This is a genomic window from Nonomuraea sp. NPDC048881 (assembly GCF_040649795.1).
In the GTDB taxonomy this organism is placed as follows: Bacteria; Actinomycetota; Actinomycetes; order Streptosporangiales; family Streptosporangiaceae; genus Nonomuraea.
In genome coordinates this window covers 57,672-113,753 of the sequence record NZ_JBEZGC010000017.1, presented here as the reverse complement: position 1 = coordinate 113,753, position 56,082 = coordinate 57,672, and the positions used below count along the sequence as shown (strand labels likewise).

At 72.6% G+C, this 56,082-nt stretch carries 49 protein-coding genes and 1 pseudogene (1 of these 50 cut by a window edge); 27 read left to right on the top strand and 23 right to left on the bottom strand.

Annotated features, from left to right (window positions below):
* The first annotated feature begins 131 nt into the window (after positions 1-131).
* The gene (locus AB0C33_RS40330; protein WP_358297989.1) at positions 132-2,183 is read left to right on the top strand and encodes a serine/threonine-protein kinase; all 2,052 of its coding nucleotides are present in this window, start codon (positions 132-134) and stop codon (positions 2,181-2,183) included.
* A gap of 45 nt (positions 2,184-2,228) precedes the next feature.
* On the opposite strand, the gene AB0C33_RS40325 is transcribed toward AB0C33_RS40330, so the two are convergent.
* Positions 2,229-3,134, bottom strand: a complete 906-nt coding sequence (locus AB0C33_RS40325) for a S41 family peptidase (RefSeq protein WP_358297987.1) — start codon at positions 3,132-3,134, stop codon at positions 2,229-2,231.
* A gap of 311 nt (positions 3,135-3,445) precedes the next feature.
* Between AB0C33_RS40325 and AB0C33_RS40320 the strand changes: the two genes are divergently transcribed.
* On the top strand, positions 3,446-3,793 hold the full coding sequence (locus AB0C33_RS40320) for a hypothetical protein (RefSeq protein WP_358297985.1): 348 nt from the start codon (positions 3,446-3,448) through the stop codon (positions 3,791-3,793).
* Between the two features lie 63 nt (positions 3,794-3,856).
* On the opposite strand, the gene AB0C33_RS40315 is transcribed toward AB0C33_RS40320, so the two are convergent.
* A complete protein-coding gene (locus AB0C33_RS40315) occupies positions 3,857-4,297 on the bottom strand; it encodes a DoxX family membrane protein (protein WP_358297983.1) in 441 nt (146 codons plus the stop codon).
* 102 nt (positions 4,298-4,399) lie between these two features.
* Here AB0C33_RS40315 and AB0C33_RS40310 point away from each other — a divergent pair, with 102 nt between their 5' ends.
* The gene (locus AB0C33_RS40310) at positions 4,400-4,987 is read left to right on the top strand and encodes a TetR/AcrR family transcriptional regulator (protein WP_358297981.1); all 588 of its coding nucleotides are present in this window, start codon (positions 4,400-4,402) and stop codon (positions 4,985-4,987) included.
* A gap of 96 nt (positions 4,988-5,083) precedes the next feature.
* On the opposite strand, the gene AB0C33_RS40305 is transcribed toward AB0C33_RS40310, so the two are convergent.
* Positions 5,084-6,058, bottom strand: a complete 975-nt coding sequence (locus AB0C33_RS40305) for a DUF5937 family protein (RefSeq protein ID WP_358297979.1) — start codon at positions 6,056-6,058, stop codon at positions 5,084-5,086.
* 69 nt (positions 6,059-6,127) lie between these two features.
* Here AB0C33_RS40305 and AB0C33_RS40300 point away from each other — a divergent pair, with 69 nt between their 5' ends.
* A complete protein-coding gene (locus AB0C33_RS40300) occupies positions 6,128-6,979 on the top strand; it encodes an alpha/beta hydrolase (RefSeq protein ID WP_358297977.1) in 852 nt (283 codons plus the stop codon).
* Between the two features lie 25 nt (positions 6,980-7,004).
* Here the strand turns inward: AB0C33_RS40300 and AB0C33_RS40295 are convergent, their stop codons facing one another.
* Positions 7,005-8,525, bottom strand: coding sequence for a carboxylesterase family protein (locus AB0C33_RS40295; RefSeq protein ID WP_358297975.1), 1,521 nt, complete (start codon positions 8,523-8,525; stop codon positions 7,005-7,007).
* 96 nt (positions 8,526-8,621) lie between these two features.
* Between AB0C33_RS40295 and AB0C33_RS40290 the strand changes: the two genes are divergently transcribed.
* Positions 8,622-9,233: a TetR family transcriptional regulator C-terminal domain-containing protein gene (locus AB0C33_RS40290; protein WP_358297973.1), complete on the top strand. Its 612-nt coding sequence runs from the start codon at positions 8,622-8,624 to the stop codon at positions 9,231-9,233.
* 69 nt (positions 9,234-9,302) lie between these two features.
* Here the strand turns inward: AB0C33_RS40290 and AB0C33_RS40285 are convergent, their stop codons facing one another.
* Both AB0C33_RS40285 and AB0C33_RS40280 read right to left on the bottom strand, forming a co-directional pair.
* The gene (locus AB0C33_RS40285) at positions 9,303-10,145 is read right to left on the bottom strand and encodes a universal stress protein (protein ID WP_358297971.1); all 843 of its coding nucleotides are present in this window, start codon (positions 10,143-10,145) and stop codon (positions 9,303-9,305) included.
* Between the two features lie 660 nt (positions 10,146-10,805).
* Positions 10,806-12,626, bottom strand: coding sequence for a M4 family metallopeptidase (locus AB0C33_RS40280; RefSeq protein WP_358297969.1), 1,821 nt, complete (start codon positions 12,624-12,626; stop codon positions 10,806-10,808).
* A gap of 223 nt (positions 12,627-12,849) precedes the next feature.
* Between AB0C33_RS40280 and AB0C33_RS40275 the strand changes: the two genes are divergently transcribed.
* Both AB0C33_RS40275 and AB0C33_RS40270 read left to right on the top strand, forming a co-directional pair.
* The gene (locus AB0C33_RS40275; protein WP_358297967.1) at positions 12,850-13,680 is read left to right on the top strand and encodes a hypothetical protein; all 831 of its coding nucleotides are present in this window, start codon (positions 12,850-12,852) and stop codon (positions 13,678-13,680) included.
* Positions 13,681-13,686: 6 nt separating this feature from the next.
* Positions 13,687-14,163, top strand: a complete 477-nt coding sequence (locus AB0C33_RS40270; protein ID WP_358297965.1) for a hypothetical protein — start codon at positions 13,687-13,689, stop codon at positions 14,161-14,163.
* A 30-nt stretch (positions 14,164-14,193) separates the two neighbouring features.
* Here AB0C33_RS40270 and AB0C33_RS40265 read toward each other — a convergent pair whose 3' ends face one another.
* The 3 genes and pseudogenes from AB0C33_RS40265 to AB0C33_RS40255 form a co-directional block, all read right to left on the bottom strand.
* Positions 14,194-15,252 carry a polyprenyl synthetase family protein gene (locus AB0C33_RS40265; RefSeq protein WP_358297963.1) on the bottom strand — a complete coding sequence of 353 codons (1,059 nt, stop codon included), beginning with the start codon at positions 15,250-15,252 and terminating at the stop codon, positions 14,194-14,196.
* A gap of 251 nt (positions 15,253-15,503) precedes the next feature.
* Positions 15,504-15,779 (bottom strand): annotated as a pseudogene (locus tag AB0C33_RS40260) (NUDIX domain-containing protein); the annotation flags it as partial.
* A 121-nt stretch (positions 15,780-15,900) separates the two neighbouring features.
* Positions 15,901-17,358 carry an MFS transporter gene (locus tag AB0C33_RS40255; RefSeq protein ID WP_358297961.1) on the bottom strand — a complete coding sequence of 486 codons (1,458 nt, stop codon included), beginning with the start codon at positions 17,356-17,358 and terminating at the stop codon, positions 15,901-15,903.
* 105 nt (positions 17,359-17,463) lie between these two features.
* Here AB0C33_RS40255 and AB0C33_RS40250 point away from each other — a divergent pair, with 105 nt between their 5' ends.
* The gene (locus tag AB0C33_RS40250; protein WP_358297959.1) at positions 17,464-18,051 is read left to right on the top strand and encodes a helix-turn-helix domain-containing protein; all 588 of its coding nucleotides are present in this window, start codon (positions 17,464-17,466) and stop codon (positions 18,049-18,051) included.
* Between the two features lie 19 nt (positions 18,052-18,070).
* Here AB0C33_RS40250 and AB0C33_RS40245 read toward each other — a convergent pair whose 3' ends face one another.
* Positions 18,071-18,712: a TetR family transcriptional regulator gene (locus tag AB0C33_RS40245; RefSeq protein ID WP_358297957.1), complete on the bottom strand. Its 642-nt coding sequence runs from the start codon at positions 18,710-18,712 to the stop codon at positions 18,071-18,073.
* A gap of 75 nt (positions 18,713-18,787) precedes the next feature.
* On the opposite strand from AB0C33_RS40245, the gene AB0C33_RS40240 reads away from it, so the two are divergent.
* Complete coding sequence (locus AB0C33_RS40240) at positions 18,788-19,717, top strand: zinc-binding dehydrogenase (RefSeq protein ID WP_358297955.1); 930 nt, start codon at positions 18,788-18,790, stop codon at positions 19,715-19,717.
* A 378-nt stretch (positions 19,718-20,095) separates the two neighbouring features.
* Complete coding sequence (locus AB0C33_RS40235) at positions 20,096-20,308, top strand: hypothetical protein (protein ID WP_358297953.1); 213 nt, start codon at positions 20,096-20,098, stop codon at positions 20,306-20,308.
* Between the two features lie 56 nt (positions 20,309-20,364).
* On the opposite strand, the gene AB0C33_RS40230 is transcribed toward AB0C33_RS40235, so the two are convergent.
* Positions 20,365-21,186, bottom strand: coding sequence for an MBL fold metallo-hydrolase (locus AB0C33_RS40230; protein WP_358297951.1), 822 nt, complete (start codon positions 21,184-21,186; stop codon positions 20,365-20,367).
* A 113-nt stretch (positions 21,187-21,299) separates the two neighbouring features.
* Here AB0C33_RS40230 and AB0C33_RS40225 point away from each other — a divergent pair, with 113 nt between their 5' ends.
* From AB0C33_RS40225 to AB0C33_RS40215, 3 genes are all read left to right on the top strand, one after another.
* Entirely contained in the window at positions 21,300-21,908 is a 609-nt protein-coding gene (locus AB0C33_RS40225; protein ID WP_358297949.1) for an XRE family transcriptional regulator, read from the top strand.
* Between the two features lie 608 nt (positions 21,909-22,516).
* The gene (locus AB0C33_RS40220; RefSeq protein WP_358297947.1) at positions 22,517-23,590 is read left to right on the top strand and encodes a cytochrome P450; all 1,074 of its coding nucleotides are present in this window, start codon (positions 22,517-22,519) and stop codon (positions 23,588-23,590) included.
* Positions 23,578-24,513: a LuxR C-terminal-related transcriptional regulator gene (locus AB0C33_RS40215; protein WP_358297945.1), complete on the top strand. Its 936-nt coding sequence runs from the start codon at positions 23,578-23,580 to the stop codon at positions 24,511-24,513. Before AB0C33_RS40220 ends, AB0C33_RS40215 begins: the two co-directional genes overlap by 13 nt.
* On the opposite strand, the gene AB0C33_RS40210 is transcribed toward AB0C33_RS40215, so the two are convergent.
* From AB0C33_RS40210 to AB0C33_RS40195, 4 genes are read right to left on the bottom strand one after another with little or no spacing between them, the layout of a single operon-like run.
* A complete protein-coding gene (locus AB0C33_RS40210) occupies positions 24,499-25,251 on the bottom strand; it encodes a thiopeptide-type bacteriocin biosynthesis protein (protein ID WP_358297943.1) in 753 nt (250 codons plus the stop codon). The two genes, AB0C33_RS40215 and AB0C33_RS40210, sit on opposite strands and share 15 nt — an antisense overlap.
* Positions 25,248-27,584 carry a lantibiotic dehydratase gene (locus tag AB0C33_RS40205; protein ID WP_358297941.1) on the bottom strand — a complete coding sequence of 779 codons (2,337 nt, stop codon included), beginning with the start codon at positions 27,582-27,584 and terminating at the stop codon, positions 25,248-25,250. Before AB0C33_RS40205 ends, AB0C33_RS40210 begins: the two co-directional genes overlap by 4 nt.
* Entirely contained in the window at positions 27,581-28,903 is a 1,323-nt protein-coding gene (locus tag AB0C33_RS40200) for a SagB family peptide dehydrogenase (RefSeq protein WP_358297939.1), read from the bottom strand. The genes AB0C33_RS40205 and AB0C33_RS40200 overlap by 4 nt, the downstream gene beginning before the upstream one ends.
* Positions 28,904-28,914: 11 nt before the next feature.
* Positions 28,915-31,080 carry a TOMM precursor leader peptide-binding protein gene (locus AB0C33_RS40195; protein ID WP_358297937.1) on the bottom strand — a complete coding sequence of 722 codons (2,166 nt, stop codon included), beginning with the start codon at positions 31,078-31,080 and terminating at the stop codon, positions 28,915-28,917.
* Between the two features lie 605 nt (positions 31,081-31,685).
* Between AB0C33_RS40195 and AB0C33_RS40190 the strand changes: the two genes are divergently transcribed.
* Entirely contained in the window at positions 31,686-33,506 is a 1,821-nt protein-coding gene (locus AB0C33_RS40190; RefSeq protein ID WP_358297935.1) for a BTAD domain-containing putative transcriptional regulator, read from the top strand.
* Here AB0C33_RS40190 and AB0C33_RS40185 read toward each other — a convergent pair.
* On the bottom strand, positions 33,496-34,314 hold the full coding sequence (locus AB0C33_RS40185) for a DUF4344 domain-containing metallopeptidase (RefSeq protein WP_358297933.1): 819 nt from the start codon (positions 34,312-34,314) through the stop codon (positions 33,496-33,498). The genes AB0C33_RS40190 and AB0C33_RS40185 overlap by 11 nt on opposite strands.
* Before the next feature lie 142 nt (positions 34,315-34,456).
* Positions 34,457-36,268 carry a BTAD domain-containing putative transcriptional regulator gene (locus AB0C33_RS40180; RefSeq protein ID WP_358297931.1) on the bottom strand — a complete coding sequence of 604 codons (1,812 nt, stop codon included), beginning with the start codon at positions 36,266-36,268 and terminating at the stop codon, positions 34,457-34,459.
* A 117-nt stretch (positions 36,269-36,385) separates the two neighbouring features.
* Between AB0C33_RS40180 and AB0C33_RS40175 the strand changes: the two genes are divergently transcribed.
* From AB0C33_RS40175 to AB0C33_RS40150, 6 genes are all read left to right on the top strand, one after another.
* Complete coding sequence (locus tag AB0C33_RS40175) at positions 36,386-38,311, top strand: NB-ARC domain-containing protein (protein ID WP_358297929.1); 1,926 nt, start codon at positions 36,386-36,388, stop codon at positions 38,309-38,311.
* A gap of 85 nt (positions 38,312-38,396) precedes the next feature.
* Entirely contained in the window at positions 38,397-38,774 is a 378-nt protein-coding gene (locus AB0C33_RS40170; protein WP_358297927.1) for a hypothetical protein, read from the top strand.
* A gap of 100 nt (positions 38,775-38,874) precedes the next feature.
* Positions 38,875-39,234, top strand: a complete 360-nt coding sequence (locus AB0C33_RS40165; protein ID WP_358297925.1) for a hypothetical protein — start codon at positions 38,875-38,877, stop codon at positions 39,232-39,234.
* A gap of 260 nt (positions 39,235-39,494) precedes the next feature.
* Positions 39,495-40,352, top strand: coding sequence for a hypothetical protein (locus AB0C33_RS40160; protein WP_358297924.1), 858 nt, complete (start codon positions 39,495-39,497; stop codon positions 40,350-40,352).
* Between the two features lie 2 nt (positions 40,353-40,354).
* Positions 40,355-42,172, top strand: coding sequence for a potassium transporter TrkA (locus AB0C33_RS40155; protein WP_358297922.1), 1,818 nt, complete (start codon positions 40,355-40,357; stop codon positions 42,170-42,172).
* A 37-nt stretch (positions 42,173-42,209) separates the two neighbouring features.
* On the top strand, positions 42,210-45,035 hold the full coding sequence (locus tag AB0C33_RS40150; RefSeq protein WP_358297920.1) for a BTAD domain-containing putative transcriptional regulator: 2,826 nt from the start codon (positions 42,210-42,212) through the stop codon (positions 45,033-45,035).
* 64 nt (positions 45,036-45,099) lie between these two features.
* Here AB0C33_RS40150 and AB0C33_RS40145 read toward each other — a convergent pair whose 3' ends face one another.
* The gene (locus AB0C33_RS40145) at positions 45,100-45,339 is read right to left on the bottom strand and encodes a helix-turn-helix transcriptional regulator (protein WP_358297919.1); all 240 of its coding nucleotides are present in this window, start codon (positions 45,337-45,339) and stop codon (positions 45,100-45,102) included.
* A 98-nt stretch (positions 45,340-45,437) separates the two neighbouring features.
* Between AB0C33_RS40145 and AB0C33_RS40140 the strand changes: the two genes are divergently transcribed.
* The 3 genes from AB0C33_RS40140 to AB0C33_RS40130 are packed head-to-tail and all read left to right on the top strand — an operon-like array spanning position 45,438 to position 46,410.
* Positions 45,438-45,839, top strand: coding sequence for a rhodanese-like domain-containing protein (locus AB0C33_RS40140; RefSeq protein WP_358297917.1), 402 nt, complete (start codon positions 45,438-45,440; stop codon positions 45,837-45,839).
* Positions 45,836-46,144: a hypothetical protein gene (locus AB0C33_RS40135; protein WP_358297915.1), complete on the top strand. Its 309-nt coding sequence runs from the start codon at positions 45,836-45,838 to the stop codon at positions 46,142-46,144. The genes AB0C33_RS40140 and AB0C33_RS40135 overlap by 4 nt, the downstream gene beginning before the upstream one ends.
* Complete coding sequence (locus AB0C33_RS40130) at positions 46,144-46,410, top strand: DUF3303 family protein (protein ID WP_358297913.1); 267 nt, start codon at positions 46,144-46,146, stop codon at positions 46,408-46,410. Before AB0C33_RS40135 ends, AB0C33_RS40130 begins: the two co-directional genes overlap by 1 nt.
* 15 nt (positions 46,411-46,425) lie before the next feature.
* Here AB0C33_RS40130 and AB0C33_RS40125 read toward each other — a convergent pair whose 3' ends face one another.
* Complete coding sequence (locus AB0C33_RS40125) at positions 46,426-47,676, bottom strand: deoxyribodipyrimidine photo-lyase (RefSeq protein ID WP_358297911.1); 1,251 nt, start codon at positions 47,674-47,676, stop codon at positions 46,426-46,428.
* A gap of 170 nt (positions 47,677-47,846) precedes the next feature.
* On the opposite strand from AB0C33_RS40125, the gene AB0C33_RS40120 reads away from it, so the two are divergent.
* Positions 47,847-49,322, top strand: coding sequence for an SDR family oxidoreductase (locus AB0C33_RS40120; RefSeq protein WP_358297909.1), 1,476 nt, complete (start codon positions 47,847-47,849; stop codon positions 49,320-49,322).
* Here AB0C33_RS40120 and AB0C33_RS40115 read toward each other — a convergent pair.
* The 4 genes from AB0C33_RS40115 to AB0C33_RS40100 all read right to left on the bottom strand — a co-directional run bounded on the left by AB0C33_RS40115 (position 49,312) and on the right by AB0C33_RS40100 (position 53,142).
* Positions 49,312-50,481: a cytochrome P450 gene (locus tag AB0C33_RS40115; RefSeq protein WP_358297907.1), complete on the bottom strand. Its 1,170-nt coding sequence runs from the start codon at positions 50,479-50,481 to the stop codon at positions 49,312-49,314. The genes AB0C33_RS40120 and AB0C33_RS40115 overlap by 11 nt on opposite strands.
* Entirely contained in the window at positions 50,471-51,211 is a 741-nt protein-coding gene (locus tag AB0C33_RS40110; RefSeq protein WP_358297905.1) for a helix-turn-helix domain-containing protein, read from the bottom strand. Before AB0C33_RS40110 ends, AB0C33_RS40115 begins: the two co-directional genes overlap by 11 nt.
* Positions 51,212-51,323: 112 nt before the next feature.
* Positions 51,324-51,845 carry a carbonic anhydrase gene (locus tag AB0C33_RS40105; protein ID WP_358297904.1) on the bottom strand — a complete coding sequence of 174 codons (522 nt, stop codon included), beginning with the start codon at positions 51,843-51,845 and terminating at the stop codon, positions 51,324-51,326.
* 52 nt (positions 51,846-51,897) lie between these two features.
* Positions 51,898-53,142, bottom strand: coding sequence for an MFS transporter (locus tag AB0C33_RS40100; RefSeq protein ID WP_358297902.1), 1,245 nt, complete (start codon positions 53,140-53,142; stop codon positions 51,898-51,900).
* Between the two features lie 100 nt (positions 53,143-53,242).
* On the opposite strand from AB0C33_RS40100, the gene AB0C33_RS40095 reads away from it, so the two are divergent.
* The 3 genes from AB0C33_RS40095 to AB0C33_RS40085 form a co-directional block, all read left to right on the top strand.
* Complete coding sequence (locus tag AB0C33_RS40095) at positions 53,243-54,328, top strand: helix-turn-helix domain-containing protein (protein WP_358297900.1); 1,086 nt, start codon at positions 53,243-53,245, stop codon at positions 54,326-54,328.
* Between the two features lie 70 nt (positions 54,329-54,398).
* A complete protein-coding gene (locus tag AB0C33_RS40090; protein WP_358297898.1) occupies positions 54,399-55,454 on the top strand; it encodes an LLM class flavin-dependent oxidoreductase in 1,056 nt (351 codons plus the stop codon).
* Between the two features lie 137 nt (positions 55,455-55,591).
* On the top strand, positions 55,592-56,082 hold the 5' end (the start) of the coding sequence (locus AB0C33_RS40085; protein WP_358297896.1) for a valine--pyruvate transaminase. Its footprint extends 775 nt past the window's final position; 491 of the gene's 1,266 nt are visible here — the first part of the coding sequence; it begins with the start codon at positions 55,592-55,594; its stop codon lies off the right edge, out of view.

The window sequence follows — 56,082 nt, the reverse complement described above, 5'->3', positions numbered from 1 at the left end:
CACCTGTGTTCTTCTCGATGGGTGTGCGCCGATGGATCGCAAGCGGGCGAAGCTGACAAACGCTTCTCCGTTCACCGGGCGACGGCGTACCGCTTGCTGGAACGCTTCCAGGACCTGCACACGGAGGTGCGATGAACTTCCCGCTCTGGCCGGAGCCCTTGCGGCCGGGTGATCCGCGCCAGGCGGGGGCCTATCGGCTGGAGGGGCGGCTGGGGGGCGGCGGGATGGGACAGGTGTTCCTGGGGCGCTCTCCCGGCGGCCGCCCGGTCGCGGTGAAGCTGGTGCGGCCCGACCTGGCCGACGATCCCCGGTTCCGGCGCCGGTTCGCCCTGGAGGCCGAGGCCGCCCGCCGGGTCGGCGGGTTCTACACCGCCCAACTCGTCGACGCCGCCCCGGAGGCCGACCCGCCTTGGCTGGTCACCGCCTACATTCCCGGCCCGTCCCTGCATCAGGCCGTCGAAGCGCACGGCCCGATGCCCACGGAGGCGATCACCGTGTTGGGCGCGGGACTGGCCGAGGGGCTCGGCGCGATCCACGCCTGCGGCCTGGTGCACCGCGACCTCAAGCCGTCCAACGTCATCCTTGCCGCCGACGGCCCCCGCGTCATCGACTTCGGCATCGCCCGTGCACTGGACGCCACCTCCCACACCCTCTCCCGCGCGGTGGTCGGCACGCCGTCGTTCATGTCCCCGGAACAGGCACGAGGCCGGGAGATCGGCCCGTCCAGCGATGTGTTCTCCCTCGGGCTCGTCCTGGTGTTCGCCGCCACCGGTCGCAGCCCGTTCGGCGCGGGACGGGCCGAGGCGGTCGTCTACCGCATAGCCCACGACGAGCCCGACCTGACCGGCCTGCCCGCCCCCCTGACGGATCTGGTGAAGCGCTGCCTGGCCAAGGATCCCGGTGACCGTCCCGGCGTGGCCGGGATTCTCAAGGAGCTCACCGACCCCACCCGGACGACCACCCGATGGCTTCCGCCGCCGTTCGCGACGATGATCGCCGAACGTCAGCTGCGGACCCCGCCGGACCTGGCGCCTCTCCCGCCTTCCGATCCCGGCGCACACCAGGGCAGCACCCGACACGATCCCGACCACGGTCGAGCCCTGGACGCTCCCGGTGACACGGAGCGGCACCCGCACCAGCCGGAGCACCAGGCACCCAAGGGCCCCGACATGCCCGCCGGCAGGCGCCGCCCGACCCGGCGCCGGTTCCTGCTCGGCGGTCTGGCCGCGCTGGGCGCCGCGGCGGTCCCGATCGGCTGGAACCTCTGGTCCCGCCGCAACCGGCTGACCGACGAGGATCTGTACGCGGTGGCGTTCAGCCCGGACGGGCGCACCATCGCGGGAGGCAACATCTCCGGCGGCGGCTGGCTGTGGGCCGCAGACTCGCACGAGATGATCGCCGACTTCTCCGCCGAGAATTCCGTCAACGGCGCCATGGCCTTCACCCCCGACGGCTCCGCACTGGTGACAGCCGGGATGAAGGTGCCGTTGAGCTTCCGCGGCCCCTCCACCGGGAAGGTGACGCACTCGCTTCCCTCGCCGGTCGGGGGCGCTCGCACGATGGCGTTCAGCGCGGACGGCGCCCAACTCGTCGTGGCGGGCAACATCCCGGTCGGCAACCTCGAAGCCGCCGAGATCTGTGTCGTCTGGGACGTCGCAGCCAAGGAGCCGAAGCGCAAGCTGCCGTTCGCCACGAAGGCCAGTTCCGCGGTGAACTCGGCGGCCTTCATCGACGACGGCCACTCGATCCTGCTGGCAGGGGAGGACCTCACCGCAGCCGACGGGACGGACGGCTTCTGGCGCTGGAACCTCGACAGCGGCGACCTGGAGGCGATCGGCCCCGACGGAGACGGCTCGGCGGTCGCCGTGAGCCCCGACGGGAAGCAGTACGCGCTGGGCGGCGCACACGGCTGCTCCCTGACATCCGGTGACGGAACCCGGCTGCGCACCATCAGCAACGCGGACGTCGATGCCCTCGCCTTCAGCCCGGACGGCGCCACCCTGGCAGTGGCCGACAAGGAAGGCATCCGGTTGTGGGACCCGGCGACCGGCCGGGCGAAGGCGACCGTGACCGACCGCAGGGCTGCTGCGCTGGCCTTCCATCCCGATGGAACCTTCCTGGTCTCAGGAGGTTGGTTCGTGGATGCCGAGGGCTGCCGGCTGTGGCCGGTCGAAGACCCGTGACCCGGTTACGCGTCCGGTGCCGCACCGACGATGAGCTCGGTTGCGTCAGCCTGCCAGCCGGGCGAGGGCCAGGGCGTGCGCCCGGTCGAGGGAGTCCGCGGCGGCGCAAGGGATGTCCGGCTGCACGCCGGTGCCCTCCCAGTTCGCCCCCGAGACGGGGTTGACGGCGCGGCCGGTGGGGACGGTGGCCTCCAGGTGGGGATGCACGGTCCAGCCCTTGCACGGGTGCGCGCCGCCGCGGGTGGGCTCGCCGACGACAACGGCGCGGCCGAGCTGCTGCAGGTCGTAGGCCAGCTCCTCGGCGGCGGAGAAGGTGCTGCCACTGGACAACACGTACAAAGGCTTGCTGCCGCCGAAACGCGCGCCGGGAACGTGCGGCAGGCTCCAGGACTGCTCGCCGCGCTCGCCGCCGCGCCAGTGCATGGTGTTGAGGTGGGTGCGCTCGTCCAGGAGGTAACTGCAGACGAAGGCGACGGTGTCCGGGTCGCCGCCCCGGTTGTCGCGAAGGTCCACGATCAGCGCCTGGGCGCGGGAGGCCAAGGTGAGCGCGGCGCTCAGCGGTTCGGCGGCCCAATCCAGCGGGAACAGCATCGGCGCCAGCTCCACCACGGCGACTCCTCCGTCGAGCAGCTCCACCCGGGGCGCACCGCCCAGCGAGGTGTCGTAGTCGCGGCGGATGGATTCCAGGGTCGCCGCGCCCTGCTCGGGGGACACCGGGTCGGCGTGGTGCTTCAGCCTCAGGTGCTTGTCGCCGTTGACGGACTGCAGGTCCGCGGTGACCAGACGGGCGAGCTCCTCGGCGCCGCCGACGTCGTAGGCGCCCTCGGCGAGGCGTCGTCGCAGCAGGTCGGCAAGCTGTTCGGCTGTCTCGGGGAAAATGTAGTGCTCGGTCAGCAGGCGGGTCGTCTCGTCGATGACGGGGGCAGGCCGAAGGTTCGTCAGGGGCGTCATGGCAGGAAGTAGAGCACCGCCCCTCCGAAGACGTCAAAGACGCTTGAAACGCCTTCGGCAGGCGGCGAAACGGCCTGCACGGCTGTGCTCGTCGGCGGGTCAGCGCATGAGCGGGTCCGGGAAGCCGAACGATCGGCCCGGCGCGCGAGCCGATCTCTCATGTAGACCCCGGCCGCCACAGAAAGGAATCGGCCCCCGAGCGGCATGGCATCAGCTTGCCGACTCAACGAATCCTCAATGCATCTTCAACGCGGCGGGGATCAGACTTCCCATGACGTTCGACCCGACTTCGAATGAAACAGGGAGTGACCATGCGCATCGCCCGTACGATCAAGGCTCCGCTGTCCGGTCTGGCCTGTGCGGCAACGCTCACGCTGGGCGTCACCTCGTTCCCGGCGCCCGCGAGCGCGGCCGTCACCCAGGCGCAGGCCGTTCCGGCGTCCGTGGCGGCAGGGAGAACCACGGCGCCGGCCTGCATCGAGCGGAGTGTGAGCAAGAAGAGGAAAACGGTCTGGATCTCGAATCGCTGCGGCAGGACGATGAAGGTGAAGGTCGTCGTCAAACACGGCCCCGACTCCTACTGCCGCACCCTGAGCGACTCCGAGACCATCTACTACCCCTGGCATTTCGGCTCCTATGACCGCACCGTGAACTGCTAGCCCCAGCTTTCCCGCGAACTCGCCGATGCCGGACGCCGACGTGTGGATCGACGGCCCCCGAGCTCATACGGCTGCCGCGACGGCGGCGGCGATGAAGAGCACTTGAAGGGCCGTACGGGCCGGCAGCGGGGTCACGGGTTTCCCGGCCAGCGTGAGGCCGCGGCGGGCCGCCGAGACGTTGGCCGGGAACATGGCGATCATGAGCAGCGCCAGCCCGATCGCCGCGTACGGCGCGACCGGCGCGAACAGCAACCCGGCGGCGCCGGTCAGTTCCAGGACGCCGGTGAGGGTGACCAGCAGGGCCGGCCGCGGGAACGACGGCGGGATCATCGCGACGAAGTCGCGGCGCCACGAGGGCAGGAAGTGGGGCACGCCGGTGAAGACGAACATCAGGGCCAAAGCGCCGCGCAGGGCCGGTTGCCAGGCGTCCAGTGCGTCGACGCCGACCAGGCCGACGAGCCGCAGGACGACGAAGCCACCGATGAGGGCGATGAACGGAACCATTCCGTCCTCCAATCTTGTCATTGGACAGATTGGAGGGAGGTTCGTCATCTTGTCAATGTCAAGCTAGGGTGTGGTCGTCCCGCTGAGCCTTGGAACGCGGAGGTGAGGAACATCAGCCAGCCGTCCTACCACCACGGCAACCTGCGGCGCGTCATCATCGACGCCGCGCTGCAGGCCATCGGCGAATCCGGCCCGGCCGGATGGAGCCTGCGCGAGCTGGCCCGCCGGGCCGGCGTCTCGCACGCCGCCCCCGCCTACCACTTCGGCGACAAGCAAGGTCTGCTGACGGCCGTGGCCGCCGAGGGCTTCACCATGTTCGCCGACGCTCTTGAGCACGCTGCCTCCGACGTGTGGGAGGTCGGCGTCGCCTACCTCCGCTTCGGCCTCGACCACCGGCCCCACTTCGAGGTGATGTTCCGGCCGGAGCTCTACCGGGTGGACGATCCCGGCGTTCGATCCGCGCAGCAGCGCGCCGCGGACGTCCTCAACGCCAGCGCCCACTCGCTGTCGCCGAGCGCGGAACACGACCGGACGACCACGGTCGCCGCGTGGTCGCTGGCGCACGGCTTCACCACCCTGTGGCTGAGCGGCGCCTTGCCGGAGAGCGCGGACGGAGACCCGGAGGCCCTGGCCCGTTCGATGCTCCGCCTCGTCCTCGGCGCCGTGGCGGGCGGGGCGGCCAGCCCGTGATCTGACGGTCGGCGGCCTCGCCCGTCCTGCGCCCAGAGACGGTCTGACGGTCGGCGGCCTCGCCCGTCCTGCACCCTCAGACCTGATTCCGTCGTGTCAGTGACCGTTCGGGGCCGGACCGTCCATCAGGTGGGTTGCTCGTTCCGTGCGCAGGTGGAGGGCCGTGCGGCCCTTGCGTTGTGTCGACACCAGCCCCGCCCCCCGCAGCGCGCCCAGGTGTTGGGACACCGCGCTCGGCGTGATGTTCAGGCGGGTGGCCAGGGCGGCGGTCGTCTGAGGTTCGGCCAAGGCGGCGAGGATCAGCGTTCTCGTGTGGCCGAGCACCGGGATCAGGCCCGTCAGCGCCGGCCGGGGCGACTCCCGGAGCAGGCCGACGCCCATCGCCGGATAGCGGATCGACGCGGCGGCGACCGGGGCCTTGTCGACGCCCACGTCCGGCCAGTTGAAGACGCTGGGCTGCAGAACGAGGCCATGTCCGCCGGTGTCCACCGTGAACACGGAGTGCGGGGTGCGCCGGCCGTGCACGACCAGCTGGCCGTCCTCCCAGGCGATGTCGCGGTGCAACTCGGCGAACAGCGCCTGCACCCCGCCCTCCACCAGGGTCAGCGCACGCCGTCCGATGTCGGCCTCCAGCACGGCGCACATCCGGCCCCACTGGGGCGCGATCAGCAGCTCGTGGCAGCGGTGCAGCGCCTCGGCCAGCCTTGGCAGGACCGTCGCGGGCTCGGGGACGTCCTCGGCCGGCATGCCCAGGACCGCGGCGTACTCCTGCCGGAAGAAGTCGTCCTGCGTGGCGCGTACCAGGTCCAGCTCCGTCGCGATGGACGGCAGGCGCTGAGCCGGCGCCGGGAACAGGAACGACGGCAGCGGCCCGGCGATCAGCGCGCGCAGCAGCGGCAGCTCGCGCTCGCGCGCCAGCAGCGGGCGCGCCTGGCGCACCCAGGGCCGGTGGACGGCATGACCGCCCGTGCCGAACAGGATCCGCAGCGCAAGCACCGTCTCGCCCAGCGGTGAGACGGCGAATCGCACCTTCGCGACCGACGCCGCGGTGAACCTGATCTCGACCGCCATCCGCCCCTCATCATGTAGCTGTGGCTTAACGATAGCCGCGGCGCGCCGTTTCCCTGCAGGCTGGCGGGCATGGACTTCTTCACCTCCTACGACGGCCTCAAGCTCGCCTGCCACGTGTCCGGCGACGGCCCCCCTGTGGTCTGCCTGCCCGGCGGGCCGATGCAGGCCTCCGCCTATCTCGGCGACCTCGGGGGCCTCTCGGCGCACCGGCGGCTGATCATGGCGGATCTGCGGGGCACCGGGCGGTCCGCCGTGCCGCCGGACACCGCCTCGTACCGTTGCGACCGCCTTGTCGACGACGTCGAGGCCCTGCGCGAGCACCTTGGGCTCGACCGGATGGACCTGCTCTCCCATTCCGGGGGCACGAATCTGGCCGTGCTCTACGCGGCTCGCCAGCCGGAACGCGTCGGAAGGCTCGTTCTGGTCGCTCCGAGCGTCGCCGCCGTCGGCGTCAGGATCACCGAGGAGGTCCGGCGGGCGACCGCCCGGCTGCGCGAGGGGGAGTCCTGGTTCCCGGAGGCGTTCGCGGCCCTGGAGAAGGTCATGTCAGGCCAGGCCAGCCACGACGCCTTCCAGGCCATCGCGCCGTTCTGGTACGGCCGCTGGGACGAGACGGCCCAGGCCCACAAGGCCGCCGAGGACGAGCAGCGGAACAACGAGGCGGCAGCCGTCTTCGGCGCCGAGGGCGCCTTCGCCCCCGACGCCACCCGCGCCGCGCTGACCCGTTTCACCTCGCCGGTGCTGCTGCTCGCGGGTGAGGTGGACCTGAACTCCCCGCCCGCCGCGGTGGCCGAGCTCGCCGCGCTGTTCCCGCACGCCGAGCTCGTCGTGCAGGCCGGGGCAGGGCACTTTCCGTGGCTCGACGACGCCGGCCGGTTCGTGGCCACGACCTCGGCGTTCCTGCGTCAGGCGCCCAGCTGAGCGCACACCCGGCCGGAGATCGTCCTCATTGCCGCGGCACCGTCTCTCCGCCCTGCGAGAGGTCGAAGGGCGTGGGGGAGTGGCCTGCCCAGATCCGGCGGGAGACCTCTTCGGGGTAGGGGAGAGTGGCCGGCTCGGCGTCCAGGACGCGGGTCAGCCGCCGGTCGGGCCGGTACGCGGCCCATCCCGCGTCGCCGGTGGTGACGAAGCGCACCCATGCCTCCCTGAGCTCGCGGGAGAGCGCGACGGCCTCGGGGGCGGGCTCGTCGCCGAGGAGCTGCGCGCCGATGGGACTGTCCAGCGTGCCGAACGCCAGGGGGACGTCGAGGCTGTGGCAGGCGCCCAGAGCGCCGCCGAGCGCCGGGGCGGTCCAGCACAGTTCGAACAGGTACGAGGTGCCGCCGGCCGCGGCGTTGGCCTCGGCCAGCTGCTGTGACGGCATGCGGAAGAGGGCGTCGGAGTACACCGTCTCCACCAGCTCCTCCGGACCGGCCTGCGGAAACCCGGCGCGGTACGCCTGCGCGCCATGCGGCCGGGGTGCGAGCAGTTCCAGGGCCGTGCGCGCGTCCTGCTCGGTGAAGCCGCCCTGCCGCCCGCTCATGACGCTGAACAGCCGGAACTCGTCCCGGGTGTGGCCGGCGAGCAGCTCGATCCCGCCCGCGCGCCCGCCGGTCAGCGCGGACCAGGGCGTCTCGGGCAGAACCTCGCCGTCGACGACGGGGCACAGGGCGGTGCCGGTCTTCGTGAGCCGCCCCCAGCTCTCCCGGTGCGCATGGAGGGCGGCGTTGAAGGAGGTGAGCTCCGCGGCCAGGCGCCAGGGGTCGATGTCGCGCAGGGCCGCGGCGGTGGGGGCCGCCGCGCCGACCCGGTCCGCGAGCGCGGCGGTGACCTGCCGGGCCAGCGCGGGGGTGCTGTGCAGCCCCGGCGCCGAGTGGGCGATGGCCCGCCGGAACAGGCCGCGCGCCGGCTTCATCGTCAGCAGGGCGGCGACCGACCCGGCCCCGGCGGACTGTCCGGCCACGGTGACCCGGCCGGGGTCGCCGCCGAACGCGGCGATGTTCCGCTGCACCCACTCCAGCGCCGCGATCTGGTCGAGGAAGCCGCGGTTGGGCGGCGCGTCGTCGAGGAACGCGAAACCCTCCGCGCCCACGCGGCAGTTGACGGTCACCACGACGAGCCCCGCCCCGGCCAGCGCCGCCGGGTCGTACATCGGGTCGCTCGACGCCGCCGAGACGTAGCCGCCCACGGGGAGCCACACCAGCACCGGCAGCCCGCCCGCGCCCGGATCCGGGGTGCCGACGTCGAGCGTCAGCCAGTCCGTGCCCTGCGGCGGGCCCACGTCGACCGGCAGGGACAGCGGCACCCGGGGACCGAACTCCGCCGCCTGCCTCGTGCCGTCCCAGCGGCGCGGCGGGGCGGGCGCGGCGAAACGAAGCGCTCCCACCGGCGGCTGGGCATACGGGATGCCACGGAACACCGCGTGGCCCTGCCGCCGGCGCCCCTGCACCACCCCTTCCGCGGTCCGCACCCTCGGCTCTTCGGACATGACGGCTCCTTCCTCGAACGGACCCCCATGGTTATAGGTCAAGTGTATTATGTCAACTGTATGGGAAAGCTGGGAGTGACGAGGGAGAGGCCCGCGATGCCGAAACAGGTGGACCACCGCGAACGCCGCGAAGCGATCGCCCGCGCGCTGTGGCGGGTGGTGGCGCAGCGCGGCGTCGCGCACCTGACGACACGGGTGGTGGCGCAGGAGGCGGGCATCTCACTCGGGCAGTTGCAGCACTACTTCGCCTCCCGGGCCGCCATGCTCTCCTTCGCCATGGACTTCGCCTCGGAACAGACCTCGCTGCGCGTCGAGCAGGGCCTCGCGGGGCTCGGCGACCGTCCGCACCCGCGTGACGTGCTGCGACTGACGCTCGCGGAAATGCTGCCCCTGCACACCGACGCCCGCGCCACCAGCCGGATGAGCGCCGCCTACGTCCTGGAGGCGCTGCACGACGAGGCCGTCCACGAGCAGGCGCGCCGCGGCCTCCTCCAGGGGCGGGCCCTCGTCGAGCGGCTGGTCCGCCAGGCGATCGCCGACGGGCACCTCGCCCCCGACCGCGACCCGGCGACCGAGACCAACCTGCTCCTCGCCCTCACCGGCCTCACCCCCCTCCTCGAACTGGACGTGATCGCCCCCCAGGACGCCCTCACCGCGATCGACCTGCATCTGGACAGGCTGTTCGCCGGCGAGAGCCGGAGCGCGTGACCGGCCGGGCAAAGGAAGGCCCGGTGCCCGTCAGGTCCGGCGGGTTCGAGTGACGGGGCGTCCGGCCCGTCAACGGGACGCGCTGGAGGCCCCGCCGGGCGGCACCACGGCCACCGGACAGGCGGCGTGGTGGAGCACCCCGTGGCTCACCGAGCCCAGCATCGTGGAGGCGAAGTCGCCCAGCCCGCGCGAGCTCACCACGACCAGGTCGGCCGTGGACGACGCGTTCCTGAGGGCGGCGACCGGATGATCGCACACCTGCTCGTCCACGATCCGCACGTCAGGGTTCCCCTCCCGCCACGGGATCACCTCCTGGGCGGCGGCGCGGGCGTTCTCCTCGAAGCTCTCGCCGGTCATCCTGTAGGCGGAGGCGTACGAGGACAGGAGCGGCGGCCGCCAGGCATAGAGCACCAGGAGCTCCGCGTCCTGGGCACGGGCCTGCTTCAGGGCGTACTCCATGGCGGCCGGTGACTGCCGGCCGTCGTATCCGACCACGATCCGGCCGCGGCGTGTCGTGGCGGCCTCCCGGACGACCACGACCGGGCTCGCGGCGTGCCCGGCCAGCGCCAGGCTCGTGGAGCCGAGCACCATCCCGGCGAAGCCGCCCCGCCCTCTGCTGCCCAGCACCAGGCTGTCGGCCTCCGCCGACTCCCGCACCAGGTCGTTCACCACCGGACCGGGCAGGATCTCCGTGCCGACCTCCACGCCGGGAACCAGGCCGCGCGCCCGGTCCGCCGCCGCTTCCAGCATCCCGGCGCAGTATTCGGCCGTCCCGACGTCGCCCGTCCACGGCTCGCACACGTGTACCAGCCGCAGCGCCAGCGAGCGCCTGCGGGCGTCCGCCGCGGCCCACTCGACGGCCGCCATCGAGGGCGGCGAGCCGTCCACGCCCGCCACGATCCGTCCAGCCATCTTCCGCCTCCCCCGAGCCCCCGCCCTTCCCCTACCCCGAAGCCGCCCACCGTCATGTCTGGCGTGCCGCGGGTTCTCCGCCGGCGGACGCGTGAGGGCGTTGACCCCGCTGGCGGGTGCAGAAGACCTGGCCGGGGCGCACGTCGTCGCTGAGCCGGCCGGCCGGCCGCGCTCGGCCACGGCCTGCGCCGGCGGGCGTGACCAGTGACCACCAGTGGATCACAAGACGGCCCTGGTAGATCAGGGCGGGTGAACGATGCTCCTCATCCGCTCAGCCGCAGGGAAGGCCCGTCCGGGACGGACGAGCCGTCCGAGGCCGAGCGGCCGGTGCTCCCGCTCGACACCTCGCTGCCCGACGTTTGCGGCGCCCGCCCGCCTGCCTGGCGCGGCACGTCCGGTCGGCAGGCGGGATGGGCCGGCTGCTGGGTGGCCTGGCCTTCTCGTGGGGGGTGTACGGGCTGCTGTGGGCCGCGGCCGGGATCTGGCTGCCGGGACCGTCCGCGCTCGCGGTCGCGACGGCCCTGACGCTGCCGCCCGCCCTGGTGTCGCTGGTACTGCACCGCAGGCGTGGGCATCGTCAGCGTTGGGCGATCTGTAGCGCTTGCCTGCGCGGCCGCCGCAACCCCAGCCGGGCGCAAGCCCGGCTGAGGCGTCATCGGCTCATGGGGCCACGGTCAGGGTGAGGGTGGCTGTGTGGTCGAGGGCGACGCCGTCGCCCAGCACCGTGATCGGGTAGGTCCCGGACGGGGTGCTGGCGCCGACCGTGACGGTCAGCGTGGAGGTGGCGCCGGTGGTGATGCTCGACGGGCTGAAGGACGCCGTCATGCCCGCCGGAAGCCCCCTGGCGTACAGCGAGATCTGCTGCGGGGCGCCCGAGACGACGGCGCTGCCGACGGTGACGCTCACGGTCTGGCCGGGCTGCACGGTCGCCGCGGCGGGGTTGACCGCGACCGAGAAGTCGCACGTGTACGGCTCGCCGGCCCGCGCGGGCACGCGGACGGCGTTCCACGCGGCCTTGACCGTGTTGTACTCCAGGCACGACGAGGGGAACATGTCCAGGGCCGCCTGCAGCGAGGCGCGGCGGGCCATGGTGTGCGGCCAGGCGGAGGTCTTGCGCAGCAGCGTGCCCATGTAGATCTGGCCCGCCTTGCGCGCGCCGAGCCCGACGATGGAGGAGGAGTCGCAGGTCGGGCTGGGCGGCTGGCCGTTCGTCGGGTTGCTGCCCTCGGCCAGCAGGTAGAACCAGTGGTTCTGGACGCCGGCCCCGACCTGGGGCGGCATCGACGGCACCGCGCTGCTGTAGCAGTCGGGGTGACCGGGGATCAGCGACGGCTTGTACATGTAGCGGATCGGGCCGGTTCCGTCGACGTTGACCTCCTCGCCGACGGTGTAGTCCGGCGGGTCGAGGGTGGCGGGCTCGTTGGCGTACTGCTCGGTCAGCGCGCCGAAGATGTCGCCGGTGGACTCGTTGAGTATGGCCTTCTCGTTGTCGCCGAGGTCGAGGCCGGGCGTGGTGGCGAAGACGATGTGGCCGTACTCGTGCGCCACGATGTCCATCGCGGTGAGCTGGCGCAGGTTGTCGGAGGTGTGGCCGAAGGCGGTGTTGACGCCGTTCCAGTAGGCGTTGACGTCGTTCAGGCCGACGCGGGCGGGGTAGCCGTCGCCGGCTCCGTTGAAGCCGGAGCGTCCCAGCCAGGTCTTGAGCATGTCCCATTCGGTGTCGATCGCGAAGAGCGTGTCGACGCAGGCGGTTTCGAGGTTGGTGCCGCTGCCGTTGCCCCAGTAGTCGTCGGGCCCGGTGAAGGCGGAGCCGTTCGGGCCGCCGCAGCGCACGTTCCGCCGCACCGGGTCGATCATCGCGAAGGAGGAGCCGGTCGCCATGGTGCCGATGGTGACCGGGTTGCCGTTGTAGTAGCTGTTGCCCACCCCCGCCTTGACCTCGTCGGACTTCAGGACGACCGCGCCGGTCAGCGCGTCGACGAAGACGTGCAGCCTGCTCTCCCTGCCGCCGACGGCGCCGTGGACGAGCACCTCGTAGGCCAGCCGGCCGCGTCCCTGAGCCATGACCACCAGCCGGGGCGCGGCGATCGAGGAGACCTGGGGCAGCTGGCTCCTGGCCACGCGGGCTGCTTCGGAGGCGCCGAGCCTGGGCGTGGTGGCCACGTCCAGGGGGCTGTCCTGGGAGACGGAGGTGCTCAGGACCTCGCCGGTGGCGGCGCTGACCACGACGAAGTCGCCGCCGTAGACGGGCAGCCCCGCGTACGTGCGGGTGTAGGGCGTGTAGCGCAGCCCGTTCTGCCCTTCGATCGGGCCCTGCCGTATGTACGCGTCCTCGGTCGAGCTGTGCAGCAGTGCGGGCCTGGACTTCACCAGGAGGTCGGCGGGATCGCCTTTGGAGGCGTTGGCCGGGCCGGGGACCGAAGTGGCCACGAGCACACAGACGGCACTCGTGACCAGGGCTAACACGGCATTGCGTCTCATGGGGTCGCTCCTCTTGCGCCGGCGGGCGATGGACGGGGTCACCTGCATTTGAGTTGATGAACTACAGCAGGTCAATATCGAGGTAAATAGGCGGAAAAATCGGGATTTATGGCCATTCAGCCCCCGAGTCGGTGACGCAAGGAACTCCACCCGTCAGCACGTATCTGAGGCGCGCCGGACCTGCTCGGGAGGGGCAGCCACACACATCCCCCAGGAGGCGCTCATGCCCAGGATCGGGTTCGAATGGCAGTTCCAGCGTAACGAGCTGAGGTTTCTGGCGGATTCCAAGGACGGCTGGCAGACCGAGGACGCCCTGCCGTCCAAGGGACGCGTCTGCTACTGGCAGGACCCCGGGATCGCCATCGAGTCCGACGGCGGCGACGTCGAGATCATCACCGACTCGGTGACGACGTGGGCCGCCCTGCGCCGTCAGCTCGTCTTCATCGGCGAGCTGATCAGCCTGCTGACGGGCCGTTCGCCCGACACCGCCAAGCTTCCCGCCACGTTCCTGCGGTCAGGGGAGCAGGAGGACGAGGAGACGACCGGCAACCGGCGATTGAGCAGGACCCGGACGAGCGCCAAGACGCAGGCCGTGCGCGTGGCCCAGGGGCACCTCAAGACCCACGACGACGTCCAGCCGACCGACGGGCTGCGCTTCGTGCCGGGCACCAACGTGGGCAACATCATCACCGTGTCCCTGGCCGCGCCCATCAAGCGGTGCGACTTCGACTTCGCCGGCAACCCGGTGATGACGCCCGTCTACGCCAAGGGCGACGTGCTGGCCCTGACCGCCGGCAGGGACCTCGTCCACGGCACCGCTCAGGCCACCCTGGACGTGCCGCTGGCCGAGCTGCCCGCCCGGCTGGGGGTGCTCGGCTTCGACCCGAGTGCCCAGGTGGGCGCATGGCTGCGGGGACGCCACCAGACGGCCAACCTCATCGGGTTCGTCACGCTGATCCAGTACATGCTGTGGGTCTTCGCCCATCAGAACCTCACCTCCGGCGACGGGCCGAAGGCGGGCTTCGCGCTGCTGCCGCGCACGAACCTGCGCTAGGTCTACATGAACGCGCTGACGGAGGTGGAACGGTCCGCCTTCGACGCCATGGTCAACGCCCTGTCCGACGGGGACAAGAATTCCCGGGTGTGCCCCCGGCCGTACGGTCTGGGCGGGCGCCAGACGTATGACAACCAGCTCAGTCTCTTCTGGTGGCTGCGCTCGATCCAGGCCGGCGACCCGGGCCAGGGCGACGAGACGCTGGCCCTCCACATGAGCGGCGACGGCCCGCGCGGCATCGCCTACGACGCGATGTCCCCGCCGCGCGGCTACCCCGCCCACGAGCCCTTCCCCGGACGGCCGGCGGAGTGGTTCACGTACTCCATGGGGCAGAAGACGACGCCGTACAAGGCGACGCACGTCGTCGTGGAGTACCGGCAGACCGACCTGTTCGGCCTGAAGAACGGCATGGGAACCTACGAGCAGTTCGTCACCGCGGCGATGGACGCGGCCCGCAGCGCCGGTCTGGACGTGCCGCACTGACGGCTCCGCCCCTGGATCAGCCGGAACGGCTCACTGGTGGGCGGGGGGCCCGGCATCGCCCACCTGGTAAATGCCGGCGAGGGTGACCGCGTCGCGGTAGACGGCCGGCGGCGGGTCGGCTTCCTGGAGGCTCTGGAGGGCCAGGCGCAGGTGCGCGTGGTTCTGTTCACGGGTCCAGGCGCGGCCGCCGCACCGGTCGATCAGGTCCGCGACGGCGGCCAGCCCCTCCTCGGCGGGCTCGCCGTCGCCTCGGTAGAACGCGGCGAGCCGCCCGCTGTCGCGGTGCCCTGACTCCAGGCACGCCGCGACCGTGGGCGTGATCTTGCGACGGCGGACGTCACCGTAGCGGGACCGGCTGAGCTGCTCCGCCGGCCACAGGTCCGACAGATCGTTGTGGTACTGCACGGCCATGCCGAGATGGAACCCGAACCGGCCGACGGCCTCCACCTGCGCGCCGGAGGCGTCGGTCAGCAGGGCGGGCAGGCAGCACACCGCGCGCACGCCCTCGGCGGTCTTGGCCGCCTGCACGGAGACGGCCTGGTCGAGGCTGGTCTCGCAGCGGCCCTCGTGCTCCTCGTCGCGGACCTGGCCCGCGCACAGCTGGAGCCAGCCCGCGCGCATCGTCCGCAGCGCCTGCTGGGTCCGGGGGTGCGGGTGCTCGCCCAGGTGGGAGAAGGCCAGGGCCAGCAGGGCGTCACCGGCCATGATGGCGTGCCCGGTGGTGTAGGCCGCCAGGACGGTGGGCCGGCCGCGACGCCGGGCCTCCAGGTCGACGATGTCGTCGTGGAGGGTGGCCACGTTCATGAGGAGGTTGCCGGCGACGACGGCGGGCAGGCCGCGTTCGACCGGGCCGCCGTCGATGCCCGCGCACAGCAGGGTGAAGGCGATGCCCTTGCGTCCGGTTCCGCCGCGGACACCGGTGGCCGGCCCGCCGTCCCGGCCGGCCCAGCCGTAGTGGTAGTACACGCTCTCCCGCAGCGGTGAGGGCAGGCAGTTCACCGCGCGCATGAGCGCCGGATCGGTGATCCGCGCCGTGTCGGCGAGGATCTGCTCGGCGGTACGGCCGGGTCCGGGCTGGGCGACAGGCATGTCGGGCGGCTCCGTTCTTCCCCGGGTGTGTTTCTGCAGGTTAAGCGGTGAGTGTGGGGGAGAGCGGGTTGCGGGCCGGTGTGTCGCCGATGCCCGGATTTAATCTACATTGTAAAGGCGCTCGGTCGTGCGCCTCAGGTGGGTCCCCGTGTTCCGTTGAGGGCCTTGCGCAGCAGGGTGGCCAGCTCGAACTGGCCTTCACCTACCTCGGCGCGGCCTGCAGCACCTCATGGCGATCGACGCGCCGGTGCTCACGGCTTCAGGTAGCCGGCGGCGACCAGCCCCGCGAAGGCGAGGTCGGTGTCGGTCATCTGCCCGCTGAGCACGTGCTGGACGAACGCGCCGACCGGCATGAGCACGGTCTCGATGAACTCGCCGTCGTCCAGTCCCGGCTCGGCGACCTTCCGGCGCCCGCGGGCCAGGAGCGCGTGGCGGCGATGTGAGGCGTACGACGCCAGAAAGGTCCGCATGACCACTTCGAGCGTCGCAGCTTCGTAGCCGGTCTCCTCCAGCAGTTCCCGCGCCGCCGCGACCTCGACCGGTACCGGCGGGCGCGGGCTTCCAGGAACCCGGCCGGCTCGTCCAGCTCACCTGTCTGCGCGAGACGCTACGCGGGCCTACGTCGTGAGCCGAGCGAGGCTGGAGGCTCTACGGCGCCTCAGGGACGGCCGCGGGAGCCGGACGGGTCTTCATGGTCAGGGCCAGGAGGATTGCGGCGGCGGTGAACACGGCGGCAACGGTGAAGGCCGCGCTGACCCCCTCGGTGAGGACCTGGTGGGACGGTCCGCGCGAAGCGCGCGTGGCCGCGCCGAACACCGTGACGAGGATGGCCAGCCCCAGCGCGCCGCCGATCTGCTGCATGACGTTGAGCAGGCCCGAGGCGGCGCCGGCGTCCCGCGCCTGGATGCCGGAGGACAACACGGTGGTGGCTCCTACCAGCAAGGCGCCCATGCCGAGACCGGCGATCATCATCGGGCCGAGCAGCGCGGAGGCGTAGTCGCTCTGGGGCGTCAGCCGCGTCATCCACAGCAGGGCCAGGCTGATCGCCCCGGCGCCGGCGGCGATCAGCGTCTTGGCGCCCAGGCGCGGCAGCAGCCGGGCCGCCGCTCCCGAAGAGGCCAGGATCACCAGGGCCAGCGGCACGAAGGCGAAGCCCGCCTGCAACGGGCTGTATCCGCGGACCTGCTGCAGGAACTGGGTGAGAAAGAAGAACATGCCGTTGCCCGCGGCCAGCACGAACAGCAGCACGACGTAGCCGCCGGCGCGGTTGCGGTCGGCGAACAGCCGCAGCGGCACGATCGGCTGCCGGGCACGGGACTCGACGGCCACGAACAGGACCAGCAGGACGGCGGCCACGCCGAGCGCGCCGAGCGTGACCGCGTCGCCGAAGCCCTGCTCGGCGGCTCGGATGAAGCCGTAGACGAGCGCGGTCATGCCGAGTGTCGAGGTCAGGGAACCCGCCAGGTCGAAGCGGCCCGGGTGGCGATCGGTCTCGGTGACGAACAGCGGGGCCAGGATCAGCAGGACGACGCCGATCGGCACGTTGATGAACAGCACCCACCGCCAGGAGATCCAGTCGGTCAGCATGCCGCCGGCGATGAGGCCGATCGCGGCGCCGGAACCGGAGACCGCCGCGTAAGCCCCCAGTGCCCGCGCCCGGGGCGCGGGGTCAGAAAAGCCCACGGTGATCAGCGCGAGCACGGTCGGTGCGGCGACGGCGGCGCCGATCCCCTGACCGGCACGGGCCGCCAGCAGCATCCCGGCCGAGGTGGCCAGCCCTCCGGCCAGTGAGGCGAGGGTGAAGACGGCCACTCCGCCGACGAGCGCCCGCCGCTGGCCGACGATGTCGCCCACGCGACCGCCGAGCAGCAGCAGACCGCCGAAGGCCAGCATGTAGGCGTTGAGCACCCAGGACAGGCCGGCCGCGGAGAAGCCGAGGTCGTGCTGGATGTCGGGGAGGGCGATGTTCACCACGTTGGTGTCCAGGATGAACATCGTCTGGCAGATCAGCACGATGGCGAGCACCAGGCCGGGGTGGCGCTGGTGGGAGGCGGCACCGGCCGGCCCGCGGCCCGTTCTCGCCGCATGCGTGCTGTGCTCGGTCATGGCACTCCTCGGAATGGTGTCCACAATAAACGAGGAACCTCCTCGCTTTCGGTGGGCTAAGATACGAGGAGCTTCCTCGTTTTGGCAAATGTGTGGAGGGTTCCGGTGGCGGATCGGTCGACGCAGGCCCGGCCCGTAGGGCGCAAAGATGCGCGACGCAATTACGAGCGGCTCCTGACGACCGCCCAGGCGGCGTTCGCCGAACACGGTGTCGGCGCGTCGCTGAACGACATCGCGCGCACCGCCGGCGTCGGCAACGTGACCCTCTACCGGCACTTCCCGACCCGCCAGGCGCTGCTGGAGGCACTGCTGGGCGACAGCCTGCGCGGCTTGCGGGCGCGCTCGGACGAGCTGCTCGCCTCACCGTCCCCGAGCAGGGCCCTGATCACCTGGACGACGGCCGCTGTCGAGCATGCCATGGTCTATCGCGGCCTGGTCGACGCCCTCGTGGACAGCCTCGCCGACCCCGCGTCCGAACTCCACGCCACCTGCCAGGCCGTCAAGGCCGCCGGGGCGCAACTGCTGACCAGGGCCCAGCAGGCGGGGGAGATCCGGCCCGACGTGGACGCGTCCGCCCTCTTCTCGCTGATCGCTTCAGTCGCCTGGGCGGTGGAGCGGACCCCTGCGCACCGTGATCAGCTTCTGGCCGTCATGTTCGACGGGCTCCACCGCCGGGCGGATGGGCCGGCCTGAACCTGCCGGTCCAGGGGGCTCAGCGGCCCGGCTCGTCGCCGGTGAAGGTCGCCGCCTGCGGCGTGGCCGCGAAGACGGTGCGCAGTTCGGCGAGCAGGTCGTCGAGCGTGGGGTCCGGTGAGGCGGTGGTCCAGCCGCGCAGGGCGGCGTGGAAGGCGGCCACCAGCAGGTCGAGCGCCAGCCTGGGCCGGTGGTCGCGGTCGCCGAGGCCGAGCCGCCTGCGCAGGGTGGTCTCGAAGGCCGCGCTGGTGCGGTCGCAGAACTGCAGCCCGTGCGCGGCGATGGACGGCGTACGCTGCGACAGCTCCTGACTGAGCCGCACGCGGGCCACCCATTCCGGCCCCTCCGCCGACATCCGGCGCACCGCCGCGAGCATCGCCTCCTGCAGCACCTCCAGCACGGGACGGCCGCCGAGCGGCGCGTGCTCGACGTCGTCGAGGAGCGCGGTCCACAGGGCCTCCAGCGGGGCGGAGGCGACCTCCTCCTTGCTGGCGAAGTTGCGGAAGAACGTGCGCTTGGAGACCTCGACCTCCGCGCACAGCTCGTCGAGGGTCACCTGGTCGAAGCCGCGCTCGGTGAACAGCGCGAGCGCGGTGTCCACCAGGGTGGCCCTGGTCTTGAGCTTCTTGCGCTCGCGGAGCGGCAGCAGGTCGGCGGTCATCGTCCCCAGTGTATCCGGAGCGCATATGCCTCCTATAGGCTTATGCCACTCAGTGGCACTTTGGAGGATGTCATCATGCGCGCTTTGATCGTCGACCGTTCCGTTCCCGGTGGCCTGCGGGTGGGCCAGGCGCCCGAACCGGTGCCGGCGCCCGGCGAGGCGCTGGTCCGCGTCACCGCCACGTCGCTCAACTACGGCGAGGTCAGGCACGCCCTGCAGGAGGCGCCCGAGGGCACGGTGCTCGGCTGGGACGCGGCGGGGGTCGTCGTCCAGGCGGCGGCCGACGGCTCGGGGCCCGCCGCGGGCACGCCCGTGGTCACGCTGGGCTGGGACGGCGGGTGGGCCGAGCTGCGGGCCGTTCCGACCGACCGGATCGGGGTCGTGCCGCAGGGCGCGGACCCCGGCGCGATCAGCACGATCCCGGTCGCCGGCGCCACCGCGCTGCGCGCGCTCGACCGCCTCGGGCCGATCCTGGGGCGGCGTGTCCTGGTCACCGGCGCGACGGGCGGCGTCGGCCGGTACGCCGTGCAGCTCGCCCGGCTCGGCGGCGCGTACGTCATCACCGCCACCGGCGACCCGGCCCGGCACGGCGACGGGCTGCGGGCGCTCGGCGCGGACGAGGTCGTCGCCGCTCCCGCCGAGAGCGGCGGACGGCTCGACGGCGTCCTGGACCTGCTCGGCGGCGTCCCGCTGGTCGAGGCGTTCGACCAGCTCGCCGAGGGTGGCACGCTGGTCGCCGTCGGCCACTCCACCGGCGAGGGCGAGAACTTCCCGTTCGGCGCGCTGTTCGGCGGGCCCGACCGCCACGACCGCTCGCTGGTGACCTTCCACCTGCTCTACTGCCAGGGCCTGCACCGCGACCTGACCTGGCTGGCCGGGCGGGTCGCGGACGGCACGCTGAGCCCGGAGATCACCTGGCGCGGCGGCTGGGACGACGCCGCCGAGGCGGCGACCGCCCTCCTCGACCGCCGCGTGCACGGCAAGGCGGTGCTCGACCTGGCGTGAGAGGCGGGCTGGACGAATGAGCCGGAGAGCCAGCGCGAGGGGGCAGGGTCTCCAGAGAGAAGGCCGGGGTCTCCAGAGAGAAGGCCGGGGTCTCCAGAGAGAAGGCCGGGGTCTCCAGAAAGAAATGGGACCGGGCCCACTTCTTCGACCTGCTGGGCGCTCCGCTGAGCCCCGACGGCGACTCCGGCACGGCCACGGTCATGATCCGGCCCGACTACGACACCAACCGTCCGCACTACATCGGCTGCGACGACGAACACCCCGAAACCGACTGCCCGGCCCACGGGTCGGCCTCGGTCTGGCTGCACACCGAGCCGCGCGAGGACGCGCCGCTCGTCAAGGACATCGGCAAGCATCGACGGACCAGTCCAGTTCAGCGTGTACGACCACGCCGCCCGCGCCGCCACCGGGCAGCGCTACGTCGTCGCCGAGCGGCAGGGCGAGTGGACCGCCATCTGGTACCTGGGGCAGAAGGCGTGGTTCCGCAACCCGGCGTCCGGCCCGGTGGCCGTGCCCGGCCGTGCCCGGCCGGGCACGGCCGGCGACGCCCCGGCCCGGCCTGGACTCCGTCCCCGTGTACGGGACGCGTGAGCGCCGGACCGACCGGCTGCCGCATCGCGGGCGCGGCCCGGAGCCGGCGGGGTCGATCAGCCGATCGGCGGTGCGAGGTATTCCAGCGCGTAGCCCTCGCCGGAGGGGGTCACGCGGGCGATGCCGGGTGAGTCGAGGTGGGCGCCGGCCACGAAGTGGTGTGGCCGGCTCAGTCGTTCGAGCAGCGCCGCTCGCGCGGCGCGGGCCTCGGCCTGGTCGCCGTCGAGCTCCCAGGACACCTTCGGCCGATCGAACTGCAGCGTGGGGACGTGAACGGTGTCGCCCCAGACGAGAAGACGGCCGGCGGAGCTGCTGATCTCGTAGACGGTGTGCCCGGGGGTGTGGCCCGGCGTCGGGAGCGCGGTGGCCCACTCGTTGATCGCCACCTTCTCCGACACGGGCACGACCCGGTCGCGGACCGGCTCCAGCCGCCGCCCGGCGAAGACCGAGGCGTCGCCCGCGCCGATCCACACGCGCTCAAGCTTGGGGAACGCCTCTGAGCCGTCCGGCGCGATCAGGCCGCTCACGTGGTCTTCGTGGTTGTGGGTGATGGCCGCGTCCGTCACGTCCGCGCGGTCGACCCCCGCCTCGTCGAGCGCGTCGTAGATCAGTCCCATGGTGGGGACGTGCCAGGCGTCGGACGCGCCGGTGTCGATGAGCACCGACCGCGTGCCGTCGGTGACGTAGAAGGCGTTGACCGACAGCCGCAGGTTGTCGCCGGCCAGCGGGACGGCGGCCGGCAGCTCGTCGAGCGCGCGCCCGTCCTCGTCGCGCAGCCGTGTGGGCGGCATGTCGATGTACCCGTCGCGCAACGAGATCACCCGCAGCTCGCCGAACTCGAACGTGGCGTGGAGCCGGCCACCCGAAGTGAAACGCATGGAACCTCCGTCATGTCGGGCGCCCATCGCCCATCTTCGATAGAAGATCGTATCTTCTTTAGAAGAAACCCTACACTGTGGGACAGCGAGGGACGGATCGATCGAGGAGCACGGTGGTCGAGAAAGACGGGAACGTGGCCGAACCACAGCACGGTGACGACCTGGCCGGCGCGTTCGGCGTCAACGTGCGGCGACGTCGCGAGGAGGCGGGCCTGACGCTGGAGCAGCTGTCCGCGCAGTCGTCGGTCAGCCGGGCGATGTTGTCCAAGGTCGAACGCGGTGAGAAGAGCCCGACGATCGGCGTCGCGTCCAGGATCGCCCACGCGCTCGACGCGTCGCTCTCGGACCTGATCGGCGCGCCGGCCGGGGCCGCGTCCGGCGTGGCCGTCGTCATGCGCAGGAACCATCGTCCCGTGTTCCGTGACCCGGAGACCGGCTTCGAGCGGCACATGGTGTCCGCGGCCCCGGGCGCGGGAGGAGCCGAGATGGTCTTCCACCACCTCCCCGCCCAGGTGTCCACCGGGCTGCTGCCCGCCTATCCGCCGGGTACGGAGAAACAGCTCCTGGTGCTCGAAGGCAGTCTCACCGTCGCGATCGGCGGGGTCAACGAGACCCTGGAGACAGGCGACTCCCTGTTCTTCCAGGCCGACGCCGACCACGGCTTCGCCAACCGGACGAACGCTCCCTGCGAGTACATCATGTTCATCTCACGCCGGCCCTGATCGCTCACCCATCGCCGACCGGTCACCGGCGACGGTGACCTCCGCCAGGGTCTCGCCCAGCAGCGCCGCGGCCTCGGCCGACCGAAGCGGAACCTCGCGCCGGCCGCCTGCGACACACCGCGGCTAAGGCGTCCTGGACCACGTCCCTCGGCGGTCTGCCGGTCTCCGGCCAGCAGGAACGCCAGCCGTACCACGGAAAGCCGGTGGACGGGGAACGACTCGGTCACCGCCGCGTCAACCGACGCCGCGGCGGCCGGAGAACGGGGAGGGCCGTGGGTGATGTCGAACTGTATGCCTTCGCCATGCGCGAGCACCCGCGAAGGTCGCGTCACGACGGCAGGATTCCGACGAGAAGCTCGTCCGCCGTGCCGTGCGTCGCGTACCGGACGGCGCGGGCCGCCGAGGTTCTGCCGTCAACCCCGTGTCAACCGGCTGTCGATCATCGAGTTCTTGGATCGGGATGATCGTAACGACCTGGGGGATGACTCGTGCAAGAACCACCGCGGCTTCCGTTTGCCGGACTTCACCCGTTCGAACTGGCCGCCGGTTATCTGGAAGGCCCGGCCGTCCGCAGAGTCACGACACCGGCAGGGGACCCTGCCTGGCTGGTGACGGGCTACGCCGAGGTTCGCGACCTGCTGTCGGACCGGCGGCTGGGAAGATCGCACCCGTGCCCCGAACGGGCCGCCCGCCTGTCCGGCTCGATCAGGCTGGGCGGCCCGGCGGGCGCACACGCGAGTGAGCGGGCGGATCACGCCGCGATGCGGCGGCTGCTCAATCCGGCCTTCTCCGCCAGGAGGACGGCCGCGCTCCGCGGGTTCGTCCGGCGCACCGCGGAGGAGGTGCTGGACGGCGTGGCCGCCCACGGTCCTCCGGCGGACCTGCGGGCCTGCTTCTCACGTCCGCTGGCCGGGCGGGTCATCTGCGAGCTGCTCGGCGTGCCGTACGCCGACCGTGACGACTTCGCCGCCTGGGCCGACGAGGCGAGCCTGCTGAGCGAGCCGGAGCGGAGTTGGGCGGCCTGGAGCAGGCTTGTCGCATACATGGAGGAACTGCTCCACCGCAAGCGCCGCCGGCCGGCGCGGGACCTGCTGAGCGATCTGGTCGTCGCCGAGAGCCCGTTCTCCGTCGCCGAGCTCGCGCGCCTCGGCGCGGCGGTGCTCTTCGGCGGGTACGCCACCACGGCCCTACGCGTCGACTTCGTGACGGCCTTCCTGCTGGCCTGCCCCGACCAGCGGGCGCTGGTCCAGCGGAGTCCGGCGCTCGTCGAGGCCGCGGTGGAGGAGGGGTTACGGCTGGCGTCCGCCAACACCCACGGGATACCCCGCTACGCGCACGCCGACCTCAGGATCGGCGGGGTGACGATCAGGGAGGGGGACGGGATCCTGCTCAACGTGCCGGCGGCCAACAGGGATCCCGGCGTCTTCCCCGACGCGGGCAGTTTCGTCGTCACGCGAAGCTCTCCGGCCCCGCATCTCGCCTTCGGCCGCGGTCCGCGCCACTGCGTGGGCGCCGGGCTGGCCAGGGTCGAACTCACCGAGGCGGTGAGCGCGATCCTGCGCCGCCTCCCCGGCCTCCGGCTGGCCATCCCGGTGGCGGAGCTCCGCCAGGTGGGGGGCACCACGACCGAGGACTTCGAGCGGCTGCCCATGGTGTGGGACGAGCACCGATGCCCGAGCTGAGCGACGAGGCCGTGCAGATCTATCTGCACGTGGTCCGGCATGGCGGGGCCACCATGGCCGAACTGCGGGAGGGTCTCCGGCTCCGGGAGCCCCCTGCGCGGGCCACGACCTGGCTCACCGGATTGGGCCTGCTGCGTGAGGACGCAGCAGGCCGCCTGCACGCGATCGGGCCGGCCCTGGTGGCGGCCGAGACCCTGCAGGAGGAGGCCCGGCTCCGTCTCGAACAGCTGCGGCTGGAACGTACCCGCAGCGTGCTGGCCGAGTTCGGGCCGCTGTACGTGCAGGCGCTCGACGGGTGGCGGGAGCAGGCCGTCACCGCCGTCCCCATGGTGGAGGCGGAGGCGCTGCTCGACAGCGAGCTGTCCGCCTGCGTCGAGGAGGTGGCCGTGGCGCAGCCGGGGGAGGAATCGATTGCCCGCGGGCTTCGCCGCGCGCTGGAGCGCGGCGTCGCGGTCCGGCTGCTGTGCCCGCACGCGCACCGGCGCGTCGCGAGGTCGCGTCAGGACGTGCTCGACCTGTCCGGCATGGGCGCGCAGGTGCGCAGCGTCGCCGAGGTGCCCGCGCGCGTCGTCGTCCTGGACGCCAGGGTCGCGCTCGTCCCGGCGTCCGGCGAGCCGGCGATGATGCTGGTGGTCCGGGAGCCGGCGCTGGTGGCGTTCGTGCGCCGGGTCTTCGAGTCGTACTGGACGTCGGGGGAGCAGTTCGCCGCGGAGTACAGCGCGCCGGTGCTGGACGACCTGCGCTCGACCATCCTGGCCATGCTGGCGGAGGGGGCCAAGGACGAGTTCATCGCCCGCGCGATCGGGCTGTCGGTCAGGTCGTGCCGCCGGCACATCGCCGAGATCATGAAGACGCTGGGCGCACAGAGCCGTTTCCAGGCCGGATACCTGGCCAAGGAGCTGACTCCGTCAGCCGAGGAGTAGCTGCTCGGCGATCAGCGCCTCCTCCAGCACGTTCAGGCCGAGCCGGTTGTTCGTGGTGTGGACGAAGTGGAACAGCAGGTGCGGGGCGGGCCGAGGCCCCTCGGCCAGGGCCCGTTCCAGGTGGTGCCCGTACAGGTCGAACGCGGGGCCGCTCAGGGGGGCCGGCTCCACCGGGCGGCGGCCGGCGAGCAGGCGGATCCTGGCTCGCCGCTCCTGGTCGTGGCCGGTCCAGTGCCACGCCATGTGGTAGAGGAACGATCTGCGGCCCGTCGGCGGCAGCAGCTCGGCCGCCGTCCACGTGACGGCCAGCGCGGCGGCCAGCCGCCGTTCCCGCCGGCCGGGCCCGGCGAGGGACGGGGCGAGAGACAGGGCGAGCTCGCTGGAGGCATGGAAGACCCGCTCGGCGTTCGCCACGCCGGCGACGCCGCCGTACTTGGCCAGCTCGGGCTCGTAGAGGGACAGTGCCGCACCGCGCCAGGACTCGGTCAGGCGCTTCGGCCACGCGTCCCGGACCTCGAACACCTGCCGCGCGAGCCGCCGCAGGCCGGAGATCCGGTCCGGCGTCGCCGCCAGGCGCAGCCGGACGTGCGGGCCCCACCGGTCGGTGAACCGGAGGAAGAACCACCGCTCGATCCCGTCGGCCGCGCCGATCAGCCGGCTCAGCGGGTGCTCCACCACGTCCTGGAGGTGGTCTCCCGACTGGACGAGCAGCCGGTAGTAGAGCCAGTCCCACCTCATGCGCCGCCGTCCAGCCGGACGAGGGCGACGAACTCGGCGGCACGGGCACGGCCGGAGCCGTCGCGCACCCAGTGCTGCTCACGGGTGGGCAGGGCCTCGGTCAGTTCGATCTCCCCGCCGGTCAGCTCGTGGTCGAGCAGCGCGACGGTGTGCGGCGCGCGGAAGTCCACCCAGAACGGTTTGCGCCCGCCGCGCCGTACGAACACCTGACGCGGGACGCCATGAGCGGCCCGCCAGACGTCGAGGTCCGCCAGGTGCCGGGCCCACGAGCCGGTACGCCGCGGGACGGCGGCGGCGGGCAGACGCCACCGCGCCCGGCTCATGACCACCCTGCCCTGCCGCACCCTCGCGGCCGGCGCTCCCGGCGCTCCCGGCGCTCCCGGCGCTCCCGGCGTTCCCGGCGTTCCCGGCGTCTCCAGGGACGCCGGGATCCAGGGGTGGGTCAGCGTGGCCAGCAGCCGCACCGGCCCGTGAAGCAGGGGCAGCGGCACGGCGCCCAGATAGACGAAGGCGGCACGGGTGCCCGCCGGATCACGGACCTGCAGCGTGCCGGTCCGGCGGTCGTGGGTCACCGCGAAGCCGCGCAGGTCGCGGCCCTGCGGAGGGCCGAGGTCGGACGGCCAGGCGACGCGCTCGAAGAGCCGGGCGGCCGGCATCTGCACGGCGGCGAAGTCGGCTCCGGCGAGCAGCTCGTACACCGTGCACCCCGGGTGCAGCGAGGAGATCCAGGCCCGCAGCGTGTCCGCCGTGCCGTGGGCGCCGTCCCATCGCGCGGCCTGCCCGCCCGGCTCGACGCAGACCTGGTTGACCACCAGGGTGTAGTCGCCCCGGTCGAGGGCCGCGCGGTCGTCCGCGGCGATCTGGTAGAACACCGTGGCGGCGGGGAGGCCCAGCGTGCCGCCGGGTTGTGGCGGGTGCGCCGGGGAGGGGGCGGCGGTCCACGGATAGGTGTAGAGGAACTCCAGGAGGTCGTCGCAGTGTCCGCCGGGGCCGTACCGGGCGACGAAGTGCCGGACCAGGCCCTCGTACAGGCGTGTTCGGCCGAGCCCGGCCCGGATCTGCGCCGCCACGACACCCAGGTCCTCGCTCACCTGCGGGGGGAGGGCGGGCAGCGGGACGTCGTCGGCGGGCAGGGTCTCGTGGAACAGGGGGGCGTTCCGGAGCCAGGCGGGCGGGGAGGTGTCCAGGCGTTCGAAGGCGTCGGCGGCGGCCTGCCGTACCTGGGCGTCGAGCCGTACCCGCTCGGCGGCGTCGGCGGCCGGCATCCGCTGTTCGGCCCGTTTCAACTCGGCGAGGGCGCCGGACACGGGTCCCGCGGGTACGCGGTCGGCGAGCCGGGCCAGCCAGTCGCGTTCACCGGATCGCCACGGGACGTCGGGGAGCAGCAGCCCCATCTCCACCCACCTGCCGGCCAGCTCCGTCCCGGCTCCGGGCCAGCCGTCGAGCGGCCGGGCGTCAGGAGGCCGGGCGTCGGGAGGCTGGGCACTGTCCGGGTGGTCAGGGGTGAGGGGGCCGGGCACGTAGAGGGAGGCGTCCGTCAGCTCGTCCCAGCGATGCGGCAGGAGCCCGGCGGGCACGTCGTAGCAGGGCAGCATCGCGTACCACCTTCCCGCGACGTCGCGCAGGCTCGGGTTGACCCGGGAGGGGAACCGCGACGACAGGCCCGGGTGCTGCGCGCAGGCCCGGACGAGGGCGACCGCCAGATGAAGGGGAGAGCTCACCGTCGCGGTCGAGGGGACGGTGCGGCCCAGCGACCCGAACGGGCTCGGCTTCAGCGCCGCCCTGGTGGCGTACGACACGGCGGTCCTGCACGTCCTGCTGTCCGGCGGGGACGGCCGGGCGGATCCGGGGCCGAGCAGGACGCGCGTGAAGGCGGGGCTCGCCAGCGCGAGCGTGCCCATGATGCCGGGCCGGGTCAGCAGGCCGAACACCTGGCGGCCGGCCGCCGCGACGTGCGCGGCCGCCGCCCGGTCGGTCTCGGCCAGGCTCGCCCGCAGCGCGGTGACCGAGCGGAGCCAGGAGCCGACGAGATCGCGGAGCTCACGGTCGAGGTACTGTTCCACGGCGCCGGCGGCGGCGCGCGTGCGGTCGGTGCAGCGGCCGTTGTGGGCGTCCCGCCGCAGCCTGAGCGCCTCCCGCCGGGCCTCGTCCGCCAGGCGGGGGACGACGTCGTGCAGGGCGCCGGCGACCCGGCGGCCGAGCTCCGCCGAGCGGTCGCGCTGCTCGGCGGCCCGCTCCAGCAGGCCGCCGAGCTCGGGGGCGACCAGCACGTCGAGATCCCGCACCGGCAGTCCGGCCACCCTCATCAGCACCAGGGCCACGACGGGCGTCATGAGGGACGGCTGCCCAGCATGAACTCGCCCACGGCCGACTCCTCGAGCCGGTCGAGGCCGAGCACCCGGGCCGACAGCTCGGAGTCGCCCGACCCGAGCGCGCACGGCGCCAGCCCCATGGCGGTCGCCACCAGGTACATCGTCTGGTAGAGCACGCCGACGTTCTTGAGCGTGGCCGCGTACGCCAGGCCCCGGTACTTCCAGGACAGACGCTGGAAGCGCGAGGTGATCACGAACATGACGTCGGGGGAGCAGTCCAGCCCGGCGGCCGCGCGGGCGTCACCCAGTATCCTCGCCAGGTCGGCGGAGCGGGCCTCGACGCCGGTCAGCCGGTGACCCAGCGGGTCGTAGTGGTAGATCCCGGAGGCCAGGCCGTCGCACCTCTCGACGAGCGGGTAGAGCTCCAGGTCGTAGCAGGCGCCGCCGGACGGATAGGGCCGCGAGCTGGCCTGGTAGGGCAGCCCCTCGGCGTCTGTGAGCGAACGCACCCGCGCCACCCGGTACAGGAACTCCGCCACCTGGTCCGCCCGCAGCGGCCGCTGTCCGTACTCGCGGATCGAGCGCCGCTGCTCCAGCACGTCGGTGAAGGCCGGGTCGCGCTCGCAGGCCGCGTCCAGGTCGGGTGCGGGAAGACCGACGACCGGCCCCGCGGGCGGCCGTCTCACGGCGGGCCGCGGCGGGATCTCTCCCCTGAACGGGTACGTGGCGCCGAACGGCTCGCCGTGCCGTCCCAGCCTGCTGCGCGAGTGGAAGAGCAGATCGTGGAACTCCCACTGGCGCAGGACGTCCGGCTCGTGGAATCCGCTGCCGGTGTCGAGCTCCAGCAGCCCGGCGGCGTGCAGGTAGGCGTCGGTGAGCCCGGACGCCGCCCGGCCGGCCGACAGGCCCGCCATGAATCGCCAGCCCTCGTCCGAGTGCCAGCGCAGGCGGACCATCGACAGCGGCGACTCCAGGACGAGGTCTCCCTGGTGCCGGCGGGACATCGTGAACCGGGAGAGCCGGACCCGCGTCCCGGCGGCGAGGGGCGCCGGCGCGAACGTGGCGGTGCGCGTCAGCCGCTCGACGCTCAGCACGGGACGGTCCTCGGCGTCGACGAGGAAGCTGGTGACCAGCGGGGACAGCCGGGCGCACAGCCGGTCGAGCTCTGGGTCGCAGGCGACGCGCCCGCCCGCGAGGCGGTGGAGCGCGGCCCGCAGCGCAGGCGGCACCCCCCGGAGGCGGAAGGCCGCCTTGGCGTGCCGTACGTGCGTGACCGAGCCTTCCGGCAGCACCTGCACGCCCTCCCTGAAGGCCAGGCGCGGCGACAGCTCCGGGTTCATCTCACCACTCCTCAGACGAAGACGCCGATGGGGTTGAGCTGGTCCTCGGTGCGCGGCTCCGGCAGCCAGCCCAGCTCCACGGGCACGTCGTAGAGGCGTCCGGGCGCATAGCGGGGCCAGAAATGCCGCATACCGGGCACGATGACCTTCACCACGGGCAGCCCGGTGTCCGGCCGGGTCTGATCGAGCACCAGCATCTCCATCCCCTTGCCCTCCACGATCCGCTGCGCCTCCAGCAGGTCGTCGCGGAGGTTGGGACGGAAGACGCAGGGGTGGTCGGCGGCCGTCCGGGCGGGCAGGCTCGCGTGGGGCAGCAGGTAGGGCTGGTTCGCGACGGTCGCCGTACGCCACCACCGCACCTGGTACGGATCGTCGTAGGCGTAGGAACCCGTCCCGTCGGCCCGCATGGGCAGCACCGCGGGCAGGAACTGGTTCATCTCGGTCATGGCCCGCGAAACGGCGATGCGCATGTCGAAATGCGCGCCGAACGCGACGAGAATGTCCTCCGCCGGTTTGTCGTATCGCCGGGAAACGGCCGCGGCGACCGGGACGCCGAGATCGGTGGTGAGGTCGAGAATCCACGTCTCGCGATTCATCCGGTGGTACTCGTGCTGCCATCGGAGGAAATAGTCGTCACCGAATCCGGCCAGCTCCACGCCCGGACGGGAAATCCGGTTGTACCACCAGATGGCGACGCTGTCGCGCTCGACGAGTTCCAGGAATCCCTGCAGCGCGGCGTCCTCCGTGCTGGATCCCGCGGCGGCGCCGTTGGAGTCGGCCTTCACCATGCCGCCGCCGGGGTATTGGTAGTAGAGGGAGCCGGTCGGCAGGTATTTGTGGCGCTGTTCGGTCAGCGACCACACCGGGCTCCATTCCAGCTCGGCGTCCTCGTCGAAAGCCTCGGGCACCCAGTGGAACGGGCAGTCCCCGGCGTTCCAGGAATCGCGTTCGCTGATCTGCCGGTCGCTGTAGCGGGAGACGGCATTGGGGTGGACGGCCCGGTCCCCGAGCGAGCGCAACGAGCCGGTGACGCGGGGCTCGTCCCCCTGGAAGACCCCCGAGTAGCGCTCGATGGCCTCGGCCAGCGCGCCGGCCTTGGCCTGCACGTCGCTGCGGCCCTTGCCGCCGCTGCTCATGCGCAGGCCGGACCGCAGCCCGTCCAGGTCGCGCGCGCGGGCGGCGAAGTTGTGCCCGGCGGTGTAGGTGTGCAGCAGGTCCGTGTCGGTCTCCTGTTTCACCAGGCGGGGGACGAGGCCGGTGACCGGGCTGACCAGATGCTGGTGGTCGGCGAGGAACCGCTCGGGATCCCGGGCCCGGTGCCCTCCGTCCGACGTGGCCGCCTTGACGCGGTCGGTGAATCGCACGGCGCCGGGGACGCGCTCGGGGCTGGTGTCGGCGGTGCCGCATTCGGGGCACTGCGGTCTCGCCTGCACCGCGTGCCGCTCCGGCGTCAGCGTGAGGGTGTCGAGCGTGATCACGGCGTCTTCCTCCGTACGCGCGCCGGCCAGCCACTTCTGCGCCTCCAGCGCGGCCAGCCGGACCGCCACGGCCACGCCGGCGGGGACGTCCGTGGCCGCCAGCGGCAACTCGGGCAGGCCGCCGGCCCGCCGTACGAAGGAGGCGACCGGGTGGTGGCCGCGCAGGCGGTGCTCCAGGCAGGCCCAGCACGCGGACCGTCCGGGCCGGAACAGCGGGCCGATCCAGATCGTCGTGCCCGTCGGCTTGGCCAGCAGCCACGGGCGGCCCTCGCGCAGGCAGGCCCGGTTGATGCCGGCCAGCTCGGAGTGCAGGTAGTGGTCGGTCAGGACGACGGTGAGGCCGGCCTCGGCGCCGCCCAGGCGCAGACCCGCCTCGTCGGCGGCGACGGTGAACCACTCGCGCCGGGTGCCGCCCAGCGCCAGCAGCCGCACGCTGCCGGCGCGCACCGCCTCGCAGGCCGTGTCGCCGTTCAGCCCGGCACGCTCCCAGTACCCCGCCGCCCGCCGATCGGTGCCCGGATCCATCTCGACGACGTGCCCTGCCTCGGTCAGCTGCCCGAGCGCCCGCTCCACGGCCTCCGCCCCGTACGCCGCGGCCAGCTCGCCGACGACCTCGGCGCGGGTGCGGGATCCGTCCAGCAGGGGCGCCATCTTCTCGATCAGCGCGCCGCGCAGGAGGAGCTGACGGTGTTCGGACATGAGAAACACGCCGTGCTCCGGCACCACATGCGCCGCGGCGAACCTGGTGAATCCAATGGCGACCGGCAATTCCGCTCCTTCGGGGTGAAAAGTGATTCGGCCCCCCGCGTGGGGGGCCGAATCGGCTGTCGTTCAGATCGGCAGGTGTTTACGTCGGCGGAAGGGTGAAGCACAGGACGGTGCTGGTGCAGCCCCGTGCGATTCCTTCGGCGTCCGAGAGTTCCTCGATGGTGATGTCCGTCGCGGCGATGCTGATGTCTTCCATGTCCGCCCTTTCGATAATCAGTCGCAGCCCACGCAGAAAACGGAGCTGAGTGACGACGGCGCCGTGTCGACGTCCTGGCTCAGGTCCTCGATGGTCAGTTCCGGAGCCGTGCCCATGGAATGGTCCATGGTTCCTCCTTTCGGTGATTCCGGGGAACGGGAGCCACTCTGCCCGGCATTTTGGGAATTCGCCACGGAAAACAGACGGCAGGAAGGTGCCACGACAGCAACCTGAGGCACGGGACGGCGATCAACGGGTCGTCGATTCTTCGTCCATGAAACGTCTACCGGCCCCCCTCACCATTGCCTGCGTTCAGATCGGAACCGTTGGGGGGTCAACGATGCGGTCGATGCGTTTCGGCGTGCTCGGAACTGTCGAGGTGTGGCGGGGGAACGAACGTCTGGAGGTGGGCACGCCACGCAACAGGGCGGTGCTCGCCCGGCTGCTGCTGTCGCCCGGGAGGGTCATCCCCGTCGACCAGTTGCTGGACGACCTGTGGGAGGGGAACCCGCCACCGCAGGCGCTGTCCTCGTTGCGGACGTTCGTCTGCCGGCTGCGTCGCGTGGTCGAGCCGCCCGCGCGGGAACCCGGCAAGCCGTCCGTGCTGATCACCGAGCCGCGCGGCTACGTCCTGCGGGTGGAGGAGCCGGCACTCGACTCGGCCAGGTTCGAGCGGCTGCTGCAGCAGGCCAGAGCGGCCACAGAGCCACGTACCGCCCTCGACCTGGTCGACGAGGCACTCGGCCTGTGGCGGGGCCCGGCCTACGCCGAGTTCGCGCACACCCTGTGGGCGCGGGGAGAGGCGACCAGGCTGCAGGAACTCCAGCTCGGGGCGACGGAACGCAGACTCGACATCCTGCTCGCCCTGGGCCGGCACGCCGAGGCCGTACCGGCGCTGGAGGCGCACGCGCGTGCCCAGCCCACCCGCGAGGAGGGCTGGCGGCTGCTCGCTCTGGGCCTCTACCGCTCCTCCAGGCAGGGCGACGCCCTTGCCGTACTGGCCGAGGCGCGTCGCTACCTGGCCGATGAGCTCGGCGTCGATCCGGGGCCCGAGCTGCGCAAACTTGAGGCCGACATCCTCGCGCAGACCTCCGAGCTCGACCTGCCGCCGGCGCCGGTGGCGACCAGGAAGCCGGTCGCCCGCCTGCGCTGCCTCGGCAGGGACGACCAGCTCGCGGCCGCCGGTGCGGCCATGGCCGCCGCCGAGTCCGGCACCGGCGGCAGCCTGCTGTTCGACGGCGTGCCGGGCGCCGGCAAGACCCAGCTCCTGAGAGGGGTGGAGGCCCTGGCCGACATGCGCGGATTCCAGGTGGCGCAGGCGCAGGCGCATCCGTTGGAGAGCGAGTACGACTACGGCGTGGCCCGGCAGATCTTCGAGCCCATCCTGTACGCCCTGCCGGCGCAGGAGCGGCGGCAACTGCTCAGCGGGACGGTCGAGCCCGCGGCCGACATCGTCTGGCACAACCGGCCGTCGTCGGGTGGCCCGGACGCGTTGCACGCACTCTACCGGCTGGCCGTGCGGCTGGCGGAGCGGGTGCCGCTGCTGATCCTCATCGATGACCTGCAGTGGTGCGACCCCGGCTCGTTGCGCTGGCTGGCCTACCTGGCCAGGCGCATCGAGCGGGTGCCCCTCCTGGTCGCCGCGAGCAGGGCGACAGGCGTCCCGGCCGGCGACGGTCAGCTGCTGGAGTCGCTCTGTTCGATCTTCGGCCTCGTGCGCCTGGGCGGTCTGCCCCGCGAGGCGGCGGCGGTCCTCGCCGGCGAGCTGTTGGGCGTGGAACCGGAGCCCGCGTTCATCTCCTCGTGCCTGCGTGAGACCGGCGGCAACACGTTCCTGCTCACCGAGCACGTGCGGGCGCAGGGGGCGGGGGAGCGGTCCACCTCCATCGAGCGGTGGGTGGCCGGTCAGCTCCGCCACGCCGGGCCCGGGGCGGCCGCGCTGGCCGAGGCGGTCGCGGCACTCGACCACGACGCGGAGTTTCACGCTGTGGCCGACCTGGCCGGCCTGCCGGACAGCCAGGCGGCCGCGGCCCTGTCGGCGCTGGTCGGCATGGGGATCCTGGGCGCCGGGTCGCCGCTGCGGTTCACCCAGCCTGTCGTGCGGCGGGCCGTGCTCGAAGGCGTGCGGGCCGGTGTCCCGCAGTTCGCCCTCAGCCCTTGATGTGCGGCTCCAGCAGCTTCGTCCAGGAGCCGGCGAGCTTCTCGTACTCGGCCGGGCACTTCGCGGCGCGCCCTTCCGGCAGGCCGTCCTCCCCGACCCAGTCGGCGTAGGCCTTGGGGTCGGAGCCGTAGATCCAGCACATGTAGTTGAAGGCCCGCTGCTCGTCCATCGAGTGCTCGTCGTAGAACGGGAGCGCGGCCCGGTCCTGGTCTCCGGCCGACGAGAAGTAGTAGTTGATCGTCTGGACGCTCGCGGAGTCGTCGTCGTTCTGCGACATCATGAGCGCGGACAACTGGTCGGCCGCGTCGTCCTCCTTGCCGAGGGCGGGCAGGTCGTAGAGGTCGATCACGGCGTGGCCGAGTTCGTGGTACAGCGTGTCGACGAGGTTGGCCTGGCCGTGCTGGTCGTTCTCCTCCTCCGACTCGGCCTTGTCGCGATAGCGGGTGAAGCCGTCGGCCACGAGCTCGTAGCACATGGTGATCTTCTTCTCGTCGGGGCTGTAGTAGGCGTTCACCTCGCCGCACTGCTCACCGGCCAGTGTGACGTCGTACGGCAGGATGAGCATGCCGTTGAGGCTGGCGGCGAAGCCTTCGAGCACCTTGCCCGGCTTCAGCAGCTGAAGCCCTTCGGCGGCGAGGTCGGTGTCGGCCTCGCCGTACTCGGCGACGAACTTCCCCCCGGCGGCCTGGGTCGCCTTGGGGGCTTCCTCCGCGGCCGCCACCGGCTGCTCCGCGCTGCCGCAGGCGGACAGCATGGTGGTGAGGAGCAGCACGCCGGCGCCCATCGTGAGTTGATTCCACTTCATCATGTCTCCAGGTCTGAGTTGACCCTCGGATCCTGCAGTCACGATCTTGGTGTCCGATGGACGGATGGTCTCCGCGTCCGCGTGCGCCACCGGCGGTTCCGTCAATGTGCCGTCGATCGGCTGTCGACGACGGCGGGCCATCGTCTCAGGTCATGACCATCGGCACGACGAGGTTGTCCGACGGTTCGGCGAGGGTCCGGCCGTAGAGCCACAGCAGCGTGTGGAAGCGATAGTGACCCGGGCTGGGCGAGTCGAGCATGCCCAGGTCGACGAGGCCCTCGACGATCTCCTCAGCGTCGAGCGTCTCAAGGCCGAGCACGGCCGCCGCGACAGGCAGCGAGAACGAGGTGGTGGGGAGATCGGTGAGCAGCCTGAAGGCCCGTGCCTGCGTCGCGCCGAGCCGCTCGTAGCCGAGCCGGAAGGTCGCCTCGACGGTCATGGTGCCGAGCCGCAGCTCCGAGAGACGGGTGCGCTCGTCGGCCAGCCTCCTGACCAGGGAGGAGATCGTCCACAGCGGCCTGGAGACCAGCCGGGAGGCCGCGATGCGCACCGCGAGCGGCAGGAACCCGCACAGAGCGACCGCGTCCTGCGCCGCCGCCGGCTCGGCGGCGACTCGGTCTTCCCCCACGATCCTGGTGAACAGCCGCATCGCGTCGCGGGGTTCGAGCACGTCGAGGTCGACTCGGCCGGTGGTCGGCAGCCCCGCGGGCTTGGCCCTGCTCGTCACCAGCACGGCGCAGCCTCCCGTCCCCGGCAGCAGGGGCCTGACCTGCGCGTCGTCCACGGCGTCGTCCAGGACGACGAGCATCCTGCGGTTGACCATGAAGCTGCGGAACAGCGCCGCCCGCTGTGCCGGGTCCTCGGGGACGTCCAGGTCAGGATGGCCGAGCGCGCACAGGAACGCGCGCAGCGCCGCGGCGGGCTCGACGGGCCGGCCGCCGGCCCCGCACAGGTCGATGTAGAGCTGGCCGTCGGGGAAGGCGTCGCTGAGCAGGTGGGCGACGTGGATCGCCAGGGCCGTCTTGCCCGCGCCGCCCTTGCCGGAAAGGCTCACCACGGTGGTCGCCTGCCCGGAGCCGGACTTCAGCACCTCGCCGAGCAGGGCGACCTCGTCGTCCCTGCCGGTGAAGTCGGACAGGTCGGCCGGCAGTTGGGCCACCCGGGGGAGTGCCTCGTCCTCGTGGCGGGCCGGTGCGGGCCTCGGGCCGGGTCTGGGGTCGACCCGGGCGGGCAGCAGCTCAGGGTCCGACGTCAGGATGCGCTGGTGCAGCTCCCTGAGCTCGCCTCCGGGGTCGATGCCGAGTTCCTCGGCGAGCAGACGCCTGGTGCGGTCGAAGACCTCCAGCGCCTCCGCCTGCCGGCCGCAGCGGAACAGGGCCAGCATCAGCAGAGCGCTCAGCGACTCCCGCAGCGGGTGCGCGGCCGACAGCACGGCCAGCTCCGCCGCGGCCTCCGTGGCCCGTCCGAGCTCGATGTCGAGTTCGAGCTTGACCTGCAGGGCGCTCAGGCGGCGAGCGCCGAGCCGGTCGCGCTGAGCCTCGGCGTACGGCCCGACCGTGCCGTCCATGGCGTCGCCCTGCCACAGCCCGAGGGCCGCTGACATCAGCGTGCGCGCACGGGTGAGGTCGCCTTCCGCGCGGGCCTTCTCGGCCTCGGCGTACCTGTCCTCGAAGACGGCGACGTCCAGCGCGTCCCGGGGGACGGACAGGGCGTAGCCGGTGCCGGCGGAGACGACCACGCCCGGCCGCGACCTGTCGGCTTCCAGCACCTTGCGCAGGCGGTAGGCGTAGGTGCGCAGGGTGCTGAGGGCGCGCAACGGCGGCTCCTGTCCCCAGATCGCGGCGATGAGCGCGTCGCAGGTGATCGCCCTGCCCTCGTGGAGGAGGAGGGCGCCGAGCACCGCGCGCTGCTGCGGCGAGCCGAGGTTGAGCTCTTTGTCGCCTTCCCAGGCCCGCACCGGACCCAGCACCGAAAAGTACAACCTGTGAGATCGTTCCATACCGCGCCTTCGGAATATTTGTACGAATGATAGTCATTTGCTCTCTTCGATGACTCGTTGTGGATCAGGTTTGGGGTGGGTTTCTCAGTGTTGCGGCCAGCACAGTTACCGGCTGACATTCCTGACTTCACCGGCAGGAAGCAGCTGATCGCTCAGCTGGCGGATCGGCTCACCAGCCCCGGCAATGCGCTGACCGTGGTGGCCCTCTCGGGGGCGGGCGGGATCGGCAAGACCACGCTGGCGCTGCACGTGGCGCACGCCGTACGGGCCGCGTACCCGGACGGCCAGCTCCACGCGAGCCTGCGCGGCACGGGAGCCGCACCCCTGCGGGCCGAGGACGTGCTCGCCGACTTCCTGCGGGCGCTCGGGCTCAGCGCCCGGGAGATCCCCTCCGGGGTCCACGAGCGGACCGCGCGGCTGCGCTCGGTGCTGTCGGGACGGCGGGTGCTGATCCTGCTCGACGACGCCGCGGACGCCGCGCAGGTCGCGCCCCTGATGCCCGGCGCCGCCACCTGCGCGGTGCTGGTGACCAGCAGGTCCTGGCTGGGCGACCTGCCGGGTGCGCACCAGGAGGGGCTCGGCCTGTTCCGCGAGGAAGAGGCGCTGGAGCTGCTGGCCCGCGTCGCGGGGGCGGAACGGGTCGCCGCCCAGCCCGCGGCGGCGATCGAGCTGGCCGAGTCCTGCGGGCTGCTGCCGCTGGCCGTGCGGATCGTGGCGGCGCGACTGGCCGCGCGGCCGGGCATGAGCGTGGAGATGCTGGCGAGGCGGCTGGCCGACGAGCGGCGCAGGCTCGCCGAGCTCAAGATCGGCCACGATGCGGTGGAGTCGTGCTTCGCGCTCGGCTACGAGCCGCTCGACGCCGAGCACGCCCGTGCGTTCCGGCTGCTGGCGCTGATGGACGGGCCCGACCTGTCCGTCGCCGCCGCGGCGGCCGTCCTGGACGTGGGCCCGGCGGAGGCCGAGAACCTCTGCGAGTCGCTCGTCGACCTGAGCCTGCTGGAGTCGCGGGGGCCCGCCCGCTACCGGTACCACGATCTCGTCCGCCTGTACGCCAGAGGGCTCGCCGAGCGGGCGGACCCGGCGGGCGAACGGGCGGCCGCGCTCGACCGGCTGCTCGACCACTACCTCGCCGGAATCAGAGGAGTCTGCCGGGTCTCGCTCCCCGGGTTCGTCCACCAGGCCGGGCACCAGGGCCCCGAGCTCGCCTTCGCCGACGCGCCCGCCGCCCGCGCCTGGGTACGCGCCGAGCAGGCCAACGTCAGCGCGGCGGTCGAGCAGGCGGGACGGTCGGGAACCCGCGTCCTGTCGGAAGAGGTGCCGCTGCTGGCCGAGGTGACGGGGCTCACCGAGATCGACGACCGCCTCATCCTCGGCGCCGTCCTGCACGCGCTGGGACTGGGCGCGCTGCGGGTGCGCGGCGTCGACGAGGCGATCAGCCTGCTGTCGGCGGCGCTGGCCGTCGCCGAGGCGCAGCACAGCCCCCAGCTGGCGGCCAGCGCCCACGGCCTGCTGGCCATGGCGCTGGGCGACGCCGGCTTCGTCACAGAGGCCAGGGCCCACGTGCGCAAGGGGCTGCGCCTGGCGCACGAGATCGGCGACACCCAGGGGATCGGGGTCAACCACCTGGGCGCTGCGGCGGCGGCGTTCCACTCGGGCGACCTGGAGGAGGCCATCGACAGCCTGCTCGAAAGCGCTCGCGCCTACCGCGAGGGCGGCCTGCCGCTCAGGGCGGCGTGGGCGTCCCACCGCCTCATGGACGCCTACCGCGCCCTGGGACGCCCGCAGGAGGCGGTGCGGATCGGCGAGGAGGCGCTGCCGCTCTACCGGTCGATGAACGACCCCTTGCTCGCCGGCAGGATCCTGAGCCGTCTCGGACAGGCGTGGACCGACCTCGGGGATCCGGAACAGGCCCGGCGCTGCTGGCAGGAGGCCGACGCGATCCTCGGCCCCTACGACATGGCCGAGGGGCGAGCCGTCCGCCGCCGTCTCGGGATCGCCTGACGGGAGGGTTCACCGGTTGATGACCGGCTGTCCATGGCCGTGGCGAAGGTTGTCGTGACCCATAGCGACAGTACGGAGGAAAGTCATGTCCTGCCACAGACTCGCACTGAGCGTCTCAGCCCTTGCCTTCCTGACCCTGGGGGCGGCGGCCTGCGGCTCCGGAGGCGAGAGCGCCGCCGTGGCCGGCACCAGAGGGTGCAAGGAGCTGCGAGCCGTCATGACGACCACGCTGACCGAGTTGCAGAGCAAGGCCGGGGACCTTGAGGCCATGAAGCAGCTCTACAGCCAGAGCGCGCGGAAGCTCAAGCGGCTGAACGTCGACGAGAAGGTCAAGGAGGCCCAGGAGGCGGCCGTCTCCCTGTACGAGGAGCTGGCGGCGATCGGCGAGCCGGAGGAGGCGGATGAGTACACCGCCCAGGCCGGCGACGCCGTGTCGAAGCTCAACTCCGCCTGCGCCGCCTGACGGGCGCCGGGCGCCGCCGTCGCCTCCTCCGCCTGGGCGCAGCCCGGCGTGGACGGACCGTTCATCAGCCGTCAAGGTGGGTCTCGCAGGATCTGGCGCCATGAAGATCGTGATGACCATCGCCCTGATGACCGCCGTGCCCTTCCTGACCGGTTGCGGCTCCACCTCCGCCGACGCGTGCAACGCGGCGGCGGCGGCCAGTGCCACCTGGGAGAAGGAACTCGGCTCCGCGCAGGGTGCGGAGGCGGTCAAGGGGGTCAACGCCGCGTACAAGGCGGTGCTGACCGAGCAGGCCGGCAAGGCGGACGGCGCGGTCAGGTCGGCCATGAACGACATGGCCGCCTCGCTCGACGCCGCGAACGCCGCCATCGACGCAGGTGACGAAGCGGGCATCGACGCCGCGCAGAAAGGCACGGACGCGAAGACGACGGCGCTGAACTCCGCCTGCCGGGCCGGCTGAGCCCGGCACGTCGGCACATCCGGACACGGCCGGCGGCAGATCGAATCTGCCGCCGGCCGTTCTCATGCCCGGGTACGGCCGCCCGCGTGGACGCCCGATGGACGAAAACGTTTATCTCCCGTCAACCAGGTGTAGAGGCGCACAACCCAGTCTCTCCTCCCATGACTTATCAGCCTTTTCCGCCAGAACAGACCCTGGCTCCTCCGCTCCCGGCACCTCCCACGGCCCCCGTACCCGAGCCGGCGACGGCCAAGGGCGGCGTGCTCGACGTCTTCGAGAAGATCGGATCGGTCGCCGTGCCGGTCGCCGTGGGCATGTACGCCATGCTGTACCTGGGCCTGGCCCAGGTCTACGTGGTGTTCGGCATCACCCCCGAGCAGGCCGGCCTCGACCAGGCGACGATCTTCGGCCGGCTCATCGGCACGCTGATCGAGCTCTTCCTGGTGGCCCTGCCCGGAGTGGGGTTGCTCGTGGCGCTGGGCTGGCTGCTCAACCTGGTCACCCGCGGATCCGTCGGCCGGCTGACGCGCCGGCTCCGGGAACAGCCCTGGATCGCGGCCACGGTGGGCGCTCTCGTCTCCGTCGTCGCCTACTGGGCCTACTTCGGCACGCTGTGGGACCTGTCCGGCGGCCGGCTCCTGGTGGCCGTCGTCCTCGTCGCGGTCTTCGGCCTGCTGGTGCCGTTCCGCCTGATGCGGACCCGCGACACGGGACGGGCCGGCATGAAGGTGCTCACCGGCGCGCTGTTCGGCATCGGGCTGGGGCTGATCCTGGTCGCCCAGATGGTCCACGGCGCCGTCGACATCGCCGCCAACGGCAACGGCAACGCCCTGCTGCAGACCGTCGGCTTCCAGAACCAGTGGGCCACCGTGGGCGACGGCGACGGCAAGCCGCTGCACAAGGACAGCCCGGACGAGAGGTTCCTGCTCCTGGGCGAGAAGGAGGGCGCCTACGTGCTCTACGACTGCGGCAGGCAGGAGACCTTCCGCCGCTCGATCGAGGGCACCACGCTGGGCAAGATCGAGTTCGACCCGGACTTCGCCGACCCCGAGACCGGCGAGGTCAAGGCCTGCGGCTACGCCCTGGAGGCGCAGGACCCCGCAACCGGGGAGCAATAGCCGTGTCCCGTGAGCGACTGCGTTACTGGTTCGACAACACGATGTCCAAGGGCACGCCCGCCCTGATCGGCTGGCTGGCCGTGGCGTCGGCGGTGCTCGTCGGCGTCGTCACCGTGATCGCCGCACCCATCGCGGGCGAGAACGGGCCCTGGTGGAACGTCGCCTGGATGAGCCTGCTCCGCACTCTCGACCCGGGCACCATGGGCGGCGACGAGGGCAGCCCGTTCTTCGTCTTCATGATGCTCTTCGTCACCATCGGCGGGATCTTCATCGTCAGCGCCCTGGTCGGCGTGCTCACCGCGGGCCTGGACGCGAAGCTGGAGAATCTGCGCAAGGGCCGGTCCCGCGTGGTGGAGAGCGGGCACAGCGTCGTCCTCGGCTGGTCGGAGGAGGTCTTCGCGATCGTCTCCGAGCTGGCCAAGGCCAAGGAGAGCGAGAAGCGCCCCGTCGTGGCCGTCCTGGCGGACCGGGACAAGGTCGAGATGGAGGAAGAGCTGCGCGACCGGCTCGGTGACGTGGGGCGCACCCGGATCGTGGCGCGCAGCGGCGATCCGGCGGAGCCGACGGCCCTGGACCTGGTGAGCCCGGACACGGCTCACTCGATCCTGGTGCTGCCCACCGACGACGCCGAGCTGATCAAGATCCTGCTCGCGCTGGGCAACCGCCCCTGGGCCGGCACCCGGCCGCCGATCGTGGCCGCCGTGACCGAGAGCGGGAACCTGCCCGCCGCCCGGCTCGCGGGCGGGGCGCACGTCGAGATCGTCGACTCGCAGGACCTCGGGGCCCGCCTGGTCGCGCAGTCCTGCCGCCAGCCCGGACTGTCCACCGTCTACAGCGACCTGCTGGACTTCGACGGCGAGGAGATCTACATCCGGGCCGAGCCCGCCCTCGTCGGCAGGATGTACGGCGAGGCGCTGTTCGCCTACGCCAGCGCGGTGCCGATCGGCCTGCGCCACGGCGACGGCTCCGTGGTGCTCAACCCGCCGAGCCAGAGCGTGATCCGGCACAGCGACCAGCTCATCCTCATCGCCCCCGACGACTCGGCCATCCGTCTGGCGGCGGCGCCGGCCGTGGTGCGCCAGGAGGCCATCGCCCGCCCCGGCGCCCCGCGACGGGAGCCGACCAGGACGCTGATCATGGGTTCGAACCATCGGCGCTCCAGGATCCTGCGCGACCTGGCGCCGTACCTGCTGACCGGTTCGGAGATCCATCTCGCCGGGCCCGACCTGGCCGACCAGCCCCTGCCACCCGGTGTGCTCGTCTCCGCCAAGGAGGTCGACGTCACCAGCCGCACCGCGCTGGAGTCGCTCGGCATCGGCGGCTACGACCACGCGATCGTGCTCTCCGACGGCGCCTACGACGCTCAGAAGGCCGACGCCAGGACCCTGGTGACCCTGCTGCACCTGCGGGACATGCGGACCGGCGTGGCGATCGTCAGCGAGATGAACGACGAGCGCAACAGGAAGCTCGCCGAGATCGCCGAGGCCGACGACTTCGTGGTCGGCGGCAAGCTGGTCAGCCTGCTGCTCACCCAGCTCGCCGAGAACCGGCACCTGGGCCAGGTCTTCGACCAGCTCTTCTCCCACGAGGGCTCGGAGATCTACCTCAAGCCGGCGAGCGACTACATCGTCCCGGGCGCCACCGCCACGTTCGCCACCGTGATCGAGGCGGCCAGGCGGCGCGGCGAGACCGCGATCGGCTACCGCCTGACGGCCTCCGCCGGTCAGGCGCGTCAGCACGGAGTCACCCTCAACCCCGACAAATCAGCCCCGCTGGCGTTCCGGCCGGGCGACAGAGTGATCGTCCTCTCCGAGGACTGACAGAGGACTGACAGAAACCGACGGAGGAGCGGACGACATGGGGCAGGACCTGAGATTCTCCCTGCTTGGCCCGGTGCGCGCCTGGCGCGGCGACCAGGAGCTGGATCTGGGCTCGCCGCAGCAGCGCCTGGTCCTGGCCATGCTCCTGCTGGCCGGAGGCCGGGCGGTCGGAAACGATCAGCTCGTGGACGCCGTCTGGGGCAGGGAACAGCCGCGCACCGCGCTCAGCACGCTGCGCACCTACGTCTCACGGCTCCGCCGCGTGCTCGGTGACGGCGTCGTGTTCTCCATCGGGGACGGCTACGCACTGCACGGCGGCCTGCGTGACGTCGCGGAGGTGGAGCGGCTCCACGGCGAGATGCGGTACGCCGAGGCGCTCGCGCTCTGGCAGGGCGAGCCGCTCGCCGGGCTTGAGGGCTTCTACGCCCAGGCCCAGCGGGTCCGGCTGGCCGAGCGGCAGCTCACCATCCTCGAACGCCGGCTCGACCAGGACCTCGGGAACGGCCGCCACGCGGAGGTCATCTCCGAGCTGACCGCGCTGTGCGCGAGCCACCCGACCAGGGAGCGGCTGCGGGCGCTGCTGATGCTGGCGCTCTACCGGTCGGGCCGCCAGGCGGAGGCGATCGGCGTCTACCTCGACACGCGCCGGCTGCTCGCCGACGAGCTGGGTGTGGATCCGTCCCGGGAGCTGGCCGAGCTCTACCAGCAGATCATCAGCGCCGACCCGGCACTCGGCCGGACGGCACGGCCGGCGGCGCAGGCGGCGGCGCCCAGGCACACGCCCAGGCAACTGCCCGCCGACGTCGCCGACTTCACCGGCAGGGAGAGGGAGGTCGAGGAGATCGCGGCCGCGCTGCGCGCCGGCGACACCTCGGCCCTGGTGGTCTCGGCCGTCGCCGGCGTGGGGGGAGTGGGCAAGACGACCCTGGCCGTGCACGTCGCCCACCGGCTGGCCGGCGACTATCCGGACGGGCAGCTCTTCGTCGACCTGCGTGGCGCCGGAGCCACGCCGGTCGAGCCCACCGCGGTCCTCGGTTCCTTCCTACGGGCGCTGGGGCAGGACGACCCGCCGGAGGAAGTGGCGGAACGCGCCGCGCTGTACCGGTCCGTGCTCGCCGACCGGCGCATGCTCGTGGTCCTGGACAACGCGTGCGACGTCGGCCAGGTGCGGCCGTTGCTGCCCGGCTCGCCACGCTGCGGCGTGCTCGTCACCAGCCGCGCCAGGCTGACCGGGCTCACCGGCGCCCGCCAGGTGGACCTGGAGGTGCTCGGCCCCGTCGAGGCGCTGGCGTTGTTCACCAGGATCGTGGGCGAGCACCGCGTGGCCGTGGAGCGCGGCGCCGCCCTGGACCTCGTCGGGGCCTGCGGCTTCCTCCCCCTGGCGATCAGGATCGCCGCCGCCAGGCTGGCGGCCAGGCCCAACTGGAGCGTCGCCACCATGCGCGACCGGCTGGCGGACGAACGCCGCCGGCTGGCCGAGCTGCGGGCCGGCGACCTGGCCATCGAGGCCACCTTCTCGCTGGGCTACGAGCAGCTCGACGCCGCGCACGCGCGGGCCTTCCGGCTGCTCGCCGTGCCGGATGCCGCCGGGGTCTCGTTGCCGGCCGCGGCCGCGCTGCTCGACCTGCCCGAGGACGAGGCCGAGGCGGTGTGCGAGGGGCTGGTGGACGTGAGCATGCTGGAGTCGCCGTCACCCGGGCGCTACCGCTTCCACGACCTGCTCAAGATCTATGCCCGTTCCCGGTCGGAGGATCACGGAGTACGGCGGTCGGCGCTCGGCCGGCTGCTCGACTTCTACCTGGCGTCCGTCGCCTCGGCGTTCCGGCTGCTGTATCCCGGCGACCGCCGGCCCGCCAAGGTGCGGACCCGTCTGGCCGGGCTGTACTTCGCCGGCGCGCCGGCCGCGGTCGAGTGGATCGACCAGGAGGAGCAGGGGCTGCTCGGATGCGTCGAGCAGGCCGCGCGGACGACCGGCACCTCCGTGTCCCAGGTCGTACAGCTGCTGGACATGGCGGCGGACGCGCTCGGGTACGAGTCGGACCCCGCGCGTTACGAACGGCTCGGCGACCTGGTCGTGTCGGCAGCCGTCGAGTCGGCCGACAGAGCCCTGGAGGCACAGGCCCGCTGCCTGCGCGGGCTGACCCTGGTGAGCAGGAGCCGTCTGGACGCCGCCGCCGAGGACGGCCTGGCAAGCCGGGACCTCAGCCGCCAGCAGGGCGACCTGGACACCTACGCCGAGTCGCTGAACCTCCTCGCGCTGAGCGCGATGAGCAGGCGGCAGCTGACCGAGGCCGTCGACTGGTACGTCCAGGCCGTCGACGTGTGGCGCTCACTGGACGACAAGGCCGACCTGGCGCTCGGGCTGGGAAATCTGGCACGGGCGCTGATCGACCTCGGCCGGGTGAGCGAGGCGATCGCCGCGGCGCGGGAGGCCGAGCAGATCTCCCTCGACCTCGGCGGCGGCCGGCCGGACCCGAGCGCGGTCTACCAGCTGGGAATCGTGCTGCGCGAAGCAGGCCACCCGAGCGAGGCCCTGGTCAAGCTGGAGCTCGCGCTCACCGAGTACCGCAGGCTCAAGCAGCGGACGTGGGAGGGGGCAGTGCTCTTCCGGATAGCCGAGACGCACCTGGCCGGGAGCGCGGCCGAGCAGGCGCTCGACTACGCCGAGGACGCGCTCGCGATCCTCACGGAGGTGGGTGACGAGTGGGGGCGGGGGATGGCGCTGACCGTGCTCGGCCGGGCGCTGCGCGAGCAGGGCCAGCCGGGACGGTCGCGGGCCTGCCTGCAGGAGGCCCTGCACGTCTTCGACCGGCTCTCGCTGCCGGAGGCCGCCGACGTGCGCCTGCTGCTCGACGCGGTTTGAGCCGCCGGGCCCGGCGGAGTCGGCGGGGCCGCCGCCGCCTCCGCCGGACGGCGATGCCCGGGGCTCACCCGGGTCCTGCGTCCGCGGCCTTGACGGCTTCCAGCAGCTCGGCGGGTGGCGTTGCCGGGTGGCCGAGCTTGCGCAGCAGGGACGACACATGGCTCTCCACGGTCCGCTCCGACAGCCTGAGCCGGTCGGCGATCTCACGGTTGGTCAGCCGGTCGCCGACCAGCCAGAAGACCTCCGCCCCCCGCCTGGTGACCCCGGCGGACCGTGACGCCTCCGGCAGCGCGGCGTCCTTCATGACGCGAATCATCCCCCGGAAAAGCTCCGTACTGAGCACGGATGTGCCGGCTTCGAGCATGAGGTGTGATGGCGGAAACCTCCTGAAAGGACCCGCGCATGGCAAGCTCCGTCACCGAAATGATCGCGCACGCTCGCGCACAGATACGCAACCTGTCGGTCGCAGAGGTGGCCGAGGCCCTGGAGTCGGGCACGGTGACCCTGATCGACCTGCGCGAACCGGGCGAGATCGCCCGCGACGGCAGGGTTCCCGGCGCGGTCCTCGCGCCGCGCGGCATGCTGGAGTTCTGGGCCGATCCGGCCAGTCCCCACCATCGGCCCGAGTTCGATCCCGCCGCCACGACCATCCTGTACTGCGCGTCAGGCGGCCGTTCCGCGCTCGCCGCCCTGGCGCTGCGGGAACTCGGCTACGCCGACGTCGCCCACCTCGACGGAGGGCTCAACGCCTGGAAGGAGCACGGCCGCCCCGTGACCCTCCAGGCCGAGGAGGAACGCCGGTGAACGGGGACGCGCTCGGAGCGGCGTTCGCGCGGGCGCTGGCCGCCAAGGACCGCGACACGCTGCACGCCCTGCTCGGCGACCCAGTCGACTTCAAGGCGCTCACCCCCGGAGCCCACTGGGACGCCGACGACCCCGGCGAGGTCGTGGACCGCATCATCCTCGGCCAGTGGTTCGAACCCGGCGCCACCCGTCACCTGGTCGAACAGCAGGTCTACTACGGCGTCGCCGGCGAGCGCATCGCCTGGCTGCGTATCCTGTGCTCCGGCTTCCGGCCAGTCCCGGACGGGGAGCCGTCGGAGGACTGATGTTGTTCATGGTGATCGAACGCTTCCGCGGCCAGGACGCCAAGGCCGTCTACCGGCGGTTCCGGGAGAAGGGCCGGATGACCGGCGAAGGTCTGGTGTTCGTCTCCAGCTGGGTGACGGCCGACCTGAGCCGCTGCTTCCAGCTCATGGAATGTGACGACATCGCACTCCTGCAACGCTGGGTCGCCGAATGGTCGGACCTCGTCGAGTTCGAGATCGTGCCGGTGGCGCCCGGAGCCGCGACCGCCGCCGCCCTTGACGGCTGACCCGGACGTCGCCGGTCAGAGCATCGGACGTGGGTATCCGGCCGGTGGAGTGCCCAGCAGCCACGGCTGGTGCACGTGGGCGGCGGGCACGGCGGCGAGCTCGGGCACGTGGCGGCGCACGTAGTCGCCCGCCGGGTCGTACCGCTGGGCCTGGCGCAGCGGGTTGAAGGCGCGGTTGGGACGCGTGTCGTTGCCGGTGCCGGCGATCCACTGCCAGTTGCCCGAGTTGTTGGCCACGTCGCCGTCGAGGAGGTGCTCGAAGAAGTGCCGGGCGCCGGCCCGCCAGTCGATCCCGAGGACCTTGACCAGGTAGGAGGCGACGATGAGGCGGGCCCGGTTGTGCATCCAGCCCTCGGCCAGGAGCTGGCGCATGCCGGCGTCCACGATGGGCAGCCCGGTCATGCCCTCCCGCCAGGCCTGCAGCGCGTCCTCGTCGTCGCGCCAGCGGTGGCCGCGGGGGCGGTAGTCGTCCCGGTTGATCCGCGGGAAGGCGTGGGTGACCTGGTGGTGGAAGTCGCGCCAGCACAGCTGGCGGACGAACGGCTCGCTGCCCGCGGCCAGGTGGGCCAGTTCCAGCGGCGACAGGCAGCCGAACCTCAGGTACGGGCTCAGCCGGGAGGTGCGGTCGCCGGCCAGGTCGTCGTGGCCGTCGGCGTACCCCGGCAGTGCGTGGCGGATCCACCTGCGGGCGCGGTCGCGGGCGGCGGTCTCGCCGCCGGGCACGGGTTCGGGCCGGGCCGGGCCCGGCAGCCGCCCGGCGTCGAGGTCGCGGGGCGTCGGCACGTGGTCGGGGGCCGCGAGCAGGGGGCGGCGCCGGTGCCGGCTCCAGGCGCGCCAGTACGGCGTGAAGACCCGGTAGTGATCGCCGCCCCCGGACGGGGTGAGCGTGCCGGGCGGCACCACCGTGACCCCCGGGAAGAGCTCGTACGCGATCCGTTCATGAGCCAGCCGGTCCTGCCTGCGCCTGGCCAGCAGGCTGACGTCGGCACTGGCGAAGACCGCCTCGGCTCCGGTTTCCTGGACGAGCCTCATGGTCTCGGTCACGACGTCGCCGTGCCGTACGAACAGGTCCCCGCCGCGCGCCCGCAAGGACGCCCGCAGGTCGGCCAGGCACTCCAGCAGGAAGCCGCGGCGGCGGCCGGCGGGGACGGTCTCGTCCAGCACGAACAGGGGGAGCACGGCGCGGGCGCGCTCGCAGGCGGCCGCCAGGGCCGGGTGGTCGTGCACCCGCAGGTCCCTGTTGAGCAGGACGATCACCGTGTCCATCGACGATCCCTTCACGGCCCCCCGCGGCCTGCCGCGACCGTGCACCTCCCCCATGCCTCACAGATGCCCCGCCGGCCGCGCCCGCACGCGCGCGGCGGCAGTGCTGGTGGACGTGACGATGACCGGCCCGCTCCGGCATGAGGCCCGAGGGACGGGGAAGGTGCGTGGGCATGGCATTGTGCCTGGTGACCGGGGCGACGGGGTACATCGGCGGGCGGCTGGCGCCTGAGCTGCTGGCCGCCGGTCACGACGTGCGGTGCATGGTGCGCTCGGCCGGACGCCTGCGCGATCTGTCATGGGCCGAACGGGTCGAGGCCGTCGAGGCCGACGCCACCGACGCCGAGCGCACGCGCCGGGCGCTGGACGGGGTGGACGTCGCGTACTACCTGATCCACGCGATGGGGACGAGCGGCCGGTTCGCCGAGCGGGACCGCCTGGCGGCGCGCACGTTCGCGGCCGCGGCGGCCGAGGCGGGCGTGCGCCGGATCGTCTATCTGGGCGGGTTGACGGCGGACGAGCGGCTCTCGCCGCACCTGTCGTCGCGGGCCGAGGTGGGGGAGATCTTCCTGCGCGGCGCGGTCCCGGCGGTGGTGCTGCGGGCCGCGGTGATCATCGGGTCGGGGTCGGCCTCGTTCGAGATGCTGCGATACCTGACCGAGCGGTTGCCGGTGATGACGACGCCGCGCTGGGTGCGCAGCCGGACGCAGCCGATCGCGGTGCGGGACGTGCTGCGTTACCTGGTGGCGTGGGCGGATGCGCCGGGAACGGTCAACCGGGGGTTCGACATCGGCGGGCCTGATGTCCTCACATATGCCGACATGATGCACGGCTATGCCGCGGTGGCCGGGCTGCCGCCGAGGTGGATCATTCCGGTGCCGCTGCTCACCCCCCGGCTGTCGAGCCTGTGGGTGGGGCTGGTCACGCCCGTCCCCGCGAGCATCGCGCGCCCGCTGGTGGAGTCGCTGCGCAACGAGGCCGTGTGCGGCGAGCACGACATCGCCCGCCACGTACCCGACCCCGAGGGCGGGCTGGTCGGCTTCCGCCGGGCGGTGTCGCTGGCGCTGATGAAGATCAAGGGGGCCGACGTCGCCACGCGCTGGTCCTCGGCGTCCACGCCGGGCGCGCCGAGCGATCCGCTGCCCACCGATCCCGACTGGGCGGGCGGCAGCCTGTTCGTGGACGACCGCAGCCTGGCCGTGCAGGCCACCCCGGAGGCGTTGTGGCAGGTGATCGAGGGCATCGGCGGCCGTAACGGCTGGTACTCGTTGCCTATGGCGTGGCAGTTGCGAGGCCTGGCCGACCGGCTGGTGGGCGGGGTGGGGCTGCGGCGCGGCCGGCGCGATCCGGCCCGGCTGCGGGTGGGCGACTCGATCGACTTCTGGCGGGTGGAGGAGGTGCTGCCCGGACGGCTGCTGCGGCTGCGCGCCGAGATGCGGCTGCCCGGACTGGCCTGGCTGGAGCTCGGCGTCACCCGCTCCGGCGGCCGGACGATCTACACGCAACGTGCCATTTTTCATCCGCACGGCCTGCTCGGCCAGCTGTACTGGTGGGCGATCTCGCCCTTCCACGGCCTGATCTTCGGCCGGATGCCGGTCAACGTGGCCGCCGCGGCACGCCGCAGGGATCGGTCCGCGGCTACGAGCTGACCAGCGCCAGATCGAGCACGTCGATGCCGACCGGAGTGCGCTCGGTCGCGATCCGGCTCAGCGACCACGGACCGGGGAAGCGGTGCAGCAGTGCGTGCAGCGCGATCGCGACCTCGTGCCGGGCCAGGTGCGCGCCGAGGCAGAAGTGCACACCGTGGCCGAAGGAGAGGTGCTCGTCGGACGTCCGGTCGAGCCGGAACTCCTGCGGCTCGGCGAACACCCGGGGATCCCGGTTGGCCGAGAGCACCATGGCGACCACCCGCCGGCCGGCCTCGACGGGGTGTCCGGCGATGTCGGCCGGGCCGGTGGTGAAGCGGTCGGTGCCGCCGATCGGGGGCAGGAACCGCAGCACCTCCTCGACGGCGGCGGGCACCAGCCAAGGGGCGGCACGCAGCCGGGCCGGCGCCTCCGGGTGGGCCGCCAGGCACAACACGGTGTTGACCAGCAGGGTCCTGGTCGTCTCGTGGCCGTTGACGAGCAGCAGCGTGCAGAAGTCGAGCAGTTCCTCGTCGGAGAGCCGGCTGCCGTCCGGTTCGGCGGCCAGCAGGGTGCCGATCACGTCGTCCCGGGGGCGGGCGCGGCGCTCGGCGAACACCTGGCCGAAGTACGCGGCCAGTTCGGCGCGCGCGGCGCGGAACGCGGCCCGGCGCGCCGGGTCCTCGCTGAACGCGCCGGCGAAGGAGGTGATCGCCTCGGTCCAGCGCACGATGTCCGCTTGCCGGTCCGGTTCCACGCCGAGCAGCGCGGCGATGGTGCGCACAGGCAGTGGATGACCGAGCCGGTCGATCACGTCCAGCTCGCCGTCCACGCCGGCCAGTTGCGTCCGTACGGTGTCGGTGATCGAGGGCAGCAACGACTGGATCGCGCGGGGCGTGAAGGCCCGGCTGACCAGCCGGCGCAGCAGGTGGTGCCGGGGCGGGTCGATCGCCGACAGGCTGCCGAGCAGCGGGTTGTCCCGGTGCGGCGGGGGTTGCGCGCTGTGGCGCCGTTCGTCGGACGAGAACGTCCGGTGGTCGGTGAGCACCTGCTTCACCTCGGGGTAGCCGTGCACCAGCCAGCTCTGCAACGGTTCGGCGAAACGCACCCCGTCCCCGGCCAGACCGTCCTGTGCGGTCTGCCGGTACCAGTCGAGGATCTCCTTGACGACGTCATCGGTCATGCGTCGAGTGTGTTGGCCCCCGGCTGGCCGAGGCTTGGAGAAAACGGCCACCCGGCAGCAGCGTGGTCGGCGGTGCGCCCACCGCGTGCCGGAACTCGGCCAGTAGGTGCGACTGGTCGTAGCAGCCGCTGCGCACGGCGATGGCCGCCCAGTCGGGGCGCTCGCCCCTGGCCAGCGCGGCGCGCGCGACGGCGAGCGCGTGGTGCAGCCGCACCACCCGCGCGTAGGACTTGGGCCGCAGCCCGACCGCCGCCCCGAACCGCCGCCGCAGTTGCCGCTCGGACAGCCCGGCCCGGGCGGCATGCTGCTCCACGGGCGCACCTGGCGCCGCGTGCATCGCCGCCAGCACGACGCGCACCCGCTCGTCGACCCGGCATCGGCCGGCGCGCGCCCGTACCAGGGCCAGCGCCCCGGCCAGCCGTTCGCCCACCGCCCCGTCCGGCCGCCCGACGTCGACGGCCGCCCCGGCCAGTGGCACCTCGTCGGCCGCCACCCCGAACAGCCCGGTCACCGTTCCCGGTCGCAGCCGCACTCCGACCAGGGGCCCGCCCCCGGGCAGCCGTCCCTGCCGGACGCGCGTCTCCGGACCGGCCAGCCGGCACTCTCCGTCGGGCATGACGAGCAGGTCGACGGCGGGGTACGGCAACCCTCGCGGCACGGTGTCGCCGGCCAGCACCCAACTCCCGGCCACGAGGTGGGCCAGGTCGGCGGGCACGGGCAACGCGGTCACCCGTGCAGTCAACCCGGCGACCGCCGCGCCCGCCACCGATTAACCGGGCCGCGGACGCCCGACGAGCGCCACAGGCGCAGGCCCCGGCGAGGCACGCCGGATCCGCACCCGATCAGTCGGACGAGCCCTGCGGGCCGGCGTCCAGCCTGACCTCGTTCAGCCGGCCCGTGGCGACGTCGTAGACGAACCCGCGGACGGAGTCCTTGTGCGGGATGAACGGGTCGGCCTGGATGCGCCTGGCCGACTGGCGCACGTCCGCCTCCAGGTCCTGGAACGCCTCGGCGGACCAGTCGGGCTTGACGCCGACCTCCTGGTAGATGTCGTGCTTGAAGCCGTCGTCGGTGAAGGTGAGCATGCCGCAGTCGGTGTGGTGGATGAGGATGATCTCGCGGGTGCCCAGAAGGCGCTGGCTGATGGCCAGGCTGCGACGTTCGCCGGCGGTGACGACGCCGCCGGCGTTGCGGATCACGTGCGCGTCGCCCTCGCGCAGGCCGAGCAGGCCGTAGACGTTGAGCCGGGCGTCCATGCAGGCAAGCACGGCCACACCCCGGGCGGGCGGCAGCGGCAGGTCGCCGGAGTCGAAGGCGGCGGCGTAGCGTTCGGAGTTGGCGATCAGCTGGTCGGTGACGCTCATGGGGGACGTCCTCCTGTCACGTGCCGCGGCCCGCGGTCATAGTCCACATTCCCTACTGACTGTACATGTTATTGTCCCGCTGTGTAGCCCCCCTGCGTCGACGGCGAACACGGCGGTCGGCGACGGCGGAGGCGGACAGGAGGGTCGCGGTGGAGAGGGTGCCCCAGAGGGTGGCCGGGCCGTGGGCGGCGAGGGCGGTGATGACCGCCGGGGAGACGGCGAGGCCGAAGCCCGTGGAGAGCTGGAAGCGGGCGAGGGCGCGTCCCAGAAGATGGGCCGGCGCGAGGGCGGTGACGAGTGCCGTCGCACTGCCGGCGTAGACGATCTCGCCGATGGTGCAGACCACGGACACCACGGCGACGGCCGGGACACCCCAGCCGGGCCCCAGGGAGGTGGCCGCGAGGAAGCCGAGGTAGGACGCGGCGAGCACCACGCCGGCGAACGCCAGCACGGTCCGCCGGGAGAAGCGGGACAGCAGGACGGTCACCGGCACCTGCAAGGTGACCACCAGCACCGTGTTGGCCACGAAGACGGCCGCCGGCCACACCGGGGACGCGTGCATCTGCGTCACCAGGACCAGGGGCACCGCGATCTCGGGGACGTTGAGGCAGAAGACGTAGACCACGTTGGCGGCCAGCAGCGCGCGCATCCGGGGCGCGGGCCCGCCGGTCACGTCCGTGGCCGGAGCGGCGGCGGGACGCGCACGCAGGTGCACCGACCACGCCAAGGCCGCCGCGGCGAGACAGGCGAGCCCGGTGACGGCCGCCAGCGCCTGCAACGCGGCGGCGCCGCCCGCCAGGCACGCGGTGGCGAGCAGGGCGCCCACGCCCAGAGCGGCGTTGCGCAGGGCGCGGCCCGCCGCGAGGGCGGCGTCGCGGTCGCGGCCGTGGGCGACCGTGGCCACGAGAGCCGCGTGGGCGGCCGGCCATGCCTGGTTGCCGATGCCGAGGAAGAGCGCCGCCGTCGCGAACAGCAAGACGTGCCCCGCCGGGGCGGCCAGCAGCAGCGCCACGCCCAGCACCCGCACCAGCATCGACGCGGCCACGACCGTGCTGCGTGCGCCCCGGTCCAGCCATCGGCCGACCGCGGGCATGCACACCAGGCCCACGACGACGCCGGCCGTCATGGCGATGCCGGTGACCGGCGCGGACAGCCTCAGCACCGTCACCCCGTAGAGCAGCAGGAAGGGCCGCAGCAGGCCGGTGCCGAGCGCGTCCACGGCCAGGGCGACGGCGTAGCGGGGGCCACCGGAGGCACGGACGAGGGCACGCGGCCGGATCGTGGTGGTGGATGCCATGGCGTCAACCATGCGTCCGGCCGCGGGGGACGGCTCCGCCAGTTGACGGACACCGTCAACCGACGCGGTCGTCGGCCGTCCGGCCAGGGATGATGTGGGGATGACGCTGAGGATCGACATCGGCGGCCTGCCGTCCGGGCGGCTGCGGTTCGCCGCCTCCCCGCTGGCCGAGCTGACCGCGATGCTGCACGTGCTGGCCGAACCGGGGCATCACCCGCAGCTCGCCGGCTGGGCCGGGGACGTCTGGGCCGGGCTGCGGCCGGAGCTGGCCGAGCGGCTCAGGGAGGCGGAGTTCCTCTGGCGTTCCTCACGAGCCGACTTCCTGGTCCCCGCGCGTCCCCGGCCGACCCTCGCCGAGGAGCTGGACGACGTCGACCGGATCGACGACGAGACCTACGTGACCGCCGCGCTCATCACCACGTGCGGCAGCAACCGGGTGCACTTCGCCGCGCCGTCGCCGCTCACCGACGCGACGGCGCGCGAGCGGGCGCTGGACCTGGCCCAGGCCCGCGGCGCGCTCCAGGAGGCCTTCGCCGAACGGCTGCTCGCGGACCCGGCCGCCGTGCGGGCGCGGGTGCGCGACACCCTCGAACAGTGCGCCGAGGCGTTCTTCGACGCCGCCTGGACGGGCGTCGCCGCACAACTCGCCACCGACCTGCGCCTGAAGAACGACCTGCTGAAGCGCCAGGGCCTCGGGGCGGCGCTCGCGTCCGTCTCCGGCGCCGTCACCCTGGCGCCGGACGGCACCCGCATCGTCGTGGACAAGCTGCAGGACAACGCCACCACCGCCAACGGCACGGGGGTCACCTTCCTCCCCAGCGTCTTCGGCCGCCCGCACCTGGTGGTGGTGCACGCGCCCGGATGGCAGCCGGTGGTGCAGTACCCCGTGGCCGAGGCGGGGCCGTCGGAGCCGGTGTCGCTGGAGACGGTCACGCTGCGGCTGGAGGCGCTGGCGCATCCGGTGCGGCTGCGGCTGCTGCGCACCCTGGCCCGCGGCCCGCACACCACCGGCGAGCTGGCCCACGCCTGGGAACTCTCACCTCCGGAGGTCTCCCGCCACCTCGCCGTCCTGCGCCGCGCGGGCCTGCTCACAACCCGGCGGCACGGCCGTTACGTCCGTTACACCGTCAATGTCCCCGACCTGACGGCGTTGGGCGCCGACCTGCTGACGGCCGTACTGCGCTGAGCGGCTTCGGCTGTCAGGGCTGAGGACGTTCGAGCCGATCCTTTCGTGGAGATCCTCTCGTGGAGGTCAGATGCGCGCAGGCGTCGTGGTCGCCGCCCAGCCCGGTGTGGAGGATCTCGCCGTGCGGGCCGAGGAGCTGGGCCTGCACAGTTTCTGGGTGAACGACAGCCCGATGCTCCACGGGGACCCCTTCGTCGCCCTGGGTCTGTGCGCGAAGGCCACCAGCCGCATCAGGCTGGGCGTCGGCGTGACCTCACCGGCGCTGCGCTCGGCCCCGGCCGCCGCGAGCGGGCTGGCCAGCCTCAACGCCCTGGCGCCGGGCCGGATCATCTGCGGGGTCGGCACCGGGAACACCGCCCGGCGCACGCTGGGCATGCGGCCGGCCTCGGTGGCGACGATGGAGGACTTCACCGCCGCGCTGCAGGACCTGTGTGCCGGGCGGAGCGTCGAGTACCGCGAGGGCGACCGGGCCCGCGACGTCCGGTTCCTGCACGCCGGGGCGCACGTGCACACGGACGACCCGATCGAGTTCGTCGTGGCCGCGCTTGCCGGGCCGAAGGCCGCCGCCGTCGCCGGCCGCCGCGGCACCGGCCTGATCTCCTTCGGCCTGCTCGACCCCACCGCCTGGCGCGCCCTGCACGACGCCCGCCGCCACGCCGCCCACGGCGCACCCCGCGACCCCGCCTCCTACGTGGTCACCGCACTGCACGTACTGGACGAGGACGAGGATCCCCGCGGCGACGCGGCCAGGGACGCGACCGGCCACCTCGTCCTGTCACTGCTGACCTTCGCCGCCGACACGGCGGCCGACACGGACGCCTTCGCCGGGCGTCTGGACCCCGGGGAACGCGAGGCCGTGCGGCGACTTCTCGACCGGCGCGGCACCACCGCCACCGCGCCCGACCGGCACACCAAGCTCTACCCCGGCTACCTCGGACGCATCGCGCCGGAGGATCGCGACCTGATCCTGCCCTCGCTGATGAACACCCTGGCCCTGGTCGGCACCCGCGACGACCTCCGCGCCCGCATCGCCAGCCTCGAACGGGCCGGCGTCGACGAACTGCTCATCCAACCGGTGATCGACCCACCCACCGAGATGGCCCGCCTGGCCGAACTCCTCACCTGACAGAACCGCACCATGCCTGCCGCCCGCACGTCGTCACCGTCTTGTGCGGCGACGACTAATGCGGTGGACTCGCTTGATCACGACAAACCGCGGGTGTGTGCCGGCGGCGGGCCAGATCCGAGAAGGGACACGCAAGAATGAAGTTATCGCGGAGCGGCCAGAAGATGTCTGACATGTCGGGCCTGCGGAGCATCATGGAGGACGTCGCGACCTCCACCGCCTCGGGCGCGTCCGACTGGCTGAACCTGAGCATCGGCAACCCCGCCCAGATCAAAGAGGTCATCGACGCCTGGAGGGACCTGACCGCGACCGTCGTGGCAGAGGACTTCGCCGCGACCAGCAGCCGCTACGGGCCCTCGCGCGGCATGCCCACCCTGGTCGAGGAGATCGTCACCTCCTTCAACGCCCGGTACGGCTGGGGCATCACGGCCGACAACGTCGTGGTGGGACCGGGCAGCCAGATGCTCTTCTTCATCGCCACCGCGCTGTTCTCCGGCCAGACCGCCGACGGCTCGTTCCAGCGCGTGGTCCTGCCCATGACCCCCGACTACGCCGGCTACCTGGGCCTGTCCACGGACCCCGACGGCGTGACCGGCATCGTCCCCGAGATCGAGCTGTCCGGCGACAG

Bases quoted from the DNA above. Each gene is read 5' to 3' on its own strand.
- AB0C33_RS40330 (WP_358297989.1), top strand. From the start codon at position 132: ATGAACTTCCCGCTCTGGCCGGAGCCCTTGCGGCCGGGTGATCCGCGC.
- AB0C33_RS40325 (WP_358297987.1), bottom strand. From the start codon at position 3,134: ATGACGCCCCTGACGAACCTTCGGCCTGCCCCCGTCATCGACGAGACG.
- AB0C33_RS40320 (WP_358297985.1), top strand. From the start codon at position 3,446: ATGCGCATCGCCCGTACGATCAAGGCTCCGCTGTCCGGTCTGGCCTGT.
- AB0C33_RS40315 (WP_358297983.1), bottom strand. From the start codon at position 4,297: ATGGTTCCGTTCATCGCCCTCATCGGTGGCTTCGTCGTCCTGCGGCTC.
- AB0C33_RS40305 (WP_358297979.1), bottom strand. From the start codon at position 6,058: ATGGCGGTCGAGATCAGGTTCACCGCGGCGTCGGTCGCGAAGGTGCGA.
- AB0C33_RS40300 (WP_358297977.1), top strand. From the start codon at position 6,128: ATGGACTTCTTCACCTCCTACGACGGCCTCAAGCTCGCCTGCCACGTG.
- AB0C33_RS40295 (WP_358297975.1), bottom strand. From the start codon at position 8,525: ATGTCCGAAGAGCCGAGGGTGCGGACCGCGGAAGGGGTGGTGCAGGGG.
- AB0C33_RS40290 (WP_358297973.1), top strand. From the start codon at position 8,622: ATGCCGAAACAGGTGGACCACCGCGAACGCCGCGAAGCGATCGCCCGC.
- AB0C33_RS40285 (WP_358297971.1), bottom strand. From the start codon at position 10,145: ATGGCTGGACGGATCGTGGCGGGCGTGGACGGCTCGCCGCCCTCGATG.
- AB0C33_RS40280 (WP_358297969.1), bottom strand. From the start codon at position 12,626: ATGAGACGCAATGCCGTGTTAGCCCTGGTCACGAGTGCCGTCTGTGTG.
- AB0C33_RS40275 (WP_358297967.1), top strand. From the start codon at position 12,850: ATGCCCAGGATCGGGTTCGAATGGCAGTTCCAGCGTAACGAGCTGAGG.
- AB0C33_RS40270 (WP_358297965.1), top strand. From the start codon at position 13,687: ATGAACGCGCTGACGGAGGTGGAACGGTCCGCCTTCGACGCCATGGTC.
- AB0C33_RS40265 (WP_358297963.1), bottom strand. From the start codon at position 15,252: ATGCCTGTCGCCCAGCCCGGACCCGGCCGTACCGCCGAGCAGATCCTC.
- AB0C33_RS40255 (WP_358297961.1), bottom strand. From the start codon at position 17,358: ATGACCGAGCACAGCACGCATGCGGCGAGAACGGGCCGCGGGCCGGCC.
- AB0C33_RS40245 (WP_358297957.1), bottom strand. From the start codon at position 18,712: ATGACCGCCGACCTGCTGCCGCTCCGCGAGCGCAAGAAGCTCAAGACC.
- AB0C33_RS40240 (WP_358297955.1), top strand. From the start codon at position 18,788: ATGCGCGCTTTGATCGTCGACCGTTCCGTTCCCGGTGGCCTGCGGGTG.
- AB0C33_RS40230 (WP_358297951.1), bottom strand. From the start codon at position 21,186: ATGCGTTTCACTTCGGGTGGCCGGCTCCACGCCACGTTCGAGTTCGGC.
- AB0C33_RS40215 (WP_358297945.1), top strand. From the start codon at position 23,578: ATGCCCGAGCTGAGCGACGAGGCCGTGCAGATCTATCTGCACGTGGTC.
- AB0C33_RS40210 (WP_358297943.1), bottom strand. From the start codon at position 25,251: ATGAGGTGGGACTGGCTCTACTACCGGCTGCTCGTCCAGTCGGGAGAC.
- AB0C33_RS40205 (WP_358297941.1), bottom strand. From the start codon at position 27,584: ATGACGCCCGTCGTGGCCCTGGTGCTGATGAGGGTGGCCGGACTGCCG.
- AB0C33_RS40200 (WP_358297939.1), bottom strand. From the start codon at position 28,903: ATGAACCCGGAGCTGTCGCCGCGCCTGGCCTTCAGGGAGGGCGTGCAG.
- AB0C33_RS40195 (WP_358297937.1), bottom strand. From the start codon at position 31,080: ATGTCCGAACACCGTCAGCTCCTCCTGCGCGGCGCGCTGATCGAGAAG.
- AB0C33_RS40190 (WP_358297935.1), top strand. From the start codon at position 31,686: ATGCGGTCGATGCGTTTCGGCGTGCTCGGAACTGTCGAGGTGTGGCGG.
- AB0C33_RS40185 (WP_358297933.1), bottom strand. From the start codon at position 34,314: ATGATGAAGTGGAATCAACTCACGATGGGCGCCGGCGTGCTGCTCCTC.
- AB0C33_RS40170 (WP_358297927.1), top strand. From the start codon at position 38,397: ATGTCCTGCCACAGACTCGCACTGAGCGTCTCAGCCCTTGCCTTCCTG.
- AB0C33_RS40165 (WP_358297925.1), top strand. From the start codon at position 38,875: ATGAAGATCGTGATGACCATCGCCCTGATGACCGCCGTGCCCTTCCTG.
- AB0C33_RS40150 (WP_358297920.1), top strand. From the start codon at position 42,210: ATGGGGCAGGACCTGAGATTCTCCCTGCTTGGCCCGGTGCGCGCCTGG.
- AB0C33_RS40145 (WP_358297919.1), bottom strand. From the start codon at position 45,339: ATGAAGGACGCCGCGCTGCCGGAGGCGTCACGGTCCGCCGGGGTCACC.
- AB0C33_RS40140 (WP_358297917.1), top strand. From the start codon at position 45,438: ATGGCAAGCTCCGTCACCGAAATGATCGCGCACGCTCGCGCACAGATA.
- AB0C33_RS40130 (WP_358297913.1), top strand. From the start codon at position 46,144: ATGTTGTTCATGGTGATCGAACGCTTCCGCGGCCAGGACGCCAAGGCC.
- AB0C33_RS40125 (WP_358297911.1), bottom strand. From the start codon at position 47,676: ATGGACACGGTGATCGTCCTGCTCAACAGGGACCTGCGGGTGCACGAC.
- AB0C33_RS40120 (WP_358297909.1), top strand. From the start codon at position 47,847: ATGGCATTGTGCCTGGTGACCGGGGCGACGGGGTACATCGGCGGGCGG.
- AB0C33_RS40115 (WP_358297907.1), bottom strand. From the start codon at position 50,481: ATGACCGATGACGTCGTCAAGGAGATCCTCGACTGGTACCGGCAGACC.
- AB0C33_RS40105 (WP_358297904.1), bottom strand. From the start codon at position 51,845: ATGAGCGTCACCGACCAGCTGATCGCCAACTCCGAACGCTACGCCGCC.
- AB0C33_RS40100 (WP_358297902.1), bottom strand. From the start codon at position 53,142: ATGGCATCCACCACCACGATCCGGCCGCGTGCCCTCGTCCGTGCCTCC.
- AB0C33_RS40095 (WP_358297900.1), top strand. From the start codon at position 53,243: ATGACGCTGAGGATCGACATCGGCGGCCTGCCGTCCGGGCGGCTGCGG.
- AB0C33_RS40090 (WP_358297898.1), top strand. From the start codon at position 54,399: ATGCGCGCAGGCGTCGTGGTCGCCGCCCAGCCCGGTGTGGAGGATCTC.